General features: G+C 43.6%; 43 protein-coding genes, 2 tRNA genes, 1 other RNA gene and 1 pseudogene (2 of these 47 cut by a window edge). 16 read left to right on the forward strand and 31 right to left on the reverse strand.

Annotated features, from left to right (window positions below):
• Positions 1-171, reverse strand: the 5' end (the start) of a protein-coding gene (locus tag ABFV72_RS00920) for a tetratricopeptide repeat protein (RefSeq protein ID WP_347161884.1). Its footprint begins 642 nt before the window's first position; only the first 171 of its 813 coding nucleotides appear in the window; the start codon lies at positions 169-171; its stop codon lies beyond the left edge, outside the window.
• A 114-nt stretch (positions 172-285) separates the two neighbouring features.
• Positions 286-2,790, reverse strand: a complete 2,505-nt coding sequence (gene mrcB / locus ABFV72_RS00925) for a penicillin-binding protein 1B (protein WP_431192057.1) — start codon at positions 2,788-2,790, stop codon at positions 286-288.
• 437 nt (positions 2,791-3,227) lie between these two features.
• Here mrcB and ABFV72_RS00930 point away from each other — a divergent pair, with 437 nt between their 5' ends.
• Entirely contained in the window at positions 3,228-6,041 is a 2,814-nt protein-coding gene (locus tag ABFV72_RS00930) for a heavy metal translocating P-type ATPase (protein WP_347161886.1), read from the forward strand.
• A 119-nt stretch (positions 6,042-6,160) separates the two neighbouring features.
• Here the strand turns inward: ABFV72_RS00930 and ABFV72_RS00935 are convergent, their stop codons facing one another.
• Entirely contained in the window at positions 6,161-6,883 is a 723-nt protein-coding gene (locus ABFV72_RS00935) for a Bax inhibitor-1/YccA family protein (protein ID WP_347161888.1), read from the reverse strand.
• Positions 6,884-7,202: 319 nt separating this feature from the next.
• Here ABFV72_RS00935 and ABFV72_RS00940 point away from each other — a divergent pair, with 319 nt between their 5' ends.
• Positions 7,203-8,207 (forward strand): NAD(+) kinase, encoded by a 1,005-nt coding sequence (locus ABFV72_RS00940; protein WP_179798759.1) that lies wholly within the window; start codon positions 7,203-7,205, stop codon positions 8,205-8,207.
• Positions 8,208-8,262: 55 nt separating this feature from the next.
• On the forward strand, positions 8,263-8,574 hold the full coding sequence (locus ABFV72_RS00945) for a YeaC family protein (protein ID WP_057759241.1): 312 nt from the start codon (positions 8,263-8,265) through the stop codon (positions 8,572-8,574).
• 118 nt (positions 8,575-8,692) lie between these two features.
• Here the strand turns inward: ABFV72_RS00945 and ABFV72_RS00950 are convergent, their stop codons facing one another.
• The 5 genes and pseudogenes from ABFV72_RS00950 to ABFV72_RS00970 all read right to left on the reverse strand — a co-directional run bounded on the left by ABFV72_RS00950 (position 8,693) and on the right by ABFV72_RS00970 (position 16,045).
• Entirely contained in the window at positions 8,693-9,067 is a 375-nt protein-coding gene (locus ABFV72_RS00950; RefSeq protein WP_057759243.1) for a HopJ type III effector protein, read from the reverse strand.
• Positions 9,068-9,246: 179 nt separating this feature from the next.
• Positions 9,247-9,414: pseudogene (gene csrA, locus ABFV72_RS00955) on the reverse strand (carbon storage regulator CsrA); the annotation flags it as partial.
• Between the two features lie 408 nt (positions 9,415-9,822).
• Positions 9,823-11,109 (reverse strand): aspartate kinase, encoded by a 1,287-nt coding sequence (locus ABFV72_RS00960; protein WP_347161891.1) that lies wholly within the window; start codon positions 11,107-11,109, stop codon positions 9,823-9,825.
• A 357-nt stretch (positions 11,110-11,466) separates the two neighbouring features.
• Entirely contained in the window at positions 11,467-14,139 is a 2,673-nt protein-coding gene (alaS, locus tag ABFV72_RS00965) for an alanine--tRNA ligase (RefSeq protein WP_347161892.1), read from the reverse strand.
• 154 nt (positions 14,140-14,293) lie between these two features.
• Positions 14,294-16,045 carry a TIGR00341 family protein gene (locus tag ABFV72_RS00970; protein WP_347161894.1) on the reverse strand — a complete coding sequence of 584 codons (1,752 nt, stop codon included), beginning with the start codon at positions 16,043-16,045 and terminating at the stop codon, positions 14,294-14,296.
• Positions 16,046-16,321: 276 nt separating this feature from the next.
• Here ABFV72_RS00970 and ABFV72_RS00975 point away from each other — a divergent pair, with 276 nt between their 5' ends.
• Positions 16,322-16,534 (forward strand): hypothetical protein, encoded by a 213-nt coding sequence (locus tag ABFV72_RS00975; RefSeq protein ID WP_057759250.1) that lies wholly within the window; start codon positions 16,322-16,324, stop codon positions 16,532-16,534.
• A gap of 152 nt (positions 16,535-16,686) precedes the next feature.
• Here the strand turns inward: ABFV72_RS00975 and ABFV72_RS00980 are convergent, their stop codons facing one another.
• Positions 16,687-18,090: a L,D-transpeptidase family protein gene (locus tag ABFV72_RS00980; RefSeq protein WP_347161897.1), complete on the reverse strand. Its 1,404-nt coding sequence runs from the start codon at positions 18,088-18,090 to the stop codon at positions 16,687-16,689.
• 340 nt (positions 18,091-18,430) lie between these two features.
• Here ABFV72_RS00980 and prmB point away from each other — a divergent pair, with 340 nt between their 5' ends.
• Both prmB and aroC read left to right on the forward strand, forming a co-directional pair.
• Entirely contained in the window at positions 18,431-19,603 is a 1,173-nt protein-coding gene (prmB, locus tag ABFV72_RS00985) for a 50S ribosomal protein L3 N(5)-glutamine methyltransferase (protein ID WP_101206117.1), read from the forward strand.
• 144 nt (positions 19,604-19,747) lie between these two features.
• Entirely contained in the window at positions 19,748-20,851 is a 1,104-nt protein-coding gene (gene aroC, locus ABFV72_RS00990; RefSeq protein ID WP_347161898.1) for a chorismate synthase, read from the forward strand.
• Positions 20,852-20,985: 134 nt separating this feature from the next.
• Here aroC and ABFV72_RS00995 read toward each other — a convergent pair whose 3' ends face one another.
• From ABFV72_RS00995 to ABFV72_RS01010, 4 genes are all read right to left on the reverse strand, one after another.
• Complete coding sequence (locus ABFV72_RS00995) at positions 20,986-21,186, reverse strand: hypothetical protein (RefSeq protein ID WP_347161900.1); 201 nt, start codon at positions 21,184-21,186, stop codon at positions 20,986-20,988.
• Between the two features lie 235 nt (positions 21,187-21,421).
• On the reverse strand, positions 21,422-23,218 hold the full coding sequence (gene creC / locus ABFV72_RS01000; protein ID WP_347161902.1) for a two-component system sensor histidine kinase CreC: 1,797 nt from the start codon (positions 23,216-23,218) through the stop codon (positions 21,422-21,424).
• A gap of 16 nt (positions 23,219-23,234) precedes the next feature.
• The gene (locus ABFV72_RS01005; RefSeq protein ID WP_347161904.1) at positions 23,235-24,014 is read right to left on the reverse strand and encodes a response regulator; all 780 of its coding nucleotides are present in this window, start codon (positions 24,012-24,014) and stop codon (positions 23,235-23,237) included.
• A 232-nt stretch (positions 24,015-24,246) separates the two neighbouring features.
• Positions 24,247-25,617, reverse strand: a complete 1,371-nt coding sequence (locus ABFV72_RS01010; protein WP_347161906.1) for a glycerophosphodiester phosphodiesterase family protein — start codon at positions 25,615-25,617, stop codon at positions 24,247-24,249.
• 411 nt (positions 25,618-26,028) lie between these two features.
• Between ABFV72_RS01010 and ABFV72_RS01015 the strand changes: the two genes are divergently transcribed.
• From ABFV72_RS01015 to ABFV72_RS01025, 3 genes are all read left to right on the forward strand, one after another.
• Positions 26,029-26,700, forward strand: coding sequence for an alpha/beta hydrolase (locus ABFV72_RS01015; RefSeq protein ID WP_347161908.1), 672 nt, complete (start codon positions 26,029-26,031; stop codon positions 26,698-26,700).
• Between the two features lie 85 nt (positions 26,701-26,785).
• Positions 26,786-27,144, forward strand: a transfer-messenger RNA (tmRNA) gene (ssrA, locus tag ABFV72_RS01020).
• Between the two features lie 292 nt (positions 27,145-27,436).
• Positions 27,437-29,065 (forward strand): long-chain-fatty-acid--CoA ligase, encoded by a 1,629-nt coding sequence (locus tag ABFV72_RS01025; protein WP_347161910.1) that lies wholly within the window; start codon positions 27,437-27,439, stop codon positions 29,063-29,065.
• Positions 29,066-29,346: 281 nt separating this feature from the next.
• Here the strand turns inward: ABFV72_RS01025 and ABFV72_RS01030 are convergent.
• The 10 genes from ABFV72_RS01030 to ABFV72_RS01075 all read right to left on the reverse strand — a co-directional run bounded on the left by ABFV72_RS01030 (position 29,347) and on the right by ABFV72_RS01075 (position 40,547).
• A tRNA-Leu gene (locus ABFV72_RS01030) sits at positions 29,347-29,433 on the reverse strand.
• 124 nt (positions 29,434-29,557) lie between these two features.
• A tRNA-Cys gene (locus ABFV72_RS01035) sits at positions 29,558-29,631 on the reverse strand.
• 181 nt (positions 29,632-29,812) lie between these two features.
• Entirely contained in the window at positions 29,813-29,947 is a 135-nt protein-coding gene (locus tag ABFV72_RS01040) for a putative transporter small subunit (protein WP_211181310.1), read from the reverse strand.
• Between the two features lie 84 nt (positions 29,948-30,031).
• Positions 30,032-31,681, reverse strand: coding sequence for a sodium:solute symporter family protein (locus tag ABFV72_RS01045; RefSeq protein WP_224737969.1), 1,650 nt, complete (start codon positions 31,679-31,681; stop codon positions 30,032-30,034).
• A gap of 783 nt (positions 31,682-32,464) precedes the next feature.
• Positions 32,465-33,547: a formate dehydrogenase accessory sulfurtransferase FdhD gene (gene fdhD, locus ABFV72_RS01050; protein WP_347161912.1), complete on the reverse strand. Its 1,083-nt coding sequence runs from the start codon at positions 33,545-33,547 to the stop codon at positions 32,465-32,467.
• A 94-nt stretch (positions 33,548-33,641) separates the two neighbouring features.
• Complete coding sequence (locus ABFV72_RS01055) at positions 33,642-35,963, reverse strand: FdhF/YdeP family oxidoreductase (RefSeq protein ID WP_347161914.1); 2,322 nt, start codon at positions 35,961-35,963, stop codon at positions 33,642-33,644.
• A 215-nt stretch (positions 35,964-36,178) separates the two neighbouring features.
• Positions 36,179-36,973 carry an ABC transporter ATP-binding protein gene (locus ABFV72_RS01060; protein ID WP_057759272.1) on the reverse strand — a complete coding sequence of 265 codons (795 nt, stop codon included), beginning with the start codon at positions 36,971-36,973 and terminating at the stop codon, positions 36,179-36,181.
• 64 nt (positions 36,974-37,037) lie between these two features.
• Positions 37,038-37,937, reverse strand: coding sequence for an ABC transporter permease (locus tag ABFV72_RS01065; protein WP_101204314.1), 900 nt, complete (start codon positions 37,935-37,937; stop codon positions 37,038-37,040).
• 442 nt (positions 37,938-38,379) lie between these two features.
• Complete coding sequence (locus ABFV72_RS01070) at positions 38,380-39,420, reverse strand: ABC transporter substrate-binding protein (protein WP_347161917.1); 1,041 nt, start codon at positions 39,418-39,420, stop codon at positions 38,380-38,382.
• Between the two features lie 77 nt (positions 39,421-39,497).
• The gene (locus tag ABFV72_RS01075; RefSeq protein ID WP_102094939.1) at positions 39,498-40,547 is read right to left on the reverse strand and encodes an ABC transporter substrate-binding protein; all 1,050 of its coding nucleotides are present in this window, start codon (positions 40,545-40,547) and stop codon (positions 39,498-39,500) included.
• 603 nt (positions 40,548-41,150) lie between these two features.
• Between ABFV72_RS01075 and ABFV72_RS01080 the strand changes: the two genes are divergently transcribed.
• Entirely contained in the window at positions 41,151-41,552 is a 402-nt protein-coding gene (locus tag ABFV72_RS01080) for a hypothetical protein (RefSeq protein WP_347161919.1), read from the forward strand.
• 113 nt (positions 41,553-41,665) lie between these two features.
• Here the strand turns inward: ABFV72_RS01080 and metG are convergent, their stop codons facing one another.
• Positions 41,666-43,735: a methionine--tRNA ligase gene (gene metG, locus ABFV72_RS01085; protein WP_347161921.1), complete on the reverse strand. Its 2,070-nt coding sequence runs from the start codon at positions 43,733-43,735 to the stop codon at positions 41,666-41,668.
• Between the two features lie 327 nt (positions 43,736-44,062).
• Positions 44,063-45,478, reverse strand: coding sequence for a GntP family permease (locus ABFV72_RS01090; protein ID WP_347161923.1), 1,416 nt, complete (start codon positions 45,476-45,478; stop codon positions 44,063-44,065).
• 408 nt (positions 45,479-45,886) lie between these two features.
• On the opposite strand from ABFV72_RS01090, the gene ABFV72_RS01095 reads away from it, so the two are divergent.
• The 6 genes from ABFV72_RS01095 to dcd all read left to right on the forward strand — a co-directional run bounded on the left by ABFV72_RS01095 (position 45,887) and on the right by dcd (position 52,051).
• Positions 45,887-47,227 carry a short-chain fatty acid transporter gene (locus tag ABFV72_RS01095; RefSeq protein WP_347161925.1) on the forward strand — a complete coding sequence of 447 codons (1,341 nt, stop codon included), beginning with the start codon at positions 45,887-45,889 and terminating at the stop codon, positions 47,225-47,227.
• Between the two features lie 267 nt (positions 47,228-47,494).
• A complete protein-coding gene (locus ABFV72_RS01100; protein ID WP_298807975.1) occupies positions 47,495-48,208 on the forward strand; it encodes a CoA transferase subunit A in 714 nt (237 codons plus the stop codon).
• Between the two features lie 141 nt (positions 48,209-48,349).
• On the forward strand, positions 48,350-48,979 hold the full coding sequence (locus ABFV72_RS01105) for a 3-oxoacid CoA-transferase subunit B (RefSeq protein WP_201547983.1): 630 nt from the start codon (positions 48,350-48,352) through the stop codon (positions 48,977-48,979).
• 141 nt (positions 48,980-49,120) lie between these two features.
• The gene (locus ABFV72_RS01110) at positions 49,121-49,921 is read left to right on the forward strand and encodes a 3-hydroxybutyrate dehydrogenase (protein ID WP_347161928.1); all 801 of its coding nucleotides are present in this window, start codon (positions 49,121-49,123) and stop codon (positions 49,919-49,921) included.
• A gap of 196 nt (positions 49,922-50,117) precedes the next feature.
• Positions 50,118-51,341 carry an iron-sulfur cluster carrier protein ApbC gene (apbC, locus tag ABFV72_RS01115; RefSeq protein WP_347161930.1) on the forward strand — a complete coding sequence of 408 codons (1,224 nt, stop codon included), beginning with the start codon at positions 50,118-50,120 and terminating at the stop codon, positions 51,339-51,341.
• A 134-nt stretch (positions 51,342-51,475) separates the two neighbouring features.
• A complete protein-coding gene (gene dcd / locus ABFV72_RS01120) occupies positions 51,476-52,051 on the forward strand; it encodes a dCTP deaminase (RefSeq protein WP_058024138.1) in 576 nt (191 codons plus the stop codon).
• A gap of 149 nt (positions 52,052-52,200) precedes the next feature.
• Here dcd and ABFV72_RS01125 read toward each other — a convergent pair whose 3' ends face one another.
• The 6 genes from ABFV72_RS01125 to ABFV72_RS01150 all read right to left on the reverse strand — a co-directional run.
• A complete protein-coding gene (locus ABFV72_RS01125) occupies positions 52,201-52,638 on the reverse strand; it encodes a ClpXP protease specificity-enhancing factor (protein ID WP_347161932.1) in 438 nt (145 codons plus the stop codon).
• A gap of 132 nt (positions 52,639-52,770) precedes the next feature.
• Positions 52,771-53,385: a glutathione S-transferase N-terminal domain-containing protein gene (locus ABFV72_RS01130; protein ID WP_347161934.1), complete on the reverse strand. Its 615-nt coding sequence runs from the start codon at positions 53,383-53,385 to the stop codon at positions 52,771-52,773.
• 195 nt (positions 53,386-53,580) lie between these two features.
• Positions 53,581-54,297 (reverse strand): cytochrome c1, encoded by a 717-nt coding sequence (locus tag ABFV72_RS01135; protein WP_298807958.1) that lies wholly within the window; start codon positions 54,295-54,297, stop codon positions 53,581-53,583.
• Positions 54,297-55,502 carry a cytochrome b gene (locus ABFV72_RS01140; RefSeq protein WP_178379291.1) on the reverse strand — a complete coding sequence of 402 codons (1,206 nt, stop codon included), beginning with the start codon at positions 55,500-55,502 and terminating at the stop codon, positions 54,297-54,299. Before ABFV72_RS01140 ends, ABFV72_RS01135 begins: the two co-directional genes overlap by 1 nt.
• Positions 55,503-55,524: 22 nt before the next feature.
• Positions 55,525-56,109 (reverse strand): ubiquinol-cytochrome c reductase iron-sulfur subunit, encoded by a 585-nt coding sequence (gene petA, locus ABFV72_RS01145; protein WP_057759305.1) that lies wholly within the window; start codon positions 56,107-56,109, stop codon positions 55,525-55,527.
• 521 nt (positions 56,110-56,630) lie between these two features.
• Positions 56,631-57,671, reverse strand: partial view of an ATP-binding cassette domain-containing protein gene (locus ABFV72_RS01150; RefSeq protein ID WP_347161937.1) — the 3' portion only. Its footprint extends 903 nt past the window's final position; the window shows 1,041 of its 1,944 coding nt (coding positions 904-1,944); the start codon falls outside the window, past its right edge; its stop codon occupies positions 56,631-56,633.

Below are 57,671 nucleotides of genomic sequence, written 5' to 3' on the forward strand. Positions count from 1 at the left end.
CGTGGTTTGCACTGTGGTCGATGTGCTAGGTGCCGTCTGACAAGCACTTAGACTTAGCATGCCAACGATCGCGCTGGCTGCAAGTAAGGCATTGCTTGACGTAATTTTATTACGCCATAGGATTATGGTTTGTTTTACTGAAGTAGTTGTCCATAAAGATGACACCATCATGTTAAAACCTTTTTTAAATATTAAAAGCTAAATATCAAAAACACTATTAGAACCACTCAATAGCTAGAGCTATTCAACAGCTAGAGCTATTCAACAGCTAGAACCATTCAACAGCTAGAACCATTCAACAGCGCGGTCGTACCAAGTATCAGCACGGTCTTCATCACCTTCACTTTGCTCGCTGCTACCTTCTGCACCATCAGATTCAACAGCTTCACCATTTGGAATTTCTAAACCTTCGCGGCGACGTTGTTGATTGATATCACCTTGCTGGTTCTGAAACTGTGTCTGTTCACGAGCGCGATCTTGCTGATACAGGCTCAGCGCACAACTGCTGGCTTCTTCTGGTAGGTGAGCTGACATTACTGGTAGGTAGCGAGCGTTAGCACAGCGCTCATTAGACAGTTTGCCTGAATTGTTCTCTAGCCATAACCACTCGATACCTTCTGGCTCTGGTAGAGCAACCGGAGTCAGCTTTAGGCGTTTCATATAATCTACCCAAACTGGTAAGGCGCCAGTACCACCACTCAAGCCAATCGGTTTATTATCATCACGACCAACCCAAACGACACTCACATAGTTACCACTATAACCTGCAAACCAAGCATCACGGTAGTCGTTTGTTGTACCTGTTTTTCCGGCTAGGTTTAAATTACTGCCGAGTGATTGGGCGCGTCTGGCCGTACCATTTGAGACGACTTGCTGTAATGCATAGTTGGTCAAAAAGTTGGTTTCAGGTGGAATGCTACGCTGAGTGTTAAGCCCAGTACGCTGTAAGATACGGCCGCGATCATCAATGACCGTACGAATACTATGAATAGGAGTGCGGAAACCACCAGTGGCAAATACTTGGTAAATACCAAGCATGTCCATCGGACTCAAATTAACTGAGCCTAACAATGCTGATGGGTAAGGTGGGATTTTTTCTTTGATACCCATGCGCTGTAATTGCTTAGCAAAGGTATTAACGCCGAACTCCATACCTAAGCGTACTGCCGCTTGGTTATACGATTGAGACAGTGCCGTGGTAAATGGTACATAGCCATGATCACGGTTGTCGTAGTTTTTAGGGTTCCAGTCAGTACCGTCGTTTAGATTGACCGTAATAGGGGAGTCATCTACTGAACTGGCCAAGTTGTAACGACCGCTCTCAAGCGCAGTCATATAAATGATAGGCTTCAGCAACGAGCCAACTTGGCGTTTGGCATCGACCGCGCGGTTAAACCCTGTAAATTCACTACCACTACCCACAACAGATACTAGCTCGCCAGTCTCAGGATTAGCACTGACTAACGCGCCTTGTAAATCCTTAGTTTTGCTACTGTTGCGACGTAGCTCACCAAGTTTTCTATCAACGGCTTTGTCTGCGGCCAATTGAGCGATAGGGTCTAGAGTACTGATAATAATCAGACCTTCGTTCTTGAGGTCATCAGAATAATAAACGGTATTTAGCTCACGTTTGACAATATCTAAGAAGTCAGGGAACTGACTTTTGCCTTCAGCAGGCTTATCCACAATACCAAGCGGTTGTTTCAATGCTTTGTCATAGTCTTCTTGGCTCAATGTGCCCATGGTCAGCATATTGTTAAGTACCACATCACGGCGTGCTTTTGAATCGTTTGGATTGCGACGTGGGTTATAGATACTTGGGCCTTTTGCCATACCAACCAGCATCGCTTGCTGATCTAAGCGCAGCTCATTAAGAGGTTTGTCAAAATAAAACTGCGATGCCAAACCAAAACCATTAATAGAGCGATTGCCATTTTGACCCAAATAAATCTCGTTCAAATAGGTCTGTAAAATTTCATCTTTGCTGTAATGCAGCTCAAGTAACACGGCCATCAATGCTTCATTGGCTTTGCGTTTGATAGTGCGATCTGAGTTGAGATAGAAGTTTTTGATCAGCTGCTGAGTGATGGTCGAGCCACCTTGTCTAGCACCACCAGTAAAGTTATTGATTACGGCACGGGCGATACCACGTACTGATACCCCTTTGTGCTCATAAAACGCGCGATCTTCGGTAGCGATAAGGGCATCAATTAACGGCTGAGGCACTTCGTCCAAAGACACAACCATCCGATCTTCATTGCTGTCTGGATAGATACCACCGATACTGACGGGCTCTAGACGAATGATGCCGCTCTTGGCAGGCAGGGTACTCTGGATAGATTCTATTTTATTGCCAGAAATCGTCATTTTGATGACTTGCTCGGCATCTTTATCATTAGCACTATACGTAAAGCCGCGCGTGTGAATAAAGTAAGTATTGCCTGTCCGATGATAGGTACCCGTGCGGTCATAAGCTTTGTTGCTTTGATAATTGAGCAACTCTAGCCATGTCTTCATTGTATCTCTATCAACATTGGCGCCTTGGTACAGCTCAAGCGGCTGCGAATACACTTTGGCTGGAATGTCCCAGCGCTTGCCCTCAAACTTATGAGTAATGGTGCGATCAAGTTTGATCAAATACAGTGCCAATAGCACCATGCCTGCGATAATGATAATTAATAGCAGACTACTAAAAACCAAGCCGCGCTGCTGCGAGGGTAGCGTGTTCATAGCAGACTTAGATGACGCTGATAACTTGGTATTTGGTAACTTGTAATTAGGTTTTTGCACGGATGTCGCACCATTTTTGGATAAAAAACTGCCTCATAATGACGCAAATTGACAAATTTTTCAATCTATCATCGTCAACACAGGCATTTATTGGTCGTAGACCATGAGCGATGGTACTGCTCATAGCGATGGCTTATAGTATAATCCCTATTAAAATACCGATACTTGTAATAAAGCGTCAGTCACTTTCAATCTGGTAGATAAACGCCATATAAGATAACAATTTACGATTGCCCTCACGATGTATTTTGTATGAATTCGCTGTTGCTAATTGTTTGCTATTAGCCGTCCGTTATCAATATTATGCTACTAGCGGTAGTGATATTTATGTGATTAAAAACGGCTCTATTGCATGACGTACAGTACAGTCAATACGAGCAAGTTTGCTTTAAATGAATGCATTTTAAGCAAGCCTGTCAAAGGAAGTAAGCGCGACTATGTCTAGTATCCCATCATCAGTATCATCTGCTACCAATCATTCTTATGAAGACACTTCTATCATCGAAGGCTTAGTGCTTCCGTTGGCTGACCACTGTTTTCACTGCGGTGACCCCGTACCTCAGCCACCGTTTTATGCTGAGATATTAGGTCAGTCACGAGAGATGTGTTGTATGGGCTGTCAATTAGCTGCCCAAAGCATAGTAGAGGCTGGTCTTGAGCAATATTATCTTGACCGTTCAGAGATTAACCGTACGGCAAGTTTGCCAACTCAGCTGACGCGCCTCGAGGTCTATGATCATGACGAGATAAAATCACAGTTCGTTTACGCGCAAGATGGGATGTCAGTAGCAGAGCTGTCTGTTAATAACTTACGCTGTGCTGCCTGTACTTGGCTGATTGAGTCGCGTCTCGATGAGTTAGAGGGTATTGGTAAATGTCAGGTAAATTTGACCAACCAGCGTATGCGGGTTATTTGGGATGAAGATAAGTTACCTATCAGTCGTATTCTAGCGGTCATCAATGAAATCGGCTACGAAGCCAAGCCTTATCGCCAAGATACTCATGAAGCAATGCTGGCACGTCATAATAATCAAATGCTATTGCGTCTCGGCATCGCTGCACTAGGTTCGATGCAAGCGATGATGTATGCCGTTGCGCTTTATTTTGGTGAATATAGCGACATGTTGATATTCCAACGTGACTTTTTGCGTTGGGTGTCTTTATTTGTGAGCACGCCTGTTTTTTTCTATGCTGGTATTCCTTTTTTTACCTCTGCATGGTCAGCAATTCGTGCCCGCCAAGTCAATATGGATGTGCCTGTTAGTCTTGCCTTGATTATCACCTTCTTTGCCAGTCTATACGCCACCATTACTGGACAAGGGGAGACATACTATGACTCGGTCAGCATGTTTATTTTCTTTTTGCTGGCAGGGCGTTATATCGAGCACAATGCACGTCTAAAAGCCGCGACTATGGCTAATGATTTGGTGGTGGTTGAGCCGGTATTGGTACAAAAAATCGCTGAAGACAAAGCAGCTGCTAAGCGTATTTTACAACTGCTAAAAGAAAATACGTCTCAACAAGATGAGCTTATTAAAAGTGAGCTTACTGAAAATGAAACTATTAAAGGTGAGTCAACTACAGTAGAGCCGATGCCTGATTTTATGCAGCGTATGGATGCCAATGTTCATACGCTCACATCGCGTATCGCTCAAGACTGGCAGCAGTCACGCAACCAACAGAGTGCGCTATCACAACCCGAAGGCGATATAGAGTCGAAGCAAATGGTCACCGCTCACAGTCTGCAAGTGGGTGACATCATTTTGGTTGAGGCAGGTTCAGAAATTATCAGTGATGGTATCTTGCTAAGTTCTACTGCAACGGTGTCACAAAGTCTCCTAACGGGCGAGGGTGATTTAATCATCAAATCTCAAGGTGATTACATCGTCGGCGGTGCACAAAACGATAGCCAGCCGTTTGAAATGCTAGTCACTGCATTGACAAAAGATAGTCAGATAGGTTTAATTGATCGATTGATGAATCGTGCCATGAGCGAAAAACCCAAATTGGCGCAGCAAGCAGATAAGCTGGCACGTTGGTTTGTGGCGCGCATTTTGGTGCTGTCAGTCTTGGTATTTGTCGGCTGGTATCTCGTTCATCCAAGCCAAGCGATTTGGGCAACCGTGGCAGTCTTGGTCGCTACTTGTCCTTGTGCACTATCATTGGCGACGCCGATTGCCTTGACCGTCTCAACCAATCGTCTGGCCAGCTATGGTTTTTTGACGACCCGTGGCCATACCTTACAAACGCTGGCTGAAATCACGCATGTTGCTTTTGATAAGACAGGTACGCTGACTTATGGCAAACCAAATCTATTAAATATCGAGTTAATCACACCAAAGAGCCAGACCGAATCTGATGGTTTATCTTTAATGGCTCAAAAAGATATGCTGTTGGCAATTGCAGCTGCGCTAGAAGTAGGGAGTCGTCATCCAATTGCCCATGCGTTACTGACGGCGGCCTATCAGTTACATCTACCATCGACGCAAGCCGTACAGCATTATCCAGCGGGGGGTGTAGAAGCGATGATTGATGGTACTGTATATCGAATCGGTCATAAAGATTTTGCGTTAGACAGAACAGATAATAGCGCCAATGATATAGATGCAAACGATGATTTACCCATCGAGCTAGTAGCTCAGCGAGCCAGCTCAGCAGTGGTATTGTCTTATCAAAACACTGATAGCAAAAAATGGCAGGCGCTGGCATGCTTTTATTTCAATGACAAGGTACGTGATAGTGCGCAGTCGATGCTCGATACGCTCAAAGAACTAGGTATCGAGTCTGTTATGTTGACAGGTGATCCAAGCCCGCAAGCGTTAGTGATGGCTGAGAACTTGGGAATGCAAGCTGCGTATAATGGACTATCACCAACTGATAAGGTCAATCATATTCAGCAGTTGCAAGCTAACGGTGCTGTGGTATTGATGGTAGGTGATGGTATCAACGATGCACCAGTGCTAGCAGCAGCAGATGTCTCAACCTCGATTGCAGGTGCGGCAGACTTAGCACAAGTATCCAGTGATAGTATTATCTTAAATGGACAAATCGAGGCCATCACTGCGGCTAAACGCATCTCTGATAAGACGGAACGTATTATCAAGCAAAATTTCCGCTGGGCACTCGCTTACAACAGTATTGTTCTGATACCAGCTGCTTTAGGCTATGTGCCACCATGGCTCGCTGCGATCGGTATGTCGCTCAGTTCGCTATTTGTCGTGTTAAATGCATTGCGTCTAAAACGTGCTTAGTCTCTTTAAAAAGTATTTAATGTAAACAGGTCTGTAAAGTTTGCCCATAAAAAAACCGCCTTCCATCAAATGAAAGGCGGTTTTTTCTATACAGAGATACTGTTAAGTAGCTCTTACAATCAGTCTTGTAGATAGCTTAATAGACGCACAAATTCGATATACATCCAAACTAGGGTCGCAAGAATACCAATACTGAACAACCACTCGTAATCTTCAGACACACCCATCGCAACACCGCGATCAATATTATCGAAATCTAATAGCAAGGTGAAAGAAGCGATAACGATGACAAATAAGCTAAAGCCAATAGCGATAGCGCCACCTTCAAATAGGAACGGTAGTGATGAACCAAATGCTAGAGAAAGTACCCACTGTGCTACATAGACAAGCATAATGGCAATAACCGCCGAGGTCACGATAGAGCGGAACTTCTCAGTAACCTTAACTAAACCTGAACGATATAACCCAAGCATAACCGCAGCTGTGACGAAAGTTGCACACATTGCAGTGACTGGTACTGTTGGATACATTCTCATGAAAAATAATGAGATACCGCCCAAAAATATACCTTCTAACAAGGCGTAAGGCACTGCCAAAGTCTTGGCTTTTTGCGGCTTAAAGGTAATAAAAAGAGCCAGAACAAACGCAGCAATCATGCTACCAAAGGCTGCCATCGTAATAAAACCTTGCGATAAACCTGCCATAAGCGCATAAAAGAAAAAGCCCACACCAGTAATGGCTGATAAACCAAGTAACAAGCTGGTCTTTTGAATTACGCCCTTGACCGTCATTGGATTACCGCCGATCGCAAGTTCTGCGCGACTGACAATAGGATTGGCCATACATAAGTCCTTAATAATAAAATATAAAAATAGTGATGTTAGTTACTTTAGCAAAACCGCCATTATTGTCAACTGTGTTTGCGTGACAACTGCTGCGGTGCAACCTTAGGCTGTCCGTTGGCTAGCGCATCGGGCTACTGTATCGCTCAATACGCTAATTGAAAAACTGAACAGAAAGATCTGACTAAGTAAAACATTCGATAGCTTTTATATGGGGTCAGTTACGACAGTTAACAACGATAATTCATAAACATGCTAGTCTAAGCGCGCATTTATCGCTATCATTACCTTGTACTTCACCGTTATACCGAGTCGTTTTATGGAAAACTCAGCGCAGTCAGCAAGATTGCCACACTTACATGAATCAGAGCTATTCCACGCTATTAAAAACCCTGCCTTTAGGCGTATTGGTCTAATGGGCCGTGCTGGTAAACGTAGTGTCACTCAAAGCTTGGTACAGATTGCCCAAACCGTCAATGATATGAATTTGACGTTGATAATGGATGTACAAACGGCCAATTTACCAACGCTTGACCTCACAGATATAGAAAGAGTCAAAATCGTCAAACGTGGTTTGATTGGTGAGATTTGTGATTTGGTTATTGTTGTTGGCGGTGATGGTTCGATATTACATGCTGCTGAAGCGTTAGCACGCTACCGTGTACCTGTACTAGGGGTAAACCGTGGCCGTTTAGGGTTCTTAGCAGATGTAAAACCTGATGAAGCTGCCTTTAAGTTACGCCAAGTATTGATGGGAGACTATCAACTGGACCATCGGTTCTTATTGACGATGGAGATACGAGAAGGGCGCAAAATTATCCATGAAGACATGGCGCTGAACGACATCGTACTGCACGCTGGTAAATCCGTACATATGATTGATTTTCAGATGAAAATTGATGGACATGACGTTTATAGACAGCATAGTGATGGCTTGATAGCAGCAACACCGACTGGTTCTACTGCTTATGCTTTATCAGGTGGCGGTCCAATCATTCATCCGAGTATGGACGCTATTTGTCTGGTGCCGATGCATCCGCATACATTATCTAGCAGACCGATTGTAGTCAGCGGTAATAGTGAGGTCTGTATCCGTATCCACGAAGACAATCGTACTCAGCCGATGGTGAGTGCGGACGGTAAGCCAAGCGTGCCACTTGAGCAAGAGCAGCGCCTACACATTCGTAAGCATCCTGATAAGCTTACCTTGTTGCACCCACCTGGGTTTGACTTTTATGAGGCCTGCCGTACAAAGCTGCACTGGAACGTACATGCCGAAGAATTCAGTCTTGATGTCGATGATGATATTATAGACGATGAATAAGCGTATCTATTAGACCAAAATATGATACAAAAAATGGTAGTGGAGAGTAGGAAAGATGGATAAACAAACAATACTAGCAAGTCTAACGCCCGAAGTGGTTGATAAATTTCGTATGGCGATTGAGCTAGGTAAATGGCCTGACGGTCGTAAGATTACCGCTGAGCAGCGTGAGACTTGTATGCAAGCAGTGATGGTATGGGAACATGAGCATCTGCCGCCAGCTGAGCGTACAGGTTATATTCATAAACCCGTAAAAGACGATGGCTCTGTCGTTGGTGCTGAATGTGATGTAGAGCATGAGCATCACTATCCTAATATGCCAAATCCTAAAGGTGCGGTACAGCCTGTTAAGTTTCGTGATAAATAGATTTATAAATAAGTTGTAATAGTTGTTATAAAAACAACTACCATAAAAAAGCCACGCTATATAGCGTGGCTTTTTTTACTTTATCAATAATCAAAAATAGCTGAACCATTATAAATGATTAAATAGCAGTCGTATCGACACTAGGACGAACCGTTAGCGGGTTCTTTTGCATCAAAAATCCTTGCCAGCCCCAATGTAAAAAATTACGGATATTGGCATGATCGGTACCGTTAGGCGTTGCTTGAACCTTGGCATAATGTTCGCCAAATAGTTTAAGCGTGTCCAATTGGTTCAGGCCATGGTGCTTAGCAAAACCAAAGATCTTTGCGCTACCTTCGTTCTCACCGGCTGCATTATGTACCATTCCATTTACGAAAGGGGCAGGTGCATAGCGATAAAAATCATCGATAAAGCTGATGACATCATTGAATCCAATGGCTTTTTTGTTCAAACCATTAAGTAATGCCGATACATCTGATTGGCGGATACTCATAAATAAATGACCTCAGAGCAGATTGAAAAAACAATATAATATTTATGTGTGCTCAATGATGGTAATAGCCGTTGAGCGTTCAGCATTATAATTTAGCTAGCTTAGCGATTAAAGTAGTCTTCGTCATCAAATGAAGGCGAAAAGTTGCCTTGCTCAAGATGCTGCATTTGCGACTGTACAGAACGCTCATGCTGAATACGTTGATAAATCTCTTCGCGGTGTACAGCAATATCTTTAGGTGCGTTTACACCGATACGTACTTGATTGCCTTTGACGCCTAGAACCGTCACACTTACTTCGTCGCCAATCATTAGCGTTTCGCCCACGCGGCGTGTCAAAATTAACATGCGTCACACTCCTTATGTCGCATCAACAAATTATTACTCATCAGATTACTTCTCAATTGCAGAACATTACCGTAGCACCAAACACGCAATATAACCATTATCACGATGCTCGATATCGTGCCAATAGCGGTAATGATAGGTAGATTCATTTAGCCCAAATGAAAGCCCCATTATAGGCGGCATAACAGATACTGTCACGGTTTTTCACAAAACTATTAGGTAAATGCTCATTTCAACTATGCTAAAAAATAAAAATAGGACCTAAAAAGATCCTATTTTATTTAAGTACTGTTTTTATTTAGATGCTATTAATTCAAATGCTGTTTATCTACATACTATATAAAGTCATTAATAGCGATTAATAGATAACCATTAAAGCTAATGCTATATTTTAACAGTTTTTATGTCTTATAGCCCAGCGATTTTGCTTTCACCGTCTTCACGATCTAGACCAAATGCCGTGTGTAATGACTTGACGGCTTTTTCTAGGTGTTGATCCTGAATCAGAACCGACACTTTGATTTCGCTGGTTGAAATCATTTGGATGTTGATGTTGTTTTCAGCCAGCGTTTGGAACATAAGGCTAGCAACACCAGCATGTGAGCGCATACCAACACCAACCAATGAAACTTTAACAACTTCACTGTTGCCTAATATTTCTTTGGCGCCAATTTCATCTTTCACTTCTTCGTTAAGCACTTTTAGCGTTTTATCTAAATCAGTGCGGTTAACTGTGAAAGTAAAGTCAGTGGTACCGTGATCCGAAAGGTTTTGTACAATCATATCGATTTCGATATTGGCACGACCAATTGGGCTTAAGATAGCAGAGGCGATACCAGGATGGTCAGGCACGCCGCGTACTAAGATTTTTGCTTCGTCTCTGTTGAACGCGATACCTGAGATGATTGCCTGTTCCATATTGTCTCCTTCGTCTATCGTAATTAGGGTACCCACGTTGTCTTGAAATTCTTGGTCAAAGCTACCGTCTGTGTTTTCATCAAAGCTAGAAAGTACACGCAGCGGCACGCCATATTTACCAGCGAATTCTACTGAGCGAATCTGTAGAATCTTAGAACCAAGACTTGCCATTTCAAGCATTTCTTCAAACGTAATTTTTTCAAGCTTTTTGGCTTTTGAGGTCACACGAGGGTCAGTGGTATAGACGCCATCGACATCGGTATAAATTTGACACTCGTCAGCGCCCAAGGCCGCGGCAATCGCCACACCTGTGGTATCAGAACCGCCGCGTCCTAATGTGGTCGCGTTGCCTTCTTCATCGATACCTTGGAAGCCTGCCACAATAACGATATTGCCAGCATCTAATTGCTCACGTATGTTTTTGTCATCGATGCTTTCGATACGGGCTTTGTTATGGGCGTTGTCGGTCTTAATCGCGACTTGGCGACCAGTCATTGAACGGGCACCAATACCAAGCTCTTTAATGGCCATGGCAAGTAGTGAGATAGAAACCTGCTCACCTGTTGAGACCATTTGATCGTATTCGCGAGGATCAGGCTGCGTGCTAATTTGGCGAGCTAGATCAATCAAACGGTTGGTTTCGCCGCTCATGGCTGAGACCACGACGACCACTTGATGACCATTGTCATGCCAGCGTTTGACTCGTTTGGCGACGTTTTTGATGCGGTCGATACTGCCCATCGAGGTGCCGCCGTATTTCTGTACTATTAACGCCATAAAAATCTACCTATTTATTCAATAATGACTTTTTATTGTCATTGAGGAGAGTCAATGTGATGCTCGTCAATGCTTGTATAGATAAAGCCAGATGATAAGAGTTATGCCTTTAGGTGTTTCGTTCTTCTAATGGTATCTATCAACCTTATGGAATGAACAATATGCCCAAACGTTGACCTTTATACCATATCTACCGCATAACTTTAAGCCTCAGGAGCGCTTAGATGTATGGCGATTGGTTATAGTAGTTATAACCAATCACGTATTTTATGCGTAGTGGAGTAAAGCTATGCGATAAATATAAGGGACATTGTGACGCGCTAAACCAATGTATTCGCGAGTTTAATATGCGCTAGCTTAGCTAAGCTGGGTTTCAATCCAAGCAGGTAGAGCACTAATAACCGCTGCACTGTTACCAGACTTCGGTGCGCCGCCTTGTGCGTAGTCAGGCTTACCGCCACCTTTACCACCAAGCTCACCTGCCAAATGACGAATAATATCACCAGCCTTCACTTTGGCAGTAACAGATTTTGCGACGCTCGCTGCGAGTGCTAACTGGTCATCTTTATCACCAATCAATACAATTACGCTATCAGGCAGTTTTGATTTGATATCGTCCATCAGTGTACGGATAGATTTACCATCGATACCGCTTAAAGTGCTGATAAGAACTGGTGTACCTGCGATCGTTTGTACATCATCAAGCAAGTTGGCTGCTTGGGCACTGGCGATTTTCTGCTCTAAGCGCTCTAGTTGTTTTTCTAGGTCGCGTTGCTTATCAGCCATCGTACGAACACGCTGCGCCACTTCAGGACGTTTTACTTTTAGCTGACTTGCGAGCTCGCTCAGTTGTTGCTCGCTTTGCTGAATGTTTTTGACCGCGTTCATGCCAGTGACAGCTTCAACTCGGCGGATACCAGCAGCAATACCAGACTCACTGGTGATTTTTAGTACACCGATATCGCCAGTACGCTGTACGTGCAAGCCACCGCATAGCTCGATAGAGAAAGGCTTGCGCTGACCATCAACGATACGGTCTGTACCCATGGTTAGGACTCGAACGTCACTGCCGTATTTTTCGCCAAACAGTGCCATAGCGCCTTGGTTCATCGCTTCATCAATCGACATGTGCTCGATGCGGGCAGGGGTGTTGGCTTGAATTTGCTCATTAACGAGACGTTCAACACGCATGATTTCAGCGGCGCTGACAGGTTTGTCATAAGCAAAGTCAAAACGTAGTACTTCGCTTGAGACTAGTGAGCCTTTTTGCGTGACTGCGTCGCCCAGCACTTCTCTTAGCGCTGCATGCAATAAGTGAGTAGCCGAGTGGTTTTTGGCACTGGCTGCACGAATGCTCGACAGTACTTGCGCTTCAGCGGTTTGCTTAGTGCTGATATCGCCCATGGTTACGACACCATAATGGATAATCGCCTGACCAGATTTTTTGGTATCTTGTACTTCAAAGACGCCCGATGCCGTACGAATTTCACCAAGCTCACCAACTTGCCCACCACCTTCAGCATAAAATGGGGTGCGATCTAATACCACAACGCCTTCCATGCCTTCTGTTAAGCTGTCTGCTGGGTTGCCGTCTTGATAAAGTGCGTCAATAGTCACACCGTCTTCTTCAAGCTGCTCATAGCCGATAAATGTCGTTGGCGTTTCTACTTGGATGACACTGCTGTAATCGACGTCAAACTTGCCAGCATCACGCGCACGCTCACGTTGTGCCTGCATATGCTCATCAAATTCGGCTTCATCAATAGCAATACCACGCTCACGAGTGATATCGGCGGTCAAATCAAGTGGGAAACCATAGGTATCATAAAGCTTAAAGGCGGCTTCACCAGATAGCGTATCGCCATCTTGTAAGCCTTCAAGTTCGCTGGCGAGTAAACGTAAGCCTTGGGCCAATGTTTTAGCAAACTGTGCTTCTTCTTTTTGAATAGCACTTTCGATGACACTTTGTTTATCTTGTAGCTCAGGATAGGCACTGCCCATTTCAGCTACAAGCGGCGCAACCATTTTATAGAAGAATTCGCTATCAGCGCCAAGCTTGTTGCCATGACGTACTGCGCGACGAATGACACGGCGCAATACATAGCCGCGACCTTCATTACTTGGCGTAACACCATCAGCAATCAAAAACGCTACCGCACGAATATGGTCGGCGATGACTTTCAATGATGATTGTTGCTCATTATTGATTTCTAGTATTTCAGCTGCTGCGTCCATCAAATGAACAAATAAATCGATCTCGTAGTTGCCATGAACGCCTTGCATAATGGCACTAATACGCTCAAGCCCCATGCCTGTATCGACGCTAGGTGCTGGCAGTGGCAATAGCGTGCCGTCCTTTTGACGATTGAACTGCATGAATACACAGTTCCAAATCTCAATATAGCGATCGCCGTCTTCTTCTGGCGTACCTGGCAGGCCGCCTTCGATATCGGCACCGTGGTCATAAAAGACTTCGGTACAAGGACCACAAGGACCCGTGTCGCCCATTGTCCAAAAGTTATCAGAAGCGTAAGGAGCACCTTTGTTATCACCAATACGAATGATGCGCTCACTTGGAATGCCGATGTTTTTATTCCAAATCTCAAAGGCTTCGTCGTCAGTTTCATAAATAGTCACATAGAGACGATTTTTATCAATCGCTAACCACTTATCTGAGGTCAAAAACTCCCAGATATACTCGATGCCTGCTTGCTTAAAGTAATCACCAAACGAGAAATTACCAAGCATTTCAAAGAAAGTATGATGACGTGCGGTATAGCCGACATTATCTAAATCATTATGTTTGCCGCCAGCACGTACGCACTTTTGAGAGGTTACCGCACGTGTATAGTCACGTGGTTCCATACCCAAAAAGGTCTCTTTAAACTGATTCATACCAGCATTGGTAAATAGCAATGTCGGATCATTATGTGGAATCAAGCTAGACGATGAAACTTGGGTGTGCTGCTTGCTTATGAAAAAATCGATAAAGGCTTGGCGAATATCGGCTGAGCGAAATGGCTGGCTCACAGCGGCTCCTTACTGACGGATAGAATTGAGTAAATGACATAAAATAATTTTGCAAGCGATTTTAGCACAAACGCCCAAGCTCTTGGTACAAGAGTTATAACTACTAGGTTATTATACGTGTGCTAGTCATTGCCTAATTTGTAAAGTATGCAAACTAATTGGTCAAAATTGCCGCATCCGTTTCATCTAATTTGTCTTGCGTCGTTGGATTAGACTCGATTACTTGCACAGGCAAATAACGTAGTTGAAGCTTGATTGGCAAGTACTCTGGGAAATTCTCTGCCATATCATTAGTAATGAGCGTTTCAATCTGGCGAACATCGTATGAGCTTGGTAATGTCTCTCCACGTACGATTGCCCGCACCACTTGGTTCTCTTCTGAGGTATCAAACTGTGTATTGGTCAATACATTGCCTTGATCGATAAAGTAGTTGTTGATGGCTTCTTTTACACTACTTTCGAATACTTGCTGCTTGGCATTGGTTTGTAGATTGATAGTCAAGTAGGCACCTAAGCCACCAAGTAGCAACAATGTCACGGCGTTACGCTGCAAAAAAGTCAGATAGGTATTGGATTTATAATCATCATCGACCAAACGACGGAACCCTAAGACCCACAATACAAGCGCATTGGTAAACTGGATAGCAAGAATGTTGGTCGCTGCCAATAACAGGGCACCAAGCCCAAGCTGCATCTCGCCATTAGCGAGCAAGATACCGCTAGCCGCCAGTGGTGGTACTAAGGCTGTGGCAACTGCAACGCCGACAACAGCAACCGAGAGATGCGGGGATACCATCGCGTACGCGCCAGCCGTACCGCCAGCTAAGGCAATCATCAAATCCATGGAAGTAGGCTGAGTGCGAGATAGGATTTCTGCCGTTAGCGGTTGGTCTTTATGTAGCCAACCAACGATAAAGCCGACCAATACCACCAATGAGACACCGATGATGACGGTAAAAAGCGACTTACGTAGCAATGGCATACGGTGATCGATAATCGCTAGCGCTATACCAGTGATAGGGCCTAGCATCATCGCAACTAACATCGCTCCGATGACTACGGCCGCTGAATTGGTCACTAGCCCATAACTGGCAATGATGGCAGACAAAATGTTCATGATGAAGTACATCTTGCTAGGCAGCGCGTTCGCCTCAATCCTAACCCGTACTTCTGGGTAATCTACCTTTTGATTGCTGAATTGCTCGGCGACAAACTGCTTATAAGACTCAAGTTTGGCTTCTTTTTCCTCTTGAACCTCATCTTCGTCACTTTCATCTTGAGCCTTTTGAGTATCGCTATCTTCTACATCGGTGTCTTTACTTTGACTTTTATCTTCTGAATTATTCTCTTGATTGTTATCATCGCGACTAGATTCATTTTTTGTCTTTTGTTGATTGGCTATTTTGTTATCTGATGACTGTGCTGCGATGTTTGTGCCATCAGCAGGGTCATCGGCATAGTTGTCTTCTGCTTCTACCGTTACCTCCGCGTCACTATCGTCTCGAGCACCTTTTCCTGTTGTTTCAGCCGTATCCGACTGGAAGAAGTCTGACTTTCCTTTCGCTTCTATAGTTTCTGACTCTGCAATCTCAGACGCTTCAGTATTTGATTGTGACTCAGGTTCTGTCGATTCCAATGTTGCTACGACCACATCGTCACTGATGGTTTCCATCGTTATCTCAGCGTCAGGCGGCTGCGCACATTCAGTGTCTACTTCGGAGTCTATTTCGCCATCTGTATCAGTCGATTGCTTGTGTTGATTGTCTTCGCTTTCATCATTGTCTACAGCGGCATCATCAACTACTGGATCAATTGTCGCGTCTTGATTGTGAGAGGCGTCAGTAGTGTTTGGTGAATCGTTTTGATCCACTGAGTTAGACGCAGTATTTTTTTCAGATGAGGACATAGCAGATAGCGTTCTTAGTAGATAAAGAAAGTCATTATTGTAATGATAAATAGATAAAGATATAGGAGATTCTTGAAAATTATAAAAAAGAGTTGAGAGAAGGTGAGAGTAGGAACGGATGTTTCTTATGATTAAGTTTAAAACCTTAATAATAGCATGGTTTTTATTCTAAAGTCATTCAATATAGCTACTATAAGGGTTCACGGTAAACACTTACTTTTTTTGTGGAATTAAGGTTAAATATATCATATCCACAATAAAGATAAGGAATAACTTATGAACTGGCCATTATTTTCTGTCATCTACTCAATGACAGCCACCGTGACTATCGGACTTTTTATGATTGGTGCTCTCATTACAGGGTTCGATGAGATATTTCATATTCAAATAGCAGTGGGATTGGGCGTCCTAGCTTCGATACCTGCAGGATTATTCTTTACCAAAAAAATTGGCAGTATTACTGGGAATGAGGAAGGCTATAAGACATAAAGGCGAACAGTAAAACATAAAGACAAGCAGTGTTATCGATGAGAAGTGGAACCGCCCATCAGCAAATAAAAAAAGACCTCAATATTGAGGTCTTTTTTATTATTAAAACTATTTGCTAACTAGCATCGAAGCTAGCTTTAATACAGTTCTATTTATTGAAGTTCGACAACCGCGCCATTTTCGATATTGGCATAAACTTCTAACACATCCCAGTTGGTCAAACGAACACAACCTGCTGAGCCTTGACGACTGATACCTTCAGGTACTGGTGAGCCATGTAAACCGTAAGAAGGCTTAGATAATCCCATCCAAACGACACCGACTGGGTTGTTTGGTCCTGGTGCTATCATGTGAACTTTCTTTTGAGCGCCTTCACCGACGGTTGATTTATACCAAGGCATCTTCACTTTATTGATAATTTTGAACGTGCCTTTTGGAGACGGTGTGGCATCGCTACCAACGGTCGTTGGATAAGTGGCAACCAATTTGTCACCATTATAGGCATACAATGTTTTGTCGGCTTTGTTGGCGACTACGCGATTGATACGTTGATTCAGCTTGTCACGAGTATTTAGCACTGTGATAGTCTCGCCAACAGCATACTTTTTATTTTTGTTGAGTTTGTCTAAGTAACGTACATCCATATGGAAACGTTCACCTAGCATCTCTTTAATATCTTGATAATAAAGACCTTTCATTTTTGACTTCGCTTCTGAACCAGAAGGCGTGGTCGCAAAATTGGTATTGATATCGTCTGCGGTCAACGTATAAGTGACCAGTACGGGTTTGTTCGCAGGGATATTTTTAACCAAGGCATCCCAAGTTTTTTGGTCCATTTTACCAGTCGCTGGCAAGCCTTTCATCGTTTGGAAGTTAACAAGGGCTTTTTTGCTGTTCATACCCCAACCGCCATCAATAGGACCAGGAGAAGCATGGTTCCAATCAAGCAGCGCCTGCATTTTGATCGTCATCGCTGAGTTGACCTTCATATTAGGTGACCAGACAGCACCGTTCACTTGCTTGGCATAGTTCGACAAATTCAGCGTTGTGTGCTTCTTACCGTCTTTGTCTTCGATGTTTTTGATAGTTGGATCATCGCTAAAGTCTTGACGCTTCTCACTCTCTGGTAATTCAAAAGCGAGTGGATCAGAAGAGTCGATAGATGATAGGTCGCTAGGCGCCGCAACGGCTTGACCTTCACTAATGTCATCATTGCGGTCAGCTTGCTCATCTTTACGCGTCAGTTCTGCTGCGCTCATATTGTCAGCAGCTGGGGCGGGCGCGTTTTGACTGGCTTCTTGCTTATTATTGATAAGCTGGTTCATGCTGTCGACTGGTTTCGCTTTCTCTGTATTTAACTGTACAGCAGCAGCGCCATCTGAGCGACTACGGTTCTCTTGCACATTAAGGCTAACCTTTTTGGCAAGACCTGGCATAGCGTCAGCCGTGCGTACTGGCAATGTGCGAGTACTATCGGCAGGTGCAGCAAGTGCGGCTACACTAGCACTTACAGCTGCGATAGATATGGCAGTAATAATTGGCTTTATTTTCATCATATTGAGTCACTTGTGGTTGCTACTAATGCGGCTATTATGCGCATAATTTGATTGCATCGCAAACTTTTGACACATCTTTTTGCATTTAAGACTTGCCAAACGTCAACTGCTGACGTATTCGCTACAGTTGGGTAATAATTTAACCAAGGTGTGTATGGCGTCGTGCTCGATTCTTACGCAAACTGTTCATTATTCGCACTATTTTTTGTGCAAGTAAAAATGACAGTTATTGGCGCTACTAGAGGTTTACGTCTATAATGTATGACTGAATTTTATTTAATATAACAATTTTTAGCAAAAAGCAATTTAACCCGCTAGCAGTTAATCCACAAGGTGCGATATGTCAGAAGACCAAACAATGAGTGCAGAAGAGTTTCAAAACCAATACTTCAACGATGAGTCTGAGGGCCTAGACGGTGAGATGGAGTATGATTTAGAGACTGGACTTCTTGGTGAGCACGATGAATTTGCTAACTTACATGCAGAGCTAAACGAAGCACGTGAGCAGCTCGTCAGTATTCGCGACTTTATTCGTTTTTCAGTCACGCAGCTGCGTAATTATGACGTCGTTGTTGCACAAGGCACGACCGATGAGTTTGCAGAGGCATCAGCCATTGTCTTACACTCCTTGTCTCTCGATTGGTCTGCCAATGAGCAGATTTTAGACTGTCGTCTGACCACGTCTGAAAAGCAATTGGTACTAGGACTGTTAGAAGAGCGTATCGCTGAGCGTAAGCCACTCAGTTATTTGATTAACTTGTCATACTTCTGCGATTTGCCTTTTTATGTTGATGAGCGTGTTCTTATCCCGCGTTCACCGATTGCAGAGTTGATTCGTCAGCAATTTCATCCGTACTTTGAAGTTACTGAATTGGCCAAACCACTGGGCGTCAGTCCGAACGAAAAGTCAGCGGTATTTTATGACCATGGCCTAGATGTGAAGCAGTTGTCGCAGCCTGAGCGTATCTTGGACTTGTGTACTGGCTCTGGCTGTATCGCAATCGCGCTTGCTACTCGTTTCGTTGATGCGTTGGTTGATGCCGTTGATATCGATAAAGGCGCATTAGAAGTAGCAATGGTCAATGTCGATCATCATGACCTTGGTCATCAAGTAAACGTAATCGAGTCTGATTTGTTTGCCAAGATACCTGCTGAGAACCAGTATGAGCTTATCGTCACCAATCCGCCGTATGTAGACGCTGCTATCATGGCAGATTTGCCGCCTGAGTTTTTGTATGAGCCTGAGCATGCACTAGCAGCTGGCCAAGATGGCTTAGATTTGGTACATCGTATCTTATTTGAAGCGCCAGATTACCTTAGCCCAGATGGGTTGCTGATCTGTGAAGTAGGTGACAGCGAATGGGCCCTAAAACAAGCCTATCCTGAAATCCAATTTGATTGGTTGAAGTTTGCACATGGCGGTCATGGTGTCTTTGCGATTACCTATGATGAGCTAGTTTCAAACCGTCAATTGTTTGCCTCTTACGTTCAGCTATTAGATAGCCTTCAATAGATAAATATTAGGTCAAATAGGTATCGGCTGCACGAGCCGAAACTATAAATAACAATACAATCACTCATTACAAGCAGTATAAGCAGTAACTATGAGTGATTGGTCACATAGTCATCAGTAGCGTTTACTTGTTTAAGGACAGTTATGGCAGGCAATAGTATTGGGCAGGTTTTTACGGTCACCACTTGCGGTGAGTCACATGGCGCAGGCCTTATGGCTATCGTTGATGGCGTACCACCAGGTTTAGCATTATCTGCAGACGACCTACAAGTAGATTTGGATCGTCGCAAACCGGGTACGTCTAAGTATTCAACCCAGCGCCGTGAGTCTGATGAAGTTGAGATTATCTCTGGCGTATTTGAAGGCAAAACCACAGGTACGTCTATCGGCTTATTGATTCGTAATACCAATCAAAAATCTAAAGACTATAGCGATATCAAAGATACTTTCCGTCCTGGACACGCTGACTATACTTATAGTATGAAATATGGCTTCCGTGACTATCGTGGTGGCGGTCGTTCGTCAGCGCGTGAGACGGCTATGCGGGTGGCAGCTGGTGCTATCGCCAAGAAATACTTGCAAGAACGTCTGGGCGTACAAATTCGTGGTCACGTGACCCAAATCGGCAATGAGCGTAGTAACGTCCTAGATCCGAGTCAAATTGACTGGGAGTTTGTAAATAGTAATCCGTTCTTTTGTGCAGACAAAGAAGCGATTGGCCGGTTTGAGACATTGATTGATAACTTGCGCCGTGAAGGCACTAGCTGTGGCGCGCGCCTTGATATCATTGCGAGCGGTGTGCCAGTAGGCTTAGGCGAGCCAGTATTTGATCGTTTAGATGCAGATATCGCTCATGCGATGATGAGTATCAATGCGGTCAAAGGCGTCGAGATTGGCGATGGGATGGCGGTAGCAGGTCAATTCGGACATAGCGCTCGTGATGAGCTGACGCCAGATGGGTTTGCAGCAAACCATGCTGGTGGTGTCTTGGGCGGTATCTCATCAGGCCAAGATATCCGTGTGAGTATTGCGCTTAAGCCAACGTCTAGTATTACTACTGCTGGCAAGAGCATTAACACTCAAGGTGAAGCAGTCGATATGCTGACTAAGGGTCGTCATGATCCTTGCGTTGGTGTGCGTGCTACGCCTATTGCCGAAGCGATGCTAGCGATTGTAGTGCTTGACCATTATCTGCGTCATCGCGGTCAAAACGCGGATGTGCAGCCGCCAGTACAATCGATTACTTAGTATTTTCGTTGTAGAGTAATCAGCCCTTTGTTGTTTCCAGTAGTTTAATACTAGAAATAATAAAGGGCTTTTTTATGTCTAAATAAAATACAGGTGTTACCTAAATACAATTAATGTGTTGAGCGATCAAGATATCAGGCTGCCAGTTGATACTCATCAATAGCTACGCACTGCTGGTGTCGAAATACCAATAATAACCGCTGACTAGGCACCGCTAGCCAGTGACCAAACTCAATACTATCGACACCTTGGCTAGTTAATGTCTGTGCACAGTAATGACGGCTAAAGCCGATTAGGTTATTGATAATAGGGTTATCCGTTAATTGATGTGACATAGATTTTCTACTCCTAATTTACTTTACGAATTTGACGGTTCAATAGATCCTAGTGCTATCGTAAAACAATGAAGTAGAAATCCTGTGTAGTCATGATGGAAAGTTGATGAACTATTATATAGTCACTCCACTATAAAAGTATTACAGCGTTAACCTCGCTTGAAGTATCACATATACATCTGCACTCAGTTGCCTTGTACTACTCTTAAATTGAATCGACTATAAGTTATTATTCTCAAGCTAGTGGTAGGGTAATACTAACCATCACACCAGAAAGCTGATTTTTACCAGTATCAGTGTTATCAGGTGTAGCTTCATCAGTGCCAGCTTTATCATCATTAGTACGGACATTATTGATGGCTACCTGACCGCCATGATGTTCAATCACTTGCTTTACTAAGGTGAGTCCAAGGCCAGTGCCTTTTTTAAGTGTATTACTACTATGGTCAGTCTGCCTCAGCTCAGTCGTCGGATCTGCCGACTCTGTATTTAGATCATTGCTGTCTGTGCGATTCGTTGTTTGAGGTGATGGTTGGCTTTGATGAGACAAGCTAAAGTAACGTTCAAATGCTTTTGCGATAGCATATTCGGGTAGCAGCTTACCATCATTGAATATATCGATAGTGACGGTTCGAGCAGTGCTATGCAATGAAATCTCAACAGTACGATTTGCAAAGTGTATCGCATTATCAAGCACATTTTGCAGTACTTGTATTAACCAAAATTGGTCAGCATACACGCTGGTCGATGCCAGTACTTCTGCTGGCAAGTTTGCAGTATTGGTTACATTCTTATTATCAATATATATATCAATAGGGTATAGATTCTGCTGTTGCTGCTTGGCTGTATTATCTCTGATCAAACTTTGCAATAATGGTAATAGGGGAGTCAGTTGTCGGTTGAGTTTAAAGGTAGGCTGTTCTACTTTAGCCAGCAACAGAAGTCGGTCGATGAGCTGTTGCATCTTTACGCTTTGCTCACCAACCGTCTCAATGAGCATCTGCCGATCTTCATTATCCAGTTTATTGCCATCCAATCCATCATCCTCTAACAGCTCGCTACTGGCGCGTATGGCGGTTAAAGGGCTTTTTAGCTCATGGGTCAAAGTATGGACATAATCAGTGACGTAAGCACGGTTTTCGAGTCGATGCTTCATGGTCTCGATGGTATCTGTCAGGCTATTTAATTCATGACCCAGATAGAAATAGGGCTTTTTAGTGTCTTCTGCCAATGCACTGGTATATTGAGTCACCAAGGTAATGCTCTGCTTAAGCCACCATGCTACTAGACCTGCCAGTATAAGGGCGGCGATACTGATAAGTAGTGAGGTGATGAGCATGCGGTTACGCGTGTCATCTAAATAAGGCAATACGCTAGCGACAGGCTTACCGACACTGACCACACCGATGATATCTCCAGACGGATTTTTGATGGGCTGAGCCACATACATGACTGAACCATCGCGCCGCTGATAATCTCGCAGCGTGCTTCTTGCGCCGTATTGTCCTTTTAATGTGAGATAGACATCATTCCAGCGTCCATAGTTTTGCCCTTCATTATTATCAGGTTTGGGTAATGAGTCATAAATGACTATGCCGCTACTGTCTGTCACATATACGCGAAAGCTACTGTAGCTTTTGGTTCGATCGACAGGACTGAGCGTTTCATCCATCGCTGGCATGCCGATAAATGCAGCATCAAGTTGCGCTTGATATTCCTCGTCATATAACTGTCCTGTAGATAACGGCACCTGTAGACTGGCTGCTAACAGTTTGCTAGTGTCTAGGAGAGTGTCTTCAATGACCTGCTGCGCGGTTGGCTTGACGTAGCCAAACAACTGAGTAAACACGACCACGCCGCATATGACGAGCACCAACGCAACGGCTAGCCAAATTCTAAAAAATATACTTAAATTGAGCAGTCGTTTGCGTTTGGGAGCTTGCTGAGCAGTACCAATAGGGTGCAGTTTGGCATACCAATTGCTTTGGTCGTTATGAATATCATTCTCAGCAGGATTGGTTTTATTATTCATAAACTAGCAGCCATTGTTAAGCTGGACATAATGCGTAACCCAGTCCGCGATGCGTATGGATGACATCGACATTAACATCTACCATAGCGAGCTGTTTACGAATTGATTTGATATGACTGTCTATAGTGCGTGCCAAGCGGTGGTCAGGATAGTCGCTTACTGCGCTAAGCAACTGCTCACGGCTAAAGACTTGCTGCGGCGCTTGTAATAGTGTCAGCAAAATTTTGCGTTCTGTATTACTAAGCTCAAGCTTTTGCTCTTGCCACGTTAATGAATAGTTGAGCGGTTGATAATGCCAAACACCAGATTGGTTCTCAAACGTTAGTGCTTGTCCTGATAGATTATTTGAGGAAGTATTATCAGTACTGTCATTTGAGTTTGTGGTATGAGATCCTGATTGCTGAATTAGCTGTTCACGGCGCCAAATGGCTTTTAAACGCGCGACCAATTCACGTGGACTAAAGGGTTTGGCGCAATAATCATCGCCGCCCATCTCCAATCCTAAAATACGATCGACTTCATCGCTACGTGCAGTTAAAAACACGATAGGCAAATCTTTTAAGGCGTCGATATCAGGCGTATGACGTATTTGCTGACATAGACTCAAGCCGTCACCATCTGGCAGACCGACATCCATAATGATCGCCGACAGATTTTGTGCTTCATGACTATGCAGCATGGGTAGCACGCTACTGGCGTTATCCAGCCAAGTTATCTGCCAGCCTTCGCGCTTGCAAGTAACCTTAAGCGACATCGCGATCGCAGGATCATCTTCTACCAGTAAAATATGGGTCATAGTCTCTACATCGTCTTATCAGCTTAGTAAATTATCGTAGCACAAAACAGCAGACTGCTCTTGCTGCCACGAGTTAAATGGTGTGAAAAGTTAATGGAAAAGTAAGGTGCTCAGTAGATAGTGTGCGATGTAATTATTTTAATGCATTTAACAAAAAGGCCAACTCAATAAATAAGCTGGCCTTGGTAACGAAGATTAAGCATGACTGTCTATTAATAGACTAAGCGAAAACCTATTTAAGACCTTTGCAGTTGGCATAGTAGCTCACTGTAGCGGGCCAATCTGAAAAAATGCCTTGGACACCGACGTCCTGCGCTAGTACGTCAATATAATTCATCATATCACCGTCATTGTTGATAGCATCACCAAGACCGCTATAGTACCAATCGCCACCATCCGTTAATGGCCCTGAACGCTCTATCGACCAAGTAATGATTTTTAGACCATTGGCTTTGGCTTGTTTTGCGTATTCTGATGGTTGCATATTTCCCTTACCATCAGTAGTGACTAGCAACCAAAGTGCTGGAGCAATGGTGTTAATGCCACGTGCTTTGATATCAGCCAATGAGTGCTTCCATGTGGCTGCGTCATCTTTATTAAATGTTTTATCCTTAGCGGTTTCATTGCTGTCATCAATCAGATAAACGGCATTAGCCCCGTAAGCTGGCTCGTTTTTGATCCAGTAATCCAGATCTTCTATATTGAATGACTGGGCAAATACATCGCGTGCAGGCACGTCCGCTGCCTTATAAGTATCTATCAGCTGTTGGCGATAATCGTCCAAACGATAGCCGTTAAACGGCATGGTCACGGCGGGCGCTTTTAGCTCAGGTGTGTGCTTCATGCCTAGCTGGCGTGCCAACGCGATATGCTCCGTTAAAGTTAACACTTTGCCATTTTGCGAGTATAAGTCCGTTCGCCAAGGTGCAGTCGCATTCATATATTCGGTAATGCTAGTTGCTTTTTTATTGGCAGCATCCATCTTACCCGTCAAGGTTTTAAACTGAGCGGCACTGATATCTGAAGTACGGCATTCGATACTATCGGCATTGGTAAGTTTGCCTTTAGCATTCAATATTGGCGGTACAGTGCATTGGTTGGCGAGCGGCGTGGCTAATATATTAGTAGTGGTGTGCAAATCGTTCTGGGCATGACGACAGACAAGCTCACCGTCATTGGTAAAAGCGACATCACATTCCAAGATGCCAGCACCCATTTGTGCTGACGCCACGTAGCTATCATAAGTATGTTCAGGCAACTGTAATGGCGCACCCCGATGTGCAATAGAGAAGTCTGTCTTACTTGGCAGTTGCCCTCTGCATGCCTGTAACTCTTCTTTTAGTGGTCCATCATCCATATCATTTATCAGATAAAACGGACGCACTCCATAGGTATATGCGACAGGTGAGGGCGATTGTGGCTGTGATTGCGGTTGCGCTGTCGATAAAGGGGCTTTTGATGTGAGCACTGAGCGGCTATCGGTAGTGCAGCCTACTATCAATAATGAGCTGATCAGCGTTAAAGGTAAGGCGAGATTAATCTTATTAACCTTAGCCGGCGTCTGCTTACTCAGCTCAAGCGCTGATTTATTAGAAATTGTCATGTAAAATGTTCCTGCAAAATTATAAAAAATCCCATCGGACGTATGGATAGGAATTGAAAGATTAACGTTTGACTATTGGTTACTACTTGCTAAAAGAAGCTAAGGGTCGCGCATTCTTGTAAGAACTTAGCATTAATGCGGATACAATTGTAGGCACATGTACTAAAGAATAGACAGCTGACAGTATTTGAGCTTGATAGTTTTAAGCTTGATAGTATTGAGCTTATCGGTCGTAAAATCATACGTGTCTTCTTATACTATTCACATTTTCGCTATTGTCCATTTAGTACCTTACTATTGACCATACTCTCAAACTAACAGATGATATTGACCATATAATGACACACACATTATTTTGGCAAAAATATAGAAATGCTTAAGGCATATCTCACTACATTATTAAGGATAACTATGAGTAACTATTTAGACGCAGTCGTCGTTGAGCACAATCCCTCTCAAAAAAAGATAGATCGCGCAGTGATTTGGCTTCACGGTTTAGGTGCTAGCGGTCATGATTTTGAGCCAGTGGTACCGCAGCTTGGGTTGGCTGACGATATGGCAGTACGTTTTATCTTCCCACATGCACCTAAACGCCCAGTCACGGTAAATGGCGGTATGGTGATGCCAGCATGGTACGACATCATAGAGATGAGTCTGGAGCGTAAAGTAGATGTGACTCAGATTGAAGAGTCTGCTCAGCAGATACAAGATTTGATCAGTCGTGAGATAGAGCGCGGCGTGTTGCCAGAGCATATCGTCATCGCAGGGTTTTCGCAGGGCGGGGCAGTTGCGTATCATGTGGCACTTGGCTATCCAAAACGTTTGGCTGGCTTGATGACGCTCTCTACCTACTTAGCGACCAATGATAATATTGAGTATAGTGCTGCCAATAAAGACATGCCGATTTTGATTGAACATGGTTCTCATGACCCAGTCGTGCCTGTCATCTTAGGTGAGCAAGCACAGCAGTTATTGTCGGCAAAGGACTATAATGTGTCTTACAATACGTATCCGATGGCACATCAAGTCTGCATGCCGCAGATCCAAAATATCGGCAAATGGTTAAACACTGTTTTGGCATAATCTATTAAGCTGTAACGTAATGTAATGCAGGCTACTTATAGGTTGAAACATAAACGATATCTCCTATATAATAGCCAGTCTTATTGGGGATGTTCTGGCTTCGACGCTGGTGATGAAACTCAATGATGCATGTCGAGAGTGTATGTCCTCTCGTTAATCAAACATATATTGTTATAGTCGCAAACGACGAAACTTACGCTCTAGCAGCTTAAACCCTGCTTACTTAGTTGCTGATCACCTACAGTTGGTTAACTAAGTTGAAGCGTCCGCATGTAGGCTCGCCACAAGTGATTGTCTCAATTGCTTGGGTTCAAAAGTAGAGAATCGTCCAATCCATCCTGACTGTCGGATCGGTGCGGATTAAAACTAAAGACAGAAACTAAACATGTAGATTCATGAGCGTAATGCTGGCGGACGCGGGTTCAACTCCCGCCATCTCCACCAAACATTAAAAATCCGATCACTTAGGTGGTCGGATTTTTTTTGTCTAAATTTTATGGTTGATTAAATGAGTCATGATACTGACAAACTTTTGATGAGAAAGTAAAAACTATTTATATAGAGTAATTATTAGGTCTTTAAAGTTGAATCACAATTTTTTGTTGCCTATGGAGAACATAATATTAACTTGTCTTAAAGAATAATTCTGATTATTCTTAGTTGAGGCCTATTCTTCGCATCAGGCGATGCAGTAGCAAGAATAAGCGGACTTTCAAATAACTACAGGGAATGTATTATGTTAGGAAAAATGATGTATCAGCCATTGCTGATCAGTGGTCTAATCGAACACGCTGCCCGTTATCATGGTGATACGGCGGTTTTGTCCAAAGAAGTCGATGGACAGATGACTCATACCAATTGGCGTACTGTCTCAGATAACTCAAAACGATTGGCCAATGCGTTGGCTACACTGGGACTTAAATCATCAGAACGCATAGCAACTTTGGCTTGGAACAACCGTCGTCATTTAGAAGCTTGGTATGCGATTTCAGGTAGTGGCATGGTTTGCCATACTATCAATCCACGTTTGTTCCCCGAGCAGCTTAGCTACATTATCAATGATGCTGATGATCGTGTGCTATTTTTTGATACTACTTTCCTACCGCTAATTATGGCAATCAAAGAGCATATCAAAGGTGTTGCACACTTCATTTGTCTAAGTGATCGAGATGATAGTATCGTAGAAAAACTGCCTAATGTACTGTTCTTTGATGAGCTATTAGCAGAAAATTCTACTGACTTTGACTGGCCTCAATTCGATGAAGCAACAGCCAGCTCTTTATGCTACACATCAGGAACTACCGGTAATCCTAAAGGGATTTTATATACGCATCGCTCTTCTGTGCTGCATGCGATGGCATTGTGCATGCCTGATGTCTCCGCGCTCTCTGCACAAGATGTTTTATTACCCGTAGTACCGATGTTCCATGTTAATGCGTGGGGCACACCTTATGCGGCTGCCTTGACTGGTTGCTCTCTCATACTTCCTGGTCCTAATCTCGATGGAGATAGTCTAGTATCTCTCATCGATGATTGTCATGTTACGGTTGCTCTAGGGGTTCCAACGATTTGGCAAAGCCTATTAACCGCTGCTAAAGTCAGAGGTAGTAAGCTTGATAGCATGACGCGTACCATCGTCGGAGGAGCGGCATGCCCACCATCGGTAATCAAAACGTTCAGAGAAGACTTTAATTGTGATGCAGTACATGGTTGGGGCATGACAGAAACCAGCCCACTTGGAACGATGAATCAAATAAAAGCCAAGCATAAATCGCTGAGTAAAGATGAGATTAATGAATTGCGTAACTCTCAAGGTCGTCCGCCCTATGGTGTTCAGCTACGTCTCATAGATACTGACGAGCCGCTACAGCGAGTCGAAGAAGATGGTATGTCTCAAGGTCGTTTACAGATCAAAGGGCATTGGATCATCAACGATTATTATACCGAGAACCCTGATGCGATAACTGAAGACGGCTGGTTCGACACAGGGGATATTGCAACCATTGATGCTGATGGCTATATGAATATTCGAGACCGCTCAAAAGATTTGATCAAATCTGGTGGAGAATGGATATCGTCAGTAGAGCTGGAAAACATCGCAGTCGCTCATCCGCAGATAAGAATGGCGGCCGCTATTGCTGCAAAGCATAAAAAATGGAGCGAACGTCCAGTATTGATTGTGGTGAAAGAACCAGATTCAGAAATCGATGAGTCGCAAGTACTGAGCTTTTACGAAGGTAAGATCGCCAGCTGGCAAGTGCCAGATAAAGTCATATTTGTAGATAATATCCTGCTAAATGGCGCTGGGAAAATGGTCAAAAAAGATCTGCGTGATGACTATGGCAATGTATTGTTGGATAGCTGATTTAGCTGTTAAAAGAGAAGATTGACAATGCCACTTGCAAAACCAAGTGTGTAGTCTAGTCAGATTTCTCTAAGAATAGTGGTATAGGTGAATAGAGTAGTTGAAATGCTCGTCATCTATATCGCTTGTCATTATTATTGTAAACGATCATTAAGAGATTCATGTACATCAGATGCATGGATTGGGATAGATAAAGTAGGACAGTATAGAACGCCAGATACAACAAAGCCCCTGATATCAGGGGCTTTAGCTGTTCTATAAAATAGTATAGGACTATGTAATGGTACCCGGAGCCGGACTTGAACCGGCACGCTATTGCTAGCGAGGGATTTTAAATCCCTTGTGTCTACCAATTTCACCACCCGGGCAAAACTTGTTTTATCTAAAATGTAAACTAGCTGATAGACCATCTAGTTACTAGATAAGTGGTCGCTATTATAATCGGTTGTGATAATAATGCAAGCCAAAATTAACGTAAAGTTAATAAATAATTGGAGGCTGGAGTCGGAATCGAACCGGCGTTAACGGAGTTGCAGTCCGCTGCATGACCACTCTGCCATCCAGCCAATCAAGGTCGCCTATATTAGCAAAAATATAGTAAATTACAAGTCCTTTTTTCGTTAAAAACAGCTTATTTATCATCTTGTCTATATTTAGCCCCAGTTTCAGGACATTTATGCTATTAATAGGCTTTTTCAAGCAATCAGTAACCCAGCGTTTAATGATGATGATTTAAAATATAGTGCGCTAAACTATATCTCTATTGTCACGTTTGGCACTTTTCACATCACGATAAGTGGCCGTGCAAATTAATACGAGTACGCCAAGAGTAATGGCAGGCCAAATTAAGATATATAAGCCGTAGATAAAAACGTTGTCCATGATATCTCCTTATAATATTGCTAAATGAGTAGCGATTAGCCAAATACTACTGGCCAATCGGCACTCGGATAAAGCGACTTTGGTTTAAGATTTAAGTGATGATGGGATTTCCGACTTTTTATCGTAATTGCCCACACGCTGCTTAATTAAGTCGAAGTCGAAGTGTTCGTCTCCCATCAGGCTGATAATCACACAGACGACGGTACTAGCGCCATAAGCGGTTAGAGAGGCTAGTAGGACCATATATTGACGTAAGAAGCCAGTAGCGAAGATAAGCATCAGCACAAGCGTGATAGCTGCGGCGACCATGCCAATCTTACGACCTAAGAACCCAAAGACCATTAGACCAATAACGACGGCTGCACCGACACTAGCCAGTATTTCAAAGAATAGGGCAGTGACACCAGTGATTGGAAGTAATTCGAAACGGGCAACGCAAAATAAGAGTAGTCCGACGATCACTGCTGAGGTAAAGGCAGTATTGGTGACGCGATTCCAAAACACACTGGCAATTACAGGGAAGACAATAGCACCCCATAGTGCACCCACAAACACTAGCATGACGAGAATATCAAGCTTAAAGCTCGCAAAAATTAGTCCAGCTGCTGTCGCAACAATCATCGTGCCACGACCAATTAGCATCATCGTTTTAGGTTTGACATGGCCTTTTTTGGCGATGTTTTTACCGTAGACATCCGCCATCATAATAGTTGATAGCGCTGATAAATCTGAGTCAGCGGTTGAGGATAATGACCCAATCACTAAAATAAAGAATAAGGCGATAAAGACAGGATGCAGATAAGTACTGACCATTTGAGGAATGAGGTTATTCATATTGCCATCGAGTGGCTCCACGCCAATCGTCACAGCCATTAGTCCAATCATACCAAGACCAATAACGATACCAGCATAGCCGACTGTGGCAGTGATAAACGTCGCTTTAATCTTGGTTTTATCAATCGCAAATAGGCGCTGAGTGATGGTTTGATTACCGATAGCATATGCTAATACAGCGACAAAATAGGGTGCACCTTGTTGAAAGAATGCCTCAGAGGAGAAGAAGTTCTGCTGTTCTAACGTCAGGTTTGACAGTCCACTAACCATGACCTCAGGGCCACCCATAGCGAATAATACGGCGGGGATAATAACAATACCAATGGCCATTAGAGCGACCAATTGGGCAAAATCAGTAAAAACAGATGCTCGAAACCCTGATGTCAATGTATAGCTCAGTACACCGATACCTGCGATCATTACTCCTGTTTGGAACGATAATGGTGATAAAACTGACACCAGTGCTCCAGCAGCAGTAAAGTTGACCATCAAGCTAATTAAACTGCCCATAATATTGGATATGGCTAAGATTAATTGGCTTGATGAACCGTGGCGGGCATGAATCAGTTCACCTAACGTATGGCCGTCTGGTGCCAATTCACGAAAGCGCATACCGAAAGGGTAGATGAACAAAATCATCAATGCACCCCAAAAGCCATAATGTATCGGCCCTGAGACGCCGTATTTATAACCAGAAGTAGCCGCAGCATAAAATGAGGCCGCCCAAATCCAAGTGGCGGTCATGCTGGCTGCACCCATACCGAAGCCAACACCGTGACCTGCGACCATAAACCCAGAAGTCGTCTCTTTATCTTTTTTAATTAATAAAGACAGCAAATAGGTGCCGCCATAAAATGCTAATAATAATAAAATAATCGTTAATGATGAAAATTGGAACAATGACTCAGTTTTCAAACTCAGACCTCGCAATTGTTAGTTGATGAATAAAGTTCAGTAAAAATGAAAGATACCAAACCATTAGGAATACAGCACAGCCTACACAGCCCTCATACCGAACGTATGTGGCTAATATAAATAGCGAAAGTACCAACTGTAGTGGTAAGCAAATACTAAGTGTCGCGCCCAAATCTTAATGAGACAAATAGTGTCAAATCAAAAAGACAGGGACTACTCTCAATAGGCGTCAGTTAATGGGTAAACCATCACGCTATTAATAGGCATACACAAAGGTAGCTACGTGCTAAAGAAAACTCATGTAATGAGTGTCTATAGCGGAATTACGAATAAGCACTAAGCCATGATGGCATGACCCGAACTCGATTTAGACAGCCTTATCAGCTGTAATAAGCAATAGGTAGAAAGTCTCTACTCATCTATTGCGATTGATGTGTTACTAAGCAGCATTAATAAATAAAACTACATATTTGTTAAGTACCTGTAACATATTTGCGCGGTAAGAGTAACCTATTACGTCACTAACCTCAAACATTATCCGATATTTACCAGATAATGACCGCAGATGACATATAAGTATTTATTTAAAGGGATTTAATAAAATATTTAATAAAATATTGAAAGATAGGGTTTTATTATGAGCAGCATCGAGTGATATATCACTATGAGCTAAATTATAACTATGAGTAAGTAACTGAAACTTTCATTAGAAAAAATACATAATGAGCGATAGATGGTTGCTCTCAATGAACAAGTAGAAGTGAATTTTTATATATTATCTTGTTTGGTGTAGTAAGTGACTCGGTTATCACGTAAAAATCCAGCCAATCCAAGTTCGTAACGCTCAGCCACGCGCACCGCTGTACTGGTAGGTGCTGACATGCCAACTAGCCACGAGATTTGACTTCGAATAGATTTTTGAACCAGCTCAATAGATAGACGCGAAGTCATGAGCACACAGCTAACGTCTGCTTTTTGGCGTAATTGCCAACCGATAAGTTTATCGAGTGCATTATGGCGGCCTACATCCTCAAATAAGTATAGCTGCTGATTATGTATCGTTGCTGCGGCGTGTACTGCACCTGTCAGTTGATGTGTATGCTGCGCAGCATCCACTTGTTGACGCAGTGCCAATAGGTAGTCAAGACTTGGAACAGTCGTCTTAGCACTATCGTTGCTTGTCGATTGATTATGGTCGGACTGTAGACTGCTTTGAGAGTAAGCACTTAAATCAGGCAAAGCTTGGGTTAGTCCAGTAATACCGCACATACCACAGCCTGTACGCCCTGCTAGCTGCCGTTTTTGTGCTTGGATACGTTGATGGCAGCGTTGGCTCAATACCAACTCCACGACATAGATATCGTAATCTTGAAATTGCTGTAGGCTTTGCTCAATTGATGCTGAATCAAGATCTTCGTCATTCGAATCTTGAGCAAACTGCTGATAGCTAGCTAGATCTGCAAGATGAGTCACTTCCCAGTCGAGTAGCTCGTGACTGTATTGAATTAAGCCTTCGCTAAATAAGAACCCAACCGCTAAATACTCTAGCTGATGAGGACTGGCCATCAGTACAGCATAATGAATTCCATTAATGATGATAGAGACCGCAGCTTCTACGGCTAAGCTGGTGCTCTGAGGCTCAATTTGAAGGTGAGAGTCATGATTAGGATTATTGTTAACTGACGGGTAATGATGCTTTTGTGCGAAATGACCACGAGCAAGTGGTGTCTCTGACAACCTCTCATCGTTAGACAGCTCAGGTGCAACTCTCTTAATGTCAGTTGAATTATCCATCATAGCGGGTTCAATAAAAGCCTCACTTTGCTCAGCATTATTTTCAATAGTTATCACGGTTTATTATGGCCTAAAATTATGAGTGTGCTTATGGTCATATAGAGGTAGAGCCAATGAAATTTTCATTCTCATTGGCCCTCCACAATATGATTTACGCAGGCGTAGCGATCGATGTATTTGCCTCTATGCGCTCTAAAACGACGGTCGTCGATTTGTACGCTGGGATATGAGAATCTGGCGCATGTGTATCTAAATCAAAGAGGTCATTGCATTCAGGATAGTAAGCAGCAACAGCGTTAGAGGCAATATCCATCTCGCTCAATACCAATGGGCCTAATACACGCGGTTGCTCTAGGCTATCTTTAGCACGCTGGCGAGTGACCATAACACGGTCACCTTTTTGCCAACCTAAACGGCTTATTTCATCAGGATGCATGAATAGTACATCACGGCGATCCGTTTGACGATAGCGGTCTTTAAACCCAAAAATCATAGTATTGAATTGGTCATGGCTACGGACACTGGTCAATTGCCAAACCTTTTGCGCTGTATTTTCAATATCATCGATATCGTTTGCAGCTGCCATTTGTGCAGCAACAAAAGTAATCGGATATTGTGGTACTTCAAACTGAGCTTTGCCGCTCTCGGTATTCCATACACGATGACGCGCCGCATGATACAAATGAAAGCCACGCTCAGAGGTGCGAATACGCTGATTAAAGTCTTCAAATCCATTAATCGCTTGAGAGATATAGTCCCGAATAATATCGAAATCTTCACTCATCGCAAGCCAAGGAATAGACGAATCGTCATCGAGTACATGAGTCGCGATATCCGCTACGATTTGCGCTTCAGATTTTAGAGTATCACTAACAGGTTTGAGCTTGCCCTGAGTGGGTACGATCTGACACATAGAGTCTTCGATAGTGGCAAACTGCTCACCCTTTGTTGTGACAATACGTTCGGTACGACCTAAGCAGGGCAGGATCAAATTGTTTGCACCGGGGTATAGCATAGTCTCATTGAGCTTAGTACCGACAAATATATTAAGCTGAGTAGTGGTTAGGGCTTGCTCAATAGCGCTGGTATCAGGGGCGGCCACTGCATAGTTACCACCCATGCCCATAAAGACTTTCAATTTACCAGCGATAAGAGCCTTGGCACCTGTGACGACATCATAGCCGTGCTCTTGCGGCATAGGGTGCTCAAACACACGCTCTAAACTGTCTAGTAAGCTTTTGCTAGGACGCTCATGGATACCCATGGTGCGATCGCCCTGTACATTGGAATGTCCTCGTACTGGGGATGCACCGGCGCCGTCGATACCAATCATACCCATCAGCAGGAGCAAGTTGGTAATCATCGCGACATTGTCATCACCCTGTACATGCTGAGTAATGCCCATGCCCCAAGTGCAAATCGTTGCTGGACTATCGGCCACGAGTTCAGCGAGATTGATAATATCTGTCTGAGAAATACCGCAGCCAAGTGTGATATCTGCCCATGTTTGCTCCGTCAGCCATTGTTTTAACGGGTCAAATCCTGAAGTATGAGTGGTAATAAAATCATCATTTATTTTATCGTTTTCGATCAGCCATTTGGCAATGCCAGTCAATAGCGCTGCATCACCGCCGATTTGAATTTGAATAACATCATCGACCATGTCAGCACTTTGACCGGCTGCCATGTGAGTTGGTTTTTGTGGATTCCTAAATTTACTCAGGCCCTGCTCACGCATTGGGTTAATTGAGATGATTCGACAGCCTTGCTCATGAGCATGGGCGAGCATCTCTAGCATACGTGGATGGTTGGTCGCTGGGTTTTGCCCAAACATCAATATCAGCTTGGCCTGTTCAAAATCTTCTAACATCACGGTCGCTTTACCAATACCTAGCTGTCTGCTTAGCATTACTGAGGTTGGTTCGTGACACATGTTTGAGCAATCAGGCAAATTATTAGTGCCAAAGCAGCGTACAAATAACTGAAATAAGAAGGCAGGCTCATTGGTCACGCGGCCTGATGTATAAAATAATGCTTCATGGGGTGAATCAAGCTGCCCCAATTGTTCAGCGATGATGCGATAAGCATTTTCCCAAGGGATAGGGACGTAGCGATCTTGCGCGGCATCATAATACATCGGCTCTGATAAGCGGCCGCTATGCTCAAGCTCGTAACCAGACCATCCTTGTAGCTCGGTGACGGTATGTCTTGCAAAAAAATCGGCATCTGCTTTATGGGTCATGGTCTCGCTGGCAATGACTTTAATGCCGTTTTCACAGACATCGATGGCTTTGTGTGACTTATGGTCAGGCCAAGCACAACCTGGGCAGTCAAATCCGCCTTGAGGCTGATTGCTTTTAAATACACTTATACCACCGCGCAAAAATGTCTTATAATCCATTAGCTTTTGGGTAGATGAGATCAGCGCAGGCCAACCAGCAGCAGGGTGGGAGTAAATAGGAATTTTGCGCATGACAGACCTCATAGATAGATGACAACAGCGAAGCTTGGATAGACGACAACTATATAATGGTCAGTGAAAAGTTCATATGATCATTAACTATAGATAACAAAAAACCTCAAAGAAAAATCAATTCTCTTGAAGGTTTCTGAGGTTGTCGGAAATGGTTGTATCCGACAGGTACAAATTTATAAGTCGTAAGTTATTGGCAGTATTAGCTCAAAAACTTAGCTTAAAATCAGGCTGTCATCTTCAACTTTTTCGCCACGTGTTTGCTCAAACATATCGAGTAGGTCATGTACGGTCATACCTTTGCGAATGTCACCAGCGACATCCAACACGACTTGACCCTGATGCAGCATAACGGTGCGTGTACCATGTGCCAATGCTTGTTGCATAGAGTGGGTAACCATCATCGTGGTCAGTTTGTTGTCCGTGACAATCTTATCAGTCAATTCTAAGACAAATGCCGCAGTCTTAGGATCGAGAGCTGCAGTATGCTCATCAAGCAGCAAAATCTTAGATGGCTGCAATGATGCCATTAGCAGACTTACCGCTTGGCGTTGACCACCAGAGAGCAGACCCATACGATCGGTGAGACGATTTTCTAAACCTAATTTTAAAACGGATAGTTTTTCTCGGAACAAATCGCGGTTGTTCTGGTTCAATGCAAATTTTAGACCGCGATTACCGCCGCGTTTGTAGGCCAAAGCCATATTTTCTTCAATCGTTAGCGCTTCACAAGTGCCCGCCATCGGATCCTGAAAGACACGAGCAACCCAATGCGCGCGTTGATGGGCAGACTTTTTGGTCACATCAATGCCATTTAGCAAGATTGAGCCACTATCGACGCGAGTCGTACCGCTTACTGCATTCAAAAAAGTAGATTTACCTGCGCCATTGGTACCAATGACAGTAACAAATTCACCATCAGCAATGTTTAAGCTGATACCACGTAGGGCAGGGTTTTCGATAGGCGTGCCTGGGTTAAAGGTCAACCGTAAATCGGTGGCTTGCATCATAATCATTATTCCTTATTGTCTCTTCAAGCGAAGCAAGTGTTATTAATACCTGCTTTGACTGTCATTAGGCGCGAACCTTGCGTGATAAAAACTTGGTTTTCGCTTTTGGCAATACCAAGGCTAGTACCACGAGCAGTGCAGTAATCAAGTTCAAATCTTGTGGTCCAAAGCCGATGCTGCGTAGCGTATCGCTTGATAGTGCGACCTGAATAAACAGTTTGTACAATACCGCGCCGACGACAACAGCAAAGGTAATCAGCCAAATACGCTTGGCAGGAATGATTGTCTCACCGATAATGACCGCTGCTAGACCGATAACGATTGTACCGATACCAATTGAGATATCTGCACCACCCTGAGTCTGGACAAACAGTGCACCTGCTAGGGCAATCAAACCGTTAGAAATCGCCATACCGATGATAGTCATCCACGAGGTATTGATACCTTGCGCCTGTGCCATTCTTAGGTTTGAGCCAGTAGCGCGCATCGACAGACCTGTCTCGGTGCTATAGAACCAGTTCAAAAATAACATAGCAGCTGCGACGACGACACCAATAATCAGGCAACGCATCCAATAACCATTACCATCGGTCACCAGGGTGCTAAACACTGTGGTTTCGCCAAGCAAGGGTAGGTTTGGCGCGCCCATGATGCGCAGGTTGACAGAATATAAGGCAACCATGACCAAAATACTGGCAAGCAGCTGCAAGATGCCAAGTTTGACATGCAACCACGCAGTGACGATACCAGCGACTGAACCTGCTAACATCCCAAAAGCACAGGCCAACCATGGGTTGATACCAGCGATGATAGAAATACCAGCGACTGCGCCCCCTAACGGAAAACTACCGTCAGCGGTCAAATCAGGGAAGTCGAGCGTACGAAATGAGATAAGCACACCGAGTGCTACTAGGCCATAAATCAGACCACTTTCAAGCGCACCAAAAAAAGCAATTAAAGACATAAGAGATCAGTAAGTCATAACCAAGTGTCTAGCGTATGGTACCAAGATAAGTAAATGGCAATTGCCAAAATCATCTACCTGCTAAACAGCTAAGCGGTGAATTTAACAGATTAAGCAATCTGCGGTTAGGGTAAACCAAAACATATCACGATTAACAGCGATCATAAGCTACCTTGGTTTGAAGCGATGGTTCAAGGCACTGCAATGTAATCAATAGACCTATCCTCTACTTAACAAGTATCAGATAAATGGCCAGACAAATACAGTACTATTAAACGCACTTTCAAAAAAAGACTCTGTTTAGACAAGAAGCCCAGCCTAATGACTCATAGCTGGGTTTCTTATTTAATCATTAGCCGTATATTTAAGGTATACAACACAGTATTAGTTCGTGTCGCTATCTTATTTATACCTGCTATTTTGAGCCAAATACAAAGGTGCGTTATTCTACCACTTCTTTAGCTTTATCGATAACCGCTTGTGGCAACGTAATGCCTTCTTCTTTAGCATGTTTTGGACTGACGTATAGATCAAGCGCTTGTGGAGTGTAAACAGGGATAGCGCCTGCTTTTTCACCGTTTAAGATACGTACGACAATTTTACCAGTTTCGCGGCCAAGCTCATAGTAGTTCACGCCTAGAGCAGCAACAGCACCGCGCTCAACTGAGCTGGTGTCTGAGGCAATGAGAGGAATCTTACTTTGTTTAGCGATTTGATAAAGTGATTCGTACGCTGATACTACGTTGTTGTCAGTTGACGTGTAGATCATATCGACCTTACCTTCGAGACTACGCGCTGCCATCGCAATGTCATTACTACGCTGTGCAGGCGCTTCTAATACATTGATACCAAGTGGTGTTAGCTTCTCTTTTAGATTTTTTAAGATAATCGTTGAGTTGACTTCACCTGGGCTATAGACATAACCGACGTTCTTTAATGATGGAATGATTTGACGCATCAAATCAATTTGTGGCTCATACGGTAGAGCATCTGATGCGCCTGTGACGTTGGTGCCAGAGCCATCTAGCTTAGGTACCAGTTTTGCTGCTACTGGGTCAGTAACTGCTGAGAATACCAATGGAATGCTGCTAGTAGAAGCGGCAACAGACTGCGCAGATGGTGTTGCAATAGCGACGATAACATCTGGCGCATCAGCGACAAATTGCTTGGCAATCTGACCAGCAGTAGCAGTGTTTCCTTGAGCGCTTTGGAAGTTAACGGTTAAGTTTTCACCGTCCTTGAAGCCTGCTTCGTTTAGCTCGTCGATGACACCTTTACGTACATCATCAAGCGCTGGATGTTCGACGATAGCAGTAATAGCAACGGTCTTCATAGCCGTCGCTGTATCACCACTAGCGGCAGCATCCGTGGAGCCATCATCTTGCGCTGATTGGTTACAACCAGTCAAGATAGCCGTACATACACCGCCTAATAATAGAGCCTTACCGAAATTAAAACGACCAAAACGATTTTGAGACAACATGGGTCTTACTCCTAAAATAATAGTGTGTCCGTACACTATATAAATAATTGACGAGCTAATAGATAGCTTACTACTTTTTATTTGGTTTCGGCATCAATATCAACATTGATGGCGTTTTTTAGTAACTCTGCTGGCAAGCTGACACCTTGTGTTTTAGCGTGCTTAGGACTGACATATAGGGTCAGATCATTCATGACTTCAGGTTTGATGGTGTTGACCGCTTCGCCATTTAACACACGATATACCATCTTGCCAGTGGTACGACCAAAATCATAGTCATTAACACCAAGCGCAGCAGTCGCGCCGCGTTTTACACTGAATTCATCAGACGCGATAATCGGTAACTTTAGCTCATTTGCTGCTTGGGTCATGGCCTCAAAGGCAGACGCAACATTATTGTCAAATGAGGTATAAATAATATCTGCGCGTCCTTGCAAGCTGCGTGTCGCCATACCGATATCCGTTGGACGATTGGCAGGAATGTCTAATAGTGACAGACCTCGTGCTGGCAGCGCTTGTTTTAGGTTCTCACGCAATGACACTGAGTTTGCTTCACCTGGGCTATAGACATAACCGATGGTCTTTAAGTCAGGCTTTATTTGCTGCAATAAATCCAACTGCGGCTCTAGCGGTAACTGGCTTGATAATCCAGTCAAATTGCTTTGAAAAGGCTTGCCATCTGCTGTGATGAGTTTGGCACCTAGCGGATCTGACACAGCAGTGTAGATAATAGGGATAGTGGTGGTAGCGGCTACCACTGACTGCGCAGAAGGCGTTGAGATTGCTACGATCGCATCAGGATTATCTCCTGCAAATTGCTTGGCAATCTGTCCTGCAGTCGCTGTGTTACCTTGCGCACTTTGAAAGTTAACAGTTAGGTTTTGACCTTCAACATAACCATTATCTGCCAATTCATCAATAATACCGCGGCGCATATCATCTAATGATGGATGCTCAACGATTTGAGTAATGGCAATTGATTTGGCAGGTTTGTCTGTAGCCGTGCTATTTTCAGCAGTCGCTGCGGTCTCGGTAGAGGAGTTTGAGCAGCCGATTAGTCCAAGTGTGCTAATGGCACTAAGAGCAACGCCATAGAGGCTTAAGCGTAGAGTAGAAGCGATAGTCATTATTAGGTTAACTCATAGGTTATATCAATCGCAAAAACCAAGTAGATACGGCCAGACTGACTAAGCCTACTAACTTATATAGTAGTCATTTTACTCATCTGTTTGGTGTACTTTGGTCTTTTGCCATGATATTGAAGAATGCAGATTAGCCAAGTCAATGCTATGTTGATGCTGAGATAGCAGGCTAACAATTAAATAAAGTAATCGTTCCATCGATTATTATGTTCATATTATGACAGTAATGTAAGTTATCGCAATAAGAAATTAATGTGTAGCGGTCATGGTGATGGATAATAAAAAAATCATCACTTCTTTTTATCTTATCAAGACGCGTGATGCATTGAAGCTCTTGTGTAGATCTGAATATAACAGATGCCACTAGGGTACTTTTGTTTGCTCAAACCATATGCAAAAGGCTTACATCCTAGCAACGCATCTATTACGTACTCACTTCATAATTAACGTAAGCTAATTTTCATACGAGAAACATGATAATTCTAAGGATAATCCAGTCATTTTGGTGACATTGTGCTGCCATAGTGGATATGAAATAGTCCTATAACTTATCTAAATTTTTCGAATGACTATTTTAAGGATAATATTATGAACACTGCTAATCTTAAATTATTAACCATCGCCGGTATCACTGCTACTTCTTTGATTGGATTGCCTGCTATGGCAAAAGATGGTCATGGAAACGGGCACGGTAATGGACATGGTAATAGCAAAGGTAACTCTGCCCATATTAGTAGAAACTATAAGCATAGCGGCAACGCCCATCCAAGTATTAACGCTTATCGCAATGCTAGCCCGAATGCCTCATTTAAGCGTGATCTTGATAGATACGGTTATAGAGTAGTCGGCAAGATTGATAAAAGGGATTATGATCGCTCTGTCGTTTTAGACCGTTATGATGACCGTTACGTTCGTATTCGTACGCCAGAAAATAACATTGTGACGGTGATTAATGATACGTTGCAGATTATCGATATTTTGAGTAGATAAGTATTTTGAGCAGATAAGTATCAGGCTTAGTTTTTAGTCATTTGCTAAATCAACCATAAAAAAAGATGCCACTTAGAGCATCTTTTTTTATTTTTTAATCCTAAAAATAACCGTTATGCCAACACGTCACCAACAACACAAGTATCTGGCAAGGTAACGACTGTTAAGCCAGTCTTTGGCTCACCAGTTGACAATACCATACCTTCTGATACGCCAAATTTCATCTTGCGTGGAGCAAGGTTGGTCACGCAAATGACTTTCTTATTAATCAATTGCTCAGGCTCATAAAACTTGCGAATACCGCTAAATACGTTACGTGGCTTGTCTTCACCAACATCTAGCGTGAACTGTAGTAGCTTATCAGCACCTTCGACATGGTTACACTCTAAAACGTGTGCGACTTTCATCTCGACTTTTGCAAAGTCTTCAATACCAATATAGTCAGTTTGTTCAGCATCTGCATTTGTTGCAGGTGCTTTGTCTTTTGCGGCAGGAGCGTCTGCTTGAGTTAAGGATGCTTTAGAATCTTCTACCATCGCTTCAATATCTTTTTCTTCGATACGTTGCATCAGTGGTTTGAATTTATTGATTTTATGACCTAGTAACCACTCATTACGACTGGCAAAACTTAGATCATCAAGGTTCAAAAACTCTTTCGCATTATTAGTCAGCTCAGGTAATACTGGCGCGAGATAAACCATCAATTGACGGAAGATATTGATAGCGACCGAGCAGACGTCTTGAACTTCTTGCTCAGTACCCTCCAATTTCGCTAGTGACCATGGTTTTTTGGCATCGATATATTCGTTGGCCTTGTCCGCACATTGCATGATTAGGCGCATAGCACGCGAGAATTCACGATTCTCATAAGCAGCAGCAATCTCATCACCCGTTTTGGTGATGTCTTCTAATAGCTCTGACTCGACGCAAACTTCTGATAGCATACCGTCGTACTTCTTAACCAAGAACCCTGCACTACGACTGGCGATATTGACGACCTTACCAACCAAGTCAGAGTTGACCTTTTGCATAAAATCTTCTAAATCTAAATTGATGTCTTCAACTTTGTCAGACAGTTTACTGGCGAAATAATAACGCAGGTATTCAGGATGTAAGTGCTCAGCATACGTCTCGGCCTTGATAAAAGTACCGCGTGACTTACTCATTTTTTCGCCATTGACCATCAAGAAACCATGGGCAAAGACACCAGTTGGCGTGCGTAACTCACTACCAGCTAGCATGGCTGGCCAAAACAAGGCATGGAAGTAAACAATGTCTTTACCGATGAAGTGATAAACCTCAGTTTTGTGCTCGTTTTCTTGTGCCCAGTAGCGGTCGAAATCAAGTGCTTGGTCTGTCCCTGCACGCTTATCACATAGATTTTTAAAGCTTGCCATGTAGCCCACTGGCGCATCTAGCCATACGTAAAAGTATTTGTCTGGTTCATCACTTGGGGTATCTGGAATTTGGAAGCCGAAGTAGGGTGCATCACGCGAGATATCCCAGCTGGCAAGTCCTGCCTCAAACCATTCTTGTAGTTTATTAGCCACTGATGTTTGTAGACGGTTGTTACTGCGCGTCCAGTCTTTTAGGAACTGTTCAAACTCTGGCAAATCAAAGAAATAATGCTTAGAGGTTTTGAGCTCTGGCGTTGCATTAGACAATGTCGAATGCGGATCTTTTAAATCTGTTGCATCGTACGTAGTACCACATACTTCGCAGTTATCGCCGTACTGATCTGGTGAATCACACTCTGGGCAAGTACCTTTGACAAAGCGATCGGCTAGAAATAATTGCTTTTCAGGATCAAATAACTGCTCGACATCTTTTGTGCTGATATGACCAGCATCATTGAGACGACGATAAATCAGCTCAGAGAACTGTTTGTTTTCTTCTGAATGAGTGCTGTGGTAGTTATCAAAGTTGATAAGGAACTTTGAAAAATCCGCTTCATGTGAGGCTTTAACTGAGGCAATTTGCTCTTCTGGTGTTACGCCATTGGCTTCTGCTTTGAGCATGATTGCCGTACCGTGTGCATCATCCGCGCAGACATAGGTGACCTGATGGCCTTGCGCTTTCATTGCACGTACCCAAATGTCAGTCTGAATATATTCTACAAGATGCCCCAAATGGATATAGCCATTGGCGTAGGGCAGCGCACTGGTTACTAGAATCTCACGCACAAAATCACCTATATTTTTATATAAACGGGTTAATTATCGACCATCTCAAGCGGTTCATCGCTCATCGATGCGACATCGTTAATGCTAAAAACTTCTAAAAATAATAAAAATTCAAAAAGTGCGCCTATGATACCGTAATTCAGATAATTTTGTGATATTCCTTGGTAATTACTTCTCATTTGGCAGGCATTTATTAGCCATAAACGATAAGCTTACACCGTATTTGATGGTCATAAACCAGCCATAAAAAACCCACCAAGCATGATGCTAAGTGGATTTTTATTTATGTATTACTAGCTTAGGTATTAGTAGCAAATACCGATTAACTTAGAATGAACCAAACATCGTACCCAAGATAATAACAGCAACCACAGCGACCAACGGAATGACCATTGTAACCATCGCCAAGTTTAAATAAGACTGCTTATGGGTCAGACCACAAATGGCTAGCAAGGTAATGACAGCGCCACTGTGTGGAAGCGTATCAAGACCACCTGCCGCCATGACAGCTACACGGTGCATAAGCTCAGGGTCGATGCCAGCATTGACTGCCATTCTTAGATAATCTTCACCCAATGTCGACAGCGCAATACTCAAACCGCCAGACGATGAACCTGTGATACCAGCAAGCGTAGTCATAGCGACCGCTTCTGAGATCAGAGGGTTGTCAGGGTTTAGGTTTAGGATGCTATCACGAATGATAAGGAAGCCTGCGAGCGACGCGATAACTGCACCGTAACCCACTTCTGATGCAGTATTGAAAATCGGCAACATAGAATCATAAGTACCACGGTTAATAGTTTTTTGGAGATTATTCCAATGTCCGATACGCAGCAAAATTAACACCACACAAGCCACGACCAACGAGATAATAATTGACCATAACCCAAGTGAGCCTGCGACATTTAAGTCTGGGAACTGAGTTTGTAGACTACTGAAATCTATCGATGGGAAAATCACATAGGTCAATAGAGCGTTCAAGCCAATGACCAATACGAGTGGAATCATTGCAATGGTAAAAGAAGTATGATGAGTGTTTAATACCTCAGCTTCTTTTGCCGTTGCACCAACACCGCCTACATCTTCTTCGTCATGCTGACCATAACCTTCGCCTGCTGCATTGGCTTTTCTGGCGCGTGACTGGAGCCACATCCAACCACAAACAAACATGATCGTACCACCGATGATGCCCAAAATAGGGGCGGCAAATACGTTGGTGTTGTAGTAAGGAATTGGAATAGCGTTTTGGATAGCTGGCGTACCTGGCAGTGCAGTCATCGTAAACGTAAATGACCCTAAGGCAATCGCTGCTGGAATCAAACGTTTTGGAATATCTGCTGCTCTAAACAAGTCTTTGGCGATTGGATAGATAGCAAAAGCCACAACGAACAACGATACACCGCCATAGGTCAAAATAGCACAGACCAAAATCACCGCAAGGATAGCTTTGCTAGCACCGAGCTTTTCGACCACTGTATTGGCAATGGCGGTTGCTGCGCCAGAGTCTGCCATTAGACGTCCAAATAGTGCGCCTAGCAAGAATATCGGAAAGAATTTTAGTAAGAATCCACTTAACGCGCCCATAAAGACATCGGTATAAGCGGGAATGGTGCTTAAGAAGTCACCTGACAGTAAGACTGCTAATGTCGCCATAATCGGTGCTAGGATCAGCACAGAATAACCGCGATAAGCAAAGAACATGAGTAATAATAGGGTAATGACAATAGCAAGTGTACTAAACATGACGGCCCTCCTTGGCAAAAAATAAGGCAGCGAGTATGCCGTGCTTGTCGATGTAGGTCAATAAAATTAATCAAAATAAGCCTATTTCGTCTGTTTTATCAAACATAAATCTAGACTTATAGACTGCTAACCATTAATATCTCGACAATTTAACTCCTGCACAGCGTTGACTCACATGCGCTGATGGTTATTTTCTAGTCGCTACGAAAATAATATGTTAAGTTAGCACAAGTGTTTCACGCATGATATAGCGAGATAGAATGTATTGTTATGAATGCCAATATAAAATATAATGCTTGCCCTATATCAGATGTGGTGGCAATAACCGCACTTAAATCTGATAAACGTTCAACAAGGCGCTAATAACAACTCTTAAAACCAAACATCAAATTTACAAGGAATGTGAATATGTTTAGTGCCATCACTAATATGAGCGTGCAGTTAGTCAATCGCTATCTACCATCCCCATTCGTATTTTCGATCGTTTTGACCCTTATCGCGTTTGCTGTAGGACTGGCTACTACTGGCCAGGATATGATTGCTATGGCAGGGCACTGGGGCAATGGACTATGGTCATTGCATAGCTTTGCCATGCAAATGGCGTTGGTCTTAGTGACCGGTTATGCCTTTGCTAGTGCCCCATTTATCCAGCGCTTATTGGACAATCTCGCTAGTAGAGTCCACTCTCCTACGACCGCCATTATCGTATCAACCTTGGTTGGGTTGGTCGGCTCATGGATAAACTGGGGTTTTGGTTTAATCATCGGGGCAATCTTTGCAAAGGCATTGGCTAGAAAAGTGGCTAATGTCGACTATCCGCTATTGGTCGCTGCCGCCTATTCAGGTTTTGTGATTTGGCATGGTGGTTTTTCAGGTTCGATACCGCTGACACTTAGCTCGGGCGGTGATACGCTCCTGACGTTGTCAGGCAACACTATGACCGAAGCAGTGCCTTTATCAGAGACGGTATTTGCAGGCTATAACATGCTGCTAGTAGGTTTGCTTATCTTTATTTTACCACTCGTCAATCGCTTTATGCATCCTAAAAACCCTACGGTTATTGATCCTAAGCTGATCAAAGAAGAGATCTACGTCGCGCCCCAAAGAGAGACGCCTGCACAAAAGCTAGATGATAGCCGTATTATCGCTGTCATCTTATTGGCCTTAGCACTGATGTACTATATCAGCGAGTTTGGTAGTAACGGTTTTAATCTAGGGCTAAACATCGTCATTGGGCTATTCTTATTCATAGGTTTGCTATCACATGGCACGCTAGAGCGTTATTATCGCGCCGTACACTCAGGGATAGGTGGCATCACAGGTATTGTGCTATTGTTCCCGTTCTACGGCGGTATCATGGGCATCATGACAGGTGCAAATGCTGATGGTATCTCTATCAGTACGCAAGTGACCGAGTTTTTTGTCAATTCCGCCTCCGCAGACAGCTTTCCGATTTTTGCATTTTTAAGTGCTGGCTTGGTCAACGTCTTTGTACCATCGGGCGGTGGACAGTTTGCGGTACAAGGCCCTGTTATGATTCCTGCTGGTATCGAACTGGGTGTTAGTCCAGCCATTACTGCAATGGCGATTGCATGGGGTGACGCATGGACAAACATGATTCAACCGTTTTGGGCGTTGCCATTATTGGGTATCGCAGGTTTGGATGCACGCGCTATCATGGGCTACTGCCTAATAGTACTGGCAGTCTCTGGTGCCATTATCATGGGCGTTTTCTGGCTATTGGTATAGTCATTCCACTATAAAAATACTACTGCGTTAACCTCGCTTGAAGTATTTAATATACATCTACACTCGGTTGCCTTGTACTATTTTTAAATTGAATCGACTATACAAGTTTATAACGCGCAAAAGAAAAATAAGCATGATGAATTTTCACTGTTAGGTTTTATTAAAAGCAACAATCAAACGGATAATTGAGACACTTAATTCAGCATTAGGGCATGTCCTAATATATGCACGGATTAAAAATATAAATAACAGTCATAGGAGACAAGCATGAGTCAGTCAAAAGTATATAACAGTGCCGAAGAAGCGCTAAAAGGTGTCGTTAGTGACGGGCAAACGCTCGCAATCGGTGGCTTCGGTCTATGTGGTATTCCAGAAGCATTAATCGAAGCGCTGCGCGATAGCAAAGTCAAAGAGCTCACCTGTATCAGTAATAACGCTGGTGTCGATGACTTCGGTCTTGGTCTACTACTACAGACACGCCAAATCAAAAAAATGATTTCGTCATACGTGGGTGAAAACAAAGAGTTTGAGCGCCAGTATTTGGCAGGCGAGCTAGAGGTTGAATTGACCCCGCAAGGGACTTTGGCTGAAAAATTGCGCTCAGGCGGCGCTGGTATTCCTGCGTTTTATACCGCAACGGGCGTAGGTACATTAGTCGCTGAAGGCAAAGAGACTCGTGATTTTGATGGACGTACTTATGTGTTGGAGCATTCCTTACGCGCTGATGTCGCTCTAATTAAAGCGCAAAAGGCTGATAAAGCGGGCAATCTGATATTTAATAAAACGGCTCGTAACTTTAACCCAGACTGCGCGATGGCCGGTAAAACCACGATCGTCGAAGTCGAAGAAATCGTTGAGACGGGTACGTTTGATCCAGATGAAGTGCATCTACCGGGTATTTTTGTTCAACGTATTGTATTGAATGCTAGCCCTGAAAAACGTATCGAAAAGACCACGACTAAAGCTGTAGAAGGCGCGTAAATAAAAACGTGGTTGACGCTTAATCGTAAGTGAAATCAATAGTTAATTTTAGATTGATAATAGTTTAAACAGCTAATTGATTCGATAACTGGCTGTCTAAATGAATAAAAATAGAATATCGCAAAAAATAAGGAAATCAGCATGGCATGGACAAGAGAGCAAATGGCGCAACGCGCTGCAAAAGAGCTACAAGATGGCTACTATGTGAACTTAGGCATCGGTCTCCCAACGTTGGTCGCCAACTACATTCCTGAAGGCGTGGACGTATGGCTACAATCAGAGAATGGCCTGCTAGGTATTGGTGAGTTCCCTACAGCAGAAAACGTTGATGCGGACTTGATTAACGCTGGCAAGCAAACAGTAACCGCAGAAGCTGGTGCTAGCTATTTTAGTAGCTCAGAGTCTTTCTCAATGATTCGTGGTGGTCATGTCAACTTGGCCATATTGGGTGCAATGGAAGTGTCAGAAAAAGGCGACCTTGCCAACTGGATGATTCCCAAAAAGATGGTCAAAGGCATGGGCGGGGCGATGGATTTGGTCGCAGGCGTACAGCGTGTGATTGTATTGATGGAGCAGGTAAATAAGCACGGCGATCCAAAAATCTTGGCAAACTGTGAGCTACCATTGACGGGTAAAGGCGTGGTTGATCGTATCATCACCGAGCTTGCCGTATTAGATGTTACTGATAATGGCCTAAAGCTGGTTGAATTAGCAGATGGTGTGAGCTTTGACGAACTACAAGAAAAAACACCAGTAAGTATTATTCAGTAAACTTTGTACAGTAAAGTGACTGTCCTAAGATTAATATGTTTTATCCCGCAAATAAATACGCCACTATGATTATAGTGGCGTATTTGTTCAGTTCAATTTCATAAAAACTAATAATATTTTAGACCATGATAAGGAATATGTATGGCGACCCAATTAGAACAAGATTTGACAGGCAAAGTAGCATTGGTCACTGGCTCTGCAAGTGGTATCGGACGTGACATCGCTGAAACTTATGCAAAAGCAGGCGCAGCGGTTGGTATTGCCGATATCAACCTTGAAGCGGCACAAAAAACCGTTGATGCTATTGAAGCTGCTGGTGGACGTGCTCTGGCGATTGCTATGGATGTTACCTCAGAAGATGCGGTAAACGACGGTTTACAACAGCTAGTAGATACTTTTGGCAGTATTGATATTTTGGTTTCTAATGCTGGTATTCAGATCATCGACCCTATCGATAAAATGGCATTTAGCGATTGGAAGAAAATGCTGAACATCCACTTAGATGGCGCTTTTTTGACCACTAAAGCCGCGATTAAGCACATGTATAAAGGTGATAAGGGCGGCACAGTTATTTATATGGGCTCTGCTCATTCGCATGAGGCATCATTGTATAAAGCCCCTTATGTGACCGCGAAGCACGGACTACTAGGACTGTGCCGTGTGTTAGCCAAAGAAGGTGCAGCGCATAAGGTACGCTCGCATGTGATTTGCCCAGGGTTTGTCAAAACGCCATTGGTAGAAAAACAAATCCCAGAGCAAGCAGCTGAAAAGGGCATCAGTGAAGAGTCGGTTATTAACGATATCATGCTGGTCAATACCGTAGATAAAGAGTTTACGACAGTAGAAGATATTGCCCAATTGGCGCTATTTTTAGCGGCTTTCCCAACCAATGTATTTACTGGACAATCTATCGTGGCCAGTCATGGCTGGTTTATGAATTAATATATATACAACTTGCATATACCACAACGTCAGACCTACTGGCGTTGTGGTTTTTTTATGCGTCCAATTCAGCTACACTGTCACGATAGAAGGTTTGGCTAATGTACTCATGAACGCTATCGGTTGTAAGATACGCAATGAGACGACTTGAGCGATTTGCCAGATCTACCCACTTGTATAGGCCATAATAGTAGCTATGTTTAACTTTATGAAGAAAAAAACCACAAAAACCGAAACGCCTCAGCAGCAGGCAGAGCGTGATAGTGCCGTCGACAAAGTCCTACTTGGATATGAAATAGGTGCTGTCAGTATTGCCACAATGGTTACAGGACTTGAGCGTGATGGCGAAGCACTTACGTTAGACCTGCGTTTGCCGAAAGACAGCAATCCTGAAGTTATCCAGCAGGAGCTTGGGCAGTTGCTACATCCACATGGTATTACTACGATTCATATGAATGTACGTCTGCCTGCGCCAGAAAAAGGTTCAGGCTCGAGCTTACCAAAACAGATGCCAAAGACAACCAATGCGATGGAATCCCAGCCTTCATCTGGCGCTAATAACAATACTAGTAGCACTAACGCTGAGCCACCGATTACGAAAGCTGCACCTACGCAAGCATCATTGGCCGCGCATCCTCGTATCCGTCATATTATTGTCGTGGCATCAGGTAAGGGCGGTGTTGGCAAATCAACTACCACGGTCAATATCGCCTTAGCACTACAAAAGCTTGGCAATCGCGTTGGTGTACTGGATGCAGATATCTATGGTCCTAGTATGCCAACGATGTTGGGCGTTGCTGATGTGAAGCCGCAACTAGAAAACGAGCAGTTCGTACCGGTCGATGCGCATGGTATGGCAATGCTCTCTATCGGTAGCTTACTCGATGGAGATAATACGCCGGTTGCATGGCGTGGACCAAAAGCCACGGGTGCATTGATGCAGCTATATAATCAAACCAACTGGCCGCAGCTAGACTATCTAGTGATTGATATGCCACCAGGTACGGGTGATATACAGCTGACATTGGCGCAGCGTATTCCTGTCACGGGTGCTGTTATTGTCACGACACCGCAGCATGTTGCATTGCTCGATGCGCAAAAAGGCGTTGAGATGTTTAACAAGACTAATATTCCTGTGCTTGGCGTGGTTGAAAACATGGCGCTACACACTTGTAGCAATTGTAACCACACCGAAGCGATCTTTGGTACGGGTGGCGGTGAGTTTATCGCTGAGCAATATCATGTACCACTATTGGGTCAGCTACCACTTGCCAGTGGCATTCGTGCACAAGTTGATAAAGGCGTGCCAAGCGTATTGGCTGATGATGAGTTTGCACAATATTACCTAGATATTGCCAAAAACATCGAAACCAACATCAATAAATTCGCAAAGCCTGTCGATGATAAGCGGATTTTCTAGTGTCTAATGATTGGATAGGGTATTGGTTACTCAGCTAGTCTAAAACCAATGTATGATAAAACAGCCATCACGCTATAAATTCAGCCATCAATTCCGTATAATCGTCGCTATTAAATATTTGCTAAGGAACAACAATGTCTATTAAGTCTGACCGCTGGATTCGTAAAATGGCCGAAGAGCACGGCATGATTGAACCGTACGAGCCGGGTCAAGTGCGCTTTAATGATGCAGGCGAACGTTTGGTTAGCTACGGCACCTCAAGCTACGGTTATGATGTGCGCTGTGCTCCTGAATTTAAAGTTTTTACCAACGTACATTCAGTGGTCGTTGATCCTAAAAACTTCGATGATAAAAGCTTTATCGATATCGTTGGTGACGAGTGCATCATTCCACCTAATTCGTTTGCTCTAGCTCGTACTATGGAGTATTTCCGTATTCCGCGTGATGTACTGACTATTTGCCTAGGTAAATCGACTTACGCGCGCTGCGGTATTATCGTCAACGTAACCCCGCTTGAGCCTGAGTGGGAAGGGCACGTTACTTTAGAGTTTAGTAATACGACCAATCTGCCAGCCCGTATCTATGCTGGCGAAGGCGTAGCGCAAATGCTGTTTTTCCAAAGTGATGCTGATGACGTTTGTGAGACCAGTTACAAAGACCGCGGTGGTAAATACCAAGGTCAGCGCGGCGTGACACTGCCAAGAACCTAATCAGTAGGCGTCCGTTTAAAAGCTTATCAGTTATAGAAAGTTAATAAGCCTTTAAATAGTTAATAAAAAAGCTAGTCATATTAAATATGGCTAGCTTTTTCGTTGTGTTAAATAGAACTGGTCTAAGGGTCTATTTATTTCAAGACTTTCTACTTTAATACCTTTAAACCCGCCTTGTTATCGCGCTTTGGTTTAGGTGCTTTGGCAGGACTGTTATTAGACATTGGTGCTGAGTCGTCTTCTGGCTGATAGTTATCATATTCTTTTGGATCAAAAAACATCCCTTGCGAGTTCTCTTTAGCATAGATACCCATCACCGCAGTAAGCGGTACCCAGATTTCTTGTGAGACGCCACCAAAACGCGCGCTAAAATGAATATAGTCATTTTCCATACTCATGTTACCAGTAGCACGGCTGGCGATATTTAATACGATACGGCCGTCTTGCACATGCTCGGTTGGTATTTGCACATTGTCAGCGGTAGCATCGACCATCAAGTATGGCGTCAGAGCGTTGTCTTCTATCCATTGATATAGTGCGCGTACCATATAAGGGCGGGTAGGTGTAATAAAGGTGGTTTCGCTCATCTAATGATTTCCTATACTAATAATTTTTAATAATGAAAAATATCTCGTTCAGCAATTTATCGAATGACAAATGCTAATTAACGTTTATCTTATTTATACTTTATTTTAGGACAGCTTTCGATACTTGTCTAATCAACGCACGCTTTTTTGGAAGCTACTACGCTCAAACACTCTCGTTTGGTATTCAAACAATGGACGGCTAATAGCACGTGGCAGCTCAATACCCATCTCATCTAATCGCCATAATAGTGGCGCTAATAACACGTCACACCAACCAAATTCATCAGCCATAAAGTAAGGCTTATGAGCAAACAGCGGTGACAGAGTAATCAATGAATCACTGAGCTGTTTTTTGGCAACGGCGGCTTGTGATTTATTAAAGCTATCTGGATGCGTCAGCAGACGTTTGCCAAGTACTAACCAATCACGCTGAATACGCCAAGCTAATTGGCGAAACTGTGCACGCTCTTGCGGTGTTTCAGGGAGCAATTTATTTGTGTGATAACGCTCTTCAAGGTACTCAAAAATGACGTTAACCTCATAAAGCGCAATCTCACGCTGCTGTAATACAGGCAAGGTATGATAGGGGTTTAGCTCAGTCAAATCTTCAGGGCGCTCAGAATGTAAGCGAGACAAATAGTAAGCGAGCTTTTTTTCTTCAAGTAATAGGCGTACCACATGACTGTCGTAGCCGTCATCAGCATACAAAATTAGCTGACTACTTGGAATGTCATTCGCATCAATCATGAAAGCCTAATGTTAATAGTGAAGGCTGTCATCGTAAACAAACTCGCAACGTTTATCAAGGTAGTGTACGTAAACATTAACGCTGAGCGACTTATTTTCCGGCATATCTAGTATTTATGCTCTATATCAAGGCACAAAAAAGCACTACCAAAGTAGTGCCTTTTTTATTTCTCAGAACTATCTGCTGACTATGACTTATTTGACATCTTTCCAGAATTCTTTATTCAATAAGTAAACTGGGATGAGCAGTACTAATAAAAATAGAATTACAAAGAAACCAATTACTTGACGGTCATGACGAGCAGGTTCACCCATCCACGCCATAAAGTTAACCAAGTCACCAACTTCAGATTCAAACTCTTCTTGGCTCAACTCTTCTTGCATATTATGCAATACGTGAGGCATCGCTGCATTGGCCAGTACTAAGTTGTTTGCACCCCAAGGACGGCTTGGATCTTCATAGAACGATAGTAGGTAAGTATATACCCAATCATCGCCACGTAGACGTGTCTCAAGTGATAGATCAGGCGGCGCGGCGCCAAACCAAGACGCTTGAATCTCAGGATCGATTTCAGCAGTAATGTGGTCACCGATTTGATCAGTGGTAACCATCAAATACTTTTCAACCAGCTCAGGCGGTATCTCTAAATCTTTGGCAATGCGTGAGTGACGAACATATTTGGCTGAGTGACACCCAGCACAGTAGTTCATAAAGATTTTTGCACCGTTTTGTAGCGAGCCCTTATTGGTAAAATCAATAGGAGCAGTACTACAAGCCAAATGCTCTTCAACACCTTCAGCGTTAGTAAACGTGCCACATCCGTGACCACCAGCCGCCATTGCCGTACCAGCAGTCAACGTCAATGCCGCGCCTAAGCCTAGACCAGCTAGGGATTTAATTAGCGTGCTCATTAGTGACCTCCGGTAACGCGTTCTGGTGGCTGTTTACACTTCTCGATGGCAGTGTAGAACGGCATCAGTAAGAAGAACAAGAAATATAGAATCGTGAATACACGAGCCATGATAGTTGCCGTTGGTGTAGCAGGCGTCGCACCTAAGTAGCCCAATACAACAAAGCTAATAGCAAATACAGTAAGCGCGATTTTAGACAAGATACCTTTGTAACGCATAGAGCGTACAGGCGATCTATCAAGCCATGGAATCAAGAACAGTACAGCAATTGCAGCACCCATTGCGATAACACCACCAAGCTTATCAGGAACAGCACGCAAGATAGCGTAGAAAGGCGTGTAGTACCATACTGGTGCAATATGCGCTGGTGTTTTCAGTGAGTTCGCTGTCTCAAAGTTTGGTGGCTCAAGGAAGAAACCGCCGCCTTCTGGGAAGAAGAATACCACTGCAAAGAAACAGATAAAGAATACTACGATACCAACCATGTCATGCACAGTATAGTACGGATGGAATTCGATACCGTCTAAAGGCACACCATTTTTGTCTTTTAGCTTTTTGATGTCGATGCCATCAGGGTTGTTCGAACCCACATGGTGCAACGCCACAATATGCATAAATACTAGGCCCACGAGTACTAATGGAATAGCAACAACGTGTAGAGCAAAGAAACGGTTTAGGGTGATACCTGAGATGATATAGTCACCACGTACCCATTCAGCAAGGCCATCACCAATCACTGGCAACGCTGCAGGTAAGTTCAAGATAACCTGAGCACCCCAGAATGACATGTTGCCCCAAGGTAGTAGGTAACCGAAGAAACCTTCTGCCATAAGTGCTAGGTAGATACCCATACCGATGAGCCAAATAAGCTCACGAGGTTTTTGGTATGAACCGTATAGCAAGGCGCGGAACATATGCAGGTATACAACGACGAAAAACGCAGATGCGCCGGTTGAGTGCATATAGCGAATGAGCCAACCACCTTTTACGTCACGCATGATGTATTCAACAGACGCAAATGCCCCTTCGGCACTTGGGTTGTACATCATGGTAAGCCATATACCAGTCACCAATTGGTTGACCAATACAATCATTGATAGCACGCCAAAGAAGTACCAAAAGTTAAAGTTCTTTGGTGCGTAGTACTTTGACATATGGTATTCATAGGTTTCGGTCGCTGGAAAACGCGCGTCCACCCAATGCATTAACTTTTTACCCATACTCATATTAAGCCTCCCCAACCGTCAAGATGGTACCATCCATACCATATTCTGGAACGGGTAAATTAAGTGGTGCAGGGACGCCGCTATACACGCGACCTGCTAAGTCATATTTTGACCCGTGACACGGACAGAAAAATCCGCCGTACCAATCATTACCACCTAAATCCACCGCGCCCACATCAGGACGGTAGTTTGGTGCACAGCCCAAATGTGTGCAAACGCCTTCGACAACCAATACGGTTGGATCTAAAGAGCGAGTAGGATTTTTGCAATATTCAGGTTGTAGAGACGCATCAGACTCAGGGTCAGATAATAGAGGTTTGACTGACTCTAGTCCTGCAACCATGTCTTCGGTGCGCTTAACCACATAAATAGGTTTACCACGGTATTTGACGACGATCATTTGTCCATCTTCGATAGAACCAATATCTTGGGTCACTGCAGCCCCTGCAGCCTCAGCTTTAGCGCTTGGGTACCAAGAACGGACAAAAGGTGTCGCCACGGCAGCTACCCCAGCTGCACCAATCGCGGCAGTTGAGGCAATAAGAACTCTACGGCGTTGTACATTAACGCCTTCGGCTTGGCTCATTAATACTTCCTCCAGGTGAATGAAATGGGATTATCCCACACTGGGTTTGTGGCTTAGAAAATATACAATATCAAGCCACTTTAGCTGTGCCTAATTTTGCTAATTGTTGCTATTCTAAGCTATTTCGGTGATAAAATAAATTATTGCGTTAAAAATAAAGCAACCTCAATAGGACATATTAGAAGGTTGAATATGACAATCAAACCAAAACAGTTGGATTATCAACGTTTAACGCTAACTTTGCTTTAACAAGGATTATGATGTGATGACCTTATAAATAATAAGGATTTTCAGCAATAGCGAATGATACTTGAAATTAAGGTAATGTTCACTAACTTTCACCATCTAACTACTTTGTAAGTTGCTGTAAAACAAATATCACCACTCTATATAATAAAGTGGTGATGTCTTCATAATAATTAATAAGGTTTTGTCAGGCTATCAGAAACTTGTTTATCGAAATACGCAATGCAAAGTACACATGCGATATTCCAATAAACTCAGCTAGAGAGTTGCCAATACTAGCCTTCAAGCTCACTCCAACGTTCAAGCTTGTGCATCATCTCATCTTCGATGGTTAAGAGACGCTCACTAGCAGCTGTCGCCGCATCAAAGTCAGTATTGAACCAAGAGCCATCGGCCAGCTTTTCTTGCAATTGAGCTTGTTCAGCTTCGAGTGCAGCGATTTCTTTTGGTAAATTATCCAGTTCGCGTTGATCATTATAATTTAGCTTTTTGGCTGCCTTATTTGGTTTCGCTGCTGCGTCAGGCTTGTTTGTCGCTTTGTTGCTTGCTGCATTGTTGGCAGGCGCTTTGGCAGCACGAGATGCTTCTTCACGGTTCTTTTGTACGAGGTACTCTTGATAACCACCTACATACTCACTAACAGTGCCTTTACCATCTTCATCTTCGCCAAACACCCACGTAGAGGTAACGACGTTGTCCATGAATGAGCGATCATGACTGATCAGCAAAATCGTACCACCGAAGCTGGCTACTGATTCTTCTAATAGCTCAAGTGTTGCCATATCCAAATCGTTGGTTGGCTCATCGAGTACCAAAATATTGGCAGGCTTCAATAACTGCTTGGCAAGTAGTACTCGGTTACGCTCACCACCAGACAGTGCTTTGACAGGTGTACGTGCACGCTCTGGGGCAAATAAGAAATCTTGCAAGTAGCTCATGATATGCGTCTTACGGCCGCCAACTTCTACAAAGTCAGAACCTTCCGAAACGTTTTGCGCAACGCTTGCTTCAAGATCCAATTGATCACGCAGCTGATCGAAGAATGCGATTTTCAGATTAGTACCTAATTCGACACTACCAGACTTGGTCACTTCGTCATCAGACATATCGAGTAGGGCCTTAATAAGCGTAGTTTTACCCGCACCGTTAGGGCCGACAATACCGATTTTATCGCCACGCATAATAGTGGTCGTAAAATTATCTACCAATACGTTGCCATCATATTCAAGATGTAAGTTTTTAACTTTACAGACAAGCTTGCCGCTTTTCTCGCCTTGACCCATTGTGATGTTTACATTACCCACTTGCTCACGGCG

It is taken from the genome of Psychrobacter proteolyticus (assembly GCF_039762275.1).
Classification (GTDB): domain Bacteria; phylum Pseudomonadota; class Gammaproteobacteria; order Pseudomonadales; family Moraxellaceae; genus Psychrobacter; species Psychrobacter proteolyticus_C.

Excerpts from the sequence above, each read along its gene's own strand:
- ABFV72_RS00930 (WP_347161886.1), top strand. The coding sequence starts at position 3,228 with ATGTCTAGTATCCCATCATCAGTATCATCTGCTACCAATCATTCTTAT.
- ABFV72_RS00935 (WP_347161888.1), bottom strand. The coding sequence starts at position 6,883 with ATGGCCAATCCTATTGTCAGTCGCGCAGAACTTGCGATCGGCGGTAAT.
- ABFV72_RS00940 (WP_179798759.1), top strand. The coding sequence starts at position 7,203 with ATGGAAAACTCAGCGCAGTCAGCAAGATTGCCACACTTACATGAATCA.
- ABFV72_RS00945 (WP_057759241.1), top strand. The coding sequence starts at position 8,263 with ATGGATAAACAAACAATACTAGCAAGTCTAACGCCCGAAGTGGTTGAT.
- ABFV72_RS00950 (WP_057759243.1), bottom strand. The coding sequence starts at position 9,067 with ATGAGTATCCGCCAATCAGATGTATCGGCATTACTTAATGGTTTGAAC.
- ABFV72_RS00960 (WP_347161891.1), bottom strand. The coding sequence starts at position 11,109 with ATGGCGTTAATAGTACAGAAATACGGCGGCACCTCGATGGGCAGTATC.
- ABFV72_RS00970 (WP_347161894.1), bottom strand. The coding sequence starts at position 16,045 with ATGTCCTCATCTGAAAAAAATACTGCGTCTAACTCAGTGGATCAAAAC.
- ABFV72_RS00975 (WP_057759250.1), top strand. The coding sequence starts at position 16,322 with ATGAACTGGCCATTATTTTCTGTCATCTACTCAATGACAGCCACCGTG.
- ABFV72_RS00980 (WP_347161897.1), bottom strand. The coding sequence starts at position 18,090 with ATGATGAAAATAAAGCCAATTATTACTGCCATATCTATCGCAGCTGTA.
- prmB (WP_101206117.1), top strand. The coding sequence starts at position 18,431 with ATGTCAGAAGACCAAACAATGAGTGCAGAAGAGTTTCAAAACCAATAC.
- aroC (WP_347161898.1), top strand. The coding sequence starts at position 19,748 with ATGGCAGGCAATAGTATTGGGCAGGTTTTTACGGTCACCACTTGCGGT.
- ABFV72_RS00995 (WP_347161900.1), bottom strand. The coding sequence starts at position 21,186 with ATGTCACATCAATTAACGGATAACCCTATTATCAATAACCTAATCGGC.
- creC (WP_347161902.1), bottom strand. The coding sequence starts at position 23,218 with ATGAATAATAAAACCAATCCTGCTGAGAATGATATTCATAACGACCAA.
- ABFV72_RS01005 (WP_347161904.1), bottom strand. The coding sequence starts at position 24,014 with ATGACCCATATTTTACTGGTAGAAGATGATCCTGCGATCGCGATGTCG.
- ABFV72_RS01010 (WP_347161906.1), bottom strand. The coding sequence starts at position 25,617 with ATGACAATTTCTAATAAATCAGCGCTTGAGCTGAGTAAGCAGACGCCG.
- ABFV72_RS01015 (WP_347161908.1), top strand. The coding sequence starts at position 26,029 with ATGAGTAACTATTTAGACGCAGTCGTCGTTGAGCACAATCCCTCTCAA.
- ABFV72_RS01025 (WP_347161910.1), top strand. The coding sequence starts at position 27,437 with ATGTTAGGAAAAATGATGTATCAGCCATTGCTGATCAGTGGTCTAATC.
- ABFV72_RS01040 (WP_211181310.1), bottom strand. The coding sequence starts at position 29,947 with ATGGACAACGTTTTTATCTACGGCTTATATATCTTAATTTGGCCTGCC.
- ABFV72_RS01055 (WP_347161914.1), bottom strand. The coding sequence starts at position 35,963 with ATGCGCAAAATTCCTATTTACTCCCACCCTGCTGCTGGTTGGCCTGCG.
- ABFV72_RS01060 (WP_057759272.1), bottom strand. The coding sequence starts at position 36,973 with ATGATGCAAGCCACCGATTTACGGTTGACCTTTAACCCAGGCACGCCT.
- ABFV72_RS01065 (WP_101204314.1), bottom strand. The coding sequence starts at position 37,937 with ATGTCTTTAATTGCTTTTTTTGGTGCGCTTGAAAGTGGTCTGATTTAT.
- ABFV72_RS01070 (WP_347161917.1), bottom strand. The coding sequence starts at position 39,420 with ATGTTGTCTCAAAATCGTTTTGGTCGTTTTAATTTCGGTAAGGCTCTA.
- ABFV72_RS01075 (WP_102094939.1), bottom strand. The coding sequence starts at position 40,547 with ATGACTATCGCTTCTACTCTACGCTTAAGCCTCTATGGCGTTGCTCTT.
- ABFV72_RS01080 (WP_347161919.1), top strand. The coding sequence starts at position 41,151 with ATGAACACTGCTAATCTTAAATTATTAACCATCGCCGGTATCACTGCT.
- ABFV72_RS01090 (WP_347161923.1), bottom strand. The coding sequence starts at position 45,478 with ATGTTTAGTACACTTGCTATTGTCATTACCCTATTATTACTCATGTTC.
- ABFV72_RS01095 (WP_347161925.1), top strand. The coding sequence starts at position 45,887 with ATGTTTAGTGCCATCACTAATATGAGCGTGCAGTTAGTCAATCGCTAT.
- ABFV72_RS01100 (WP_298807975.1), top strand. The coding sequence starts at position 47,495 with ATGAGTCAGTCAAAAGTATATAACAGTGCCGAAGAAGCGCTAAAAGGT.
- ABFV72_RS01105 (WP_201547983.1), top strand. The coding sequence starts at position 48,350 with ATGGCATGGACAAGAGAGCAAATGGCGCAACGCGCTGCAAAAGAGCTA.
- ABFV72_RS01110 (WP_347161928.1), top strand. The coding sequence starts at position 49,121 with ATGGCGACCCAATTAGAACAAGATTTGACAGGCAAAGTAGCATTGGTC.
- apbC (WP_347161930.1), top strand. The coding sequence starts at position 50,118 with ATGTTTAACTTTATGAAGAAAAAAACCACAAAAACCGAAACGCCTCAG.
- dcd (WP_058024138.1), top strand. The coding sequence starts at position 51,476 with ATGTCTATTAAGTCTGACCGCTGGATTCGTAAAATGGCCGAAGAGCAC.
- ABFV72_RS01125 (WP_347161932.1), bottom strand. The coding sequence starts at position 52,638 with ATGAGCGAAACCACCTTTATTACACCTACCCGCCCTTATATGGTACGC.
- ABFV72_RS01130 (WP_347161934.1), bottom strand. The coding sequence starts at position 53,385 with ATGATTGATGCGAATGACATTCCAAGTAGTCAGCTAATTTTGTATGCT.
- ABFV72_RS01135 (WP_298807958.1), bottom strand. The coding sequence starts at position 54,297 with ATGAGCACGCTAATTAAATCCCTAGCTGGTCTAGGCTTAGGCGCGGCA.
- ABFV72_RS01140 (WP_178379291.1), bottom strand. The coding sequence starts at position 55,502 with ATGCATTGGGTGGACGCGCGTTTTCCAGCGACCGAAACCTATGAATAC.
- petA (WP_057759305.1), bottom strand. The coding sequence starts at position 56,109 with ATGAGCCAAGCCGAAGGCGTTAATGTACAACGCCGTAGAGTTCTTATT.